Genomic DNA, 57,671 nt, shown 5'->3' with positions numbered 1-57,671 from the left:
CTCTTCGTTAATCTCCACGTGCGTAGATACGCCGGTTTGGGACCGTCTGCGGCCTTGTGTGCGCTCCTCGTCTGTTGGACGATTGCTCCGATTCAGGCGGCGGAGGTTGGTGTGGTGGTTGCGGGGGTTGGGGTGGTGTTCGCGGAGGTTGGGGTGGTGTTCGCGGAGGTTGGTGTGCCGATGGGGACCGCGCACGGGCTGCAGACGGTCCCAACCCGGCTACGGTCTACTCCAGTCTCGTGAGCCCGCTTCCTTTGGTGCCTTCGTCTTGGCCCGACGGGGCTTCTCTTCGTTAATCTCCACGTGCGTAGATACGCCGGGTTGGGACCGTCTGCGGCCTTGTGTGCGCTCCACGTTGATCGAAGCTGTCTCTCCGAACCTGGCAGGTGGAGGTCTGGGCATCCAGCCTCGAACGAGCTGTGTATCTGGGCCGGAACGGACTTTGGGTCTGGTGTGGGAGTTGCGGGTATATGCTGTGGGCATGACGGTCGTGCGGTCGATTCAGTTGTTCTTTCAGGAGGGCAAGTCGGACAAGGTCTATAACGCGACGTTGCTCGATGATGGGGGTGGGGTGTACAGCGTCGAGGTCGAGTGGGGGCGGCGGGGGGCGAAGTTGAGTCGGGGGAAGAAGGCGGTGAAGGTGCCGTTGGCGGCGGCGGAGAAGGCGTTTGCGAGGCTGGTGCATCAGAAGACCTCGAAGGGGTACGAGGAGCTGACCGAGGTGGTGCGGCCGCAGGCTGTGGCGCCGCCCGAGGGGGAGGGGTCGGGGAGTCGGGTGACGGGGGGTCGGGAGAAGGTTGGGCAGGGGGCGCAGCTGCTCAACGCGATCGATCCGGGGGCGTTGGCGGGGTTGATCTTGGATGATCGGGTGATCGCGCAGCAGAAGCTCGATGGCAATCGGGTGCTGGTGCATGTCGACGAGACGATCCGGGCCACCAATCGGGCGGGGCAGCTGACGACGATTCATGCTTCGATCCTCGCGGCGCTCGACTCGGTGCCGCAGGGCACGGTGATCGATGGCGAGTTGATGTCTGGGGCGGACGGGCCCAGCTATTGGTTGTTTGATGTGTTGAAGATCGGGGGGGAGGATCTGCGTGGGCTTGGCTACCTCGAGCGGTGGGAGCGACTCGACGCGGAGATCGAGCCGGCTGTCGATGCGCCGATTCGGATCCTGGAGTATGCGCAGGGGCAGGCGGCCAAGCAGGCGCTGTATGATCGGCTGGTTGCGGGCAACGCGGAGGGCATCGTGTTCAAGCGGGTCAACGCGGTCTACACGTCTGGGCGGCCTAGCTCGGGGGGCGATCAGCTCAAGCACAAATTCATCAAGTCGGCCGACGTGGTGATCCTCGAGAACGCTGGCAACGCGTATCGGATGGGGGTGTACGCGGGCGGTGTGCTGCGCGAGGTCGGCAAGGTGTTCGCGGGGACGACCAACGAATCGCGGGCGGATCTCGACGCGCGGCTGTCGGCGGGCGAGCAGCCGGTCGCGGAGGTTCGCTACTTGTATGCGACCGACGATGAGCAGCTGTACCAGCCGGTGTTCATCCGGCTGCGCGACGACAAGCCGGGGCTCGAGTGTGGTTTGGACCAGCTCGAGAAGACCCGCCGTGACGTCCACGAGCACTGAACGGGAGTCGGGTCAGCCGCGGCGGCGAAACGGTAGGACCCGCGCGCCCTTGGGCGGCGGATCAATTGGCGGCAGCGACAGCACCAGCTTCTCGATCGCCGGCAACGCCCGCAGCATCACCCCGGCCGCGCCGAGCTCCGAGAACCGGCCGCCGTAGACCAAGATCACGTGATAGATGCCGCCAAAGTCCCGCGCGAACCAGCCCAGATCATCCTCGATCGCCTCGTGCCGCTCGGGCGCGCGGCGGACCGCTGCGATCGCGCGACAGGTCGCAAAGTGGGCGGCCCACCCCTGGGCGTCGCGGTGCTCACCGAACTCGCGGATCGCTGGCAGCTTGCGAAGCAGCCGCTCGCGGAGCTTGCGAGGCTCGAGCCCGGTGACCCGCTCGCGGAGCTTGGTCTCGTCGAGCTGCACGAGCTCGGTCATGTCGAGTCCAGCTGCTGCGGCGCTGTCGGCCAGCTCGCCGATCCACATGATGACTTCTACGTCCTCGGGTCCGGGCGGGGCCTCGGAGCTGCCCCACAGCACGGGCGAGTCTTCGTCGATCACGACTGCCTGCAGCGCGTTGGCCTTCTCGGCGAGCAGCGCGAGCGCGTCGTCGAGCTCACGCGCGACCGGGCCGGCGGACATTCGCGGACGCCGGGCTTCGATGCGACCGCCGATCCCCGAGAAGGTCTCGACGAGGGCGACGAGCTTGGCCTCGGGCCCGCCGCCGTCTTCGAGCGGGGCGCTGAACAGGGCGACGACGCGCCAGCCCCCGGGCAGCTCGGCGAACACGCAGTCGTCGGACTGCGGCGGTTGGCCTCCGAACTCAAAGCGAGCGTCATCACAGCGAAGCTCACGACGGACCAGATCGAGGAAACGCTCGAGGTCGACCACCCCCGGAGGTTAGCCGATGTGTCCACGCGCCGCGGACTCGGGCTCACATGCGGCCAGGCCGAGGAAACCAGCTATCCTCCGGCGCATGCGCGCATGCCGAACCCGAGCGTCCTTCTGCGCGGCCCTACTGTTGGCCGCGCCGCTCGCCTCCTGCACCAAGAACAGCAACACCAACGTCAAGATCGCCGGCGAGGGCGACGGCCAAGCAGAGTCTGCGCGGGTCAACCCCGGCAGCCAAGGCCGCGACGTGAAGCGTGGACCGATCGAGAAGATCGAGGTTTCGGCCAGCGTCACGGAGATCGGCGACATGCTCGACGCCGGCTCGAAGCTGCTCAACATGTGGTCGCCCCCGGAGCCTGGCGCGCCGCCGATCGAGCTGCGCAATCTAGTCGCGGTCTCGCTGATCCAAGAGGGCTTTGGTCCGGGCTTCCTCGAGTCGATCGATCTCGACGGCGTGCACGCGATGCAGCTTGGTTTTCCGCACGACGATCAGCCGGGTGTCACCGACGCCGACGTGGATCTCTCGCTGGCGCTGAGCGCAATCGATGCCGTGCGTGCGATCGAGAGCATGCCGGCTGGCATGCAGCCGCAGCCGATGGGCCAGAACTTGTGGCAGCTGGTCGAGGAGGACGCCAAGCTGTTCTTCCGCGCGCAGCCCAAGGCCCTCGAGATCGCCCTGAGCATGGAGGGGCTCGATCTGGCCAACAGCCTGCCGGGTAAGGTCCAGGTCGGCGCCAACCAGCCGCGCATCAAGGTCGCCGCCACGAACATTCCGCCGGTCAACATCGACGTCAGCGAGCTGATCCCGCTGCCGCCTGGGCTGTCGCGCACGCTCAGCTCGATCATCAACGAGACCAAGAACATCGAGCTCGCGCTCGACTTCGGCACCAACCGGGATCTGTCGGCCCGCACCGGCGTGGAAGCTCCGTTTGGGCGGCTGGGTCTCGATCCGATCGGCCCCGCCACGCAGTCCCCCAGCGCGCTCGCCAAGGCCCTGCCCGGCGAAGCCATGTTCGCGTGGGTGATGCCGTGGGGCGATCCCAAGCTGCTGCACAACGTGCTGGACAAGCAGATCCCAGTCAACGAGATCCCCGCGCCCTTCGATGGCTACGTCGACCAGGTCCTCGCTGGCGCCCACGGGATCCTAGACGCCGTGCGCACCGAGGTGCTGGCCGCGGCCTACATCGAGAAGGGCAAGTTCACGCTGGTGCTCGCGGCCGAGGTCAAAGACGAGAAGGCGGCCCGCGATTCGATGCGCAAGGTGATGGGCGCGGCCGAGAAGGCCCTGCAGGATCACATCGCGCTGGCCGGCAACAGCCCGGACCACGCCTACAAAGTCAGCTTCAAGAAGGACGGGGTCAAGGCCGGCAAGGCCAAGGGCGATCTGCTGACCGTGACGATCCCCAAGGACATGCAAGACGACATGAGGGACATCGGGTGGCTAGTTGGCGACAAGAAGCCGCAGCTCGAGATCTCTTCGGTCGTCGCCGACGGCAAGCTGATCGTGGCGATCGGCGTCGGGCAAAAGAGCCTCATGAACGATGTGGGTCGGCGGCTCGGCAAGTCGTCCGACGACGGGCTCGAGGGCGGCGGCGGCTTGGCGCTCGCGCGCAAGCTGTCCGACGGCTGCCAGTACTGCGTGATCTTCAACCCAGTCGAGCTTGGCGAGATGGGCTTCACGGTGGTCGCCGCCGACGCGGACGAGCCCGCCGAGGTCCGCAAGGCCGCGACCAAGGCCCGCGACAAGCTGCTGGGGCTGGCGATCACGGGTGAGATCGCGTTCGCGCTGCGGCTCGATGACACCAACGGTGTGTTCGGGTTTGGCGTGCCCAAGTCGCTGCTGTTCACGGACCCCGCCAAGGTCAAGAGCGTCGTCGAGCTGGTCAAGTCGGTCGACGAGGCCCGGGACGCGACGCAAGTCCAGTCGCCGCAGTGAGCTCGCCGCGGTGAGCTTGGGTCGTCGGCGTGTCGCGGGGCTGATCCTGGCCGGGGGCGCGTCGCAGCGCATGGGCCGGGCGAAGGCGCTGCTCGAGTTCGAGGGCCGCCCCTTCGTGGGGATCGGCGTGGAGCTGCTGCGCCAGGCGGGGTGCGCGTGGGTGTTGGTGGTCGATGGGGCGCACCCGCTGGACCCGCACGCCGGGGCGATCGCGGGCGCGGAGCTGGTCCACAATCACCGGTGGCAGCTCGGGCCGCTGTCGAGCCTGCAGTGCGGGTTGGCCCGCGCGCTCGAGCTCGAGCCCCTGCTCGACGCGGTGTTGGTCCACCACGTGGAGCGGCCGCGGGTTCGGCCGCAGACTGTCAGCGCGCTGCTGGCCAGCGCCGCGGCGGAGCCCGATTGTGTGTGGCAGCCAAGCCACGCGGGCCGCTCGGGTCATCCCTTGCTGTGGCCGCGGGCGCTGTTCCAGGCGCTGGCCAGCCTCGATCCACGCCACGAGACCGCCCGCACGCTGATCCGCGGGGCCGCGTCAGGACAGCGCCGCAAGCTCGAGGTCGACGACGAAGGCGTGCTCGACAACATCGACACGCCAGACCAGCTGGCAAGGCTGTCGTCGCCCGCGACGGATCTATGAGACGCGCCCGATCGCAGCGTCGACCATGTTCATGGACGAGCCGTCGCCGCCGTGGCGCAGGGCGATCAGCTCCGCGGCGATGCTCACGGCGATCTCCGGCGGGGTGCGGCCGCCAAGCGCGAGCCCGACCGGCGCGTGCACGCGCGACAGATCCGGCCGCGCCCGCCCGCGCTCGTCGTAGCGCCGCAGCACGCGGGCCAGCACCGTGTGGACCTTGCGGCGGCTGCCGATCATGCCCAGGTACGCGTGCGGCAGCTCGATCAGCTTGGCCAGCGCTCGCTCGTCGCGGGCGTGGTCGCGGGTCACGATGACGATGTAGTCGCGCTCGTTGAGATCCGGGATCGCCTCGTGGATCTCGTCGGCGTCAAACGCCAGGCGCTCGACCTGCTCGAACGCTGGATCTTCGAGGAGCTCTTCGCGGTCATCCGCGACGATCACCCGCAGTCCGATCCCCCGCGCGAGCGGAGCGAGAGCTTGGGCGACGTGCCCGCCACCGACGATGATCAGCCTCGACTCTGCCTGTAGGTACTCCACGAAAACCTCCATCGCGCCCCCGCAACACATGCCCAGATCCCGGACCAGGTGGGCCTCGACCGTGCGGGGCTTGCCGGTACGCAGCACTTGCCGGCAGGTCTCGAGCACTTGGTGCTCGATCGCCCCGCCGCCGACGGTGCCGAGCGTCGAGCCGTCGGCGTAGAGCAGCATGCGGGCGCCGACCACCTGCGGCGCCGAGCCAGACCGCCGGATCACCGTTGCGAGGGCGGCCTCTGGGTGGCTCTGGCCCGAGAGCAGCTCGAACACCGCCGCCGCCAGCTGGGCGGGCGTCGCAGACCCAACAGCCGAGGACTTGGTCATGTGAGCGTTCTACTTGGGGGCTGCGCGCGATGCCAGGGCTGCTGTTGGCGCGACGCAGGTTGGGCGCGAGCCGAGGGCAGACCCAGCGGGGCTAAATGCGATAGGCTGCGCCCAGGAGAACCGCCATGACTCGCTCGATCACCGCCTCGTTCGCCGCCCTGGTCATCGCGGGGCTGAGCCTCGCCGCCTGTGACGCCAAGGAAAACCCCTACGAGGTCAAGAAGAAGGAGACCGTCGACCTTCACAGCTACGAAAAAGAGATGACCCCGGAGGAGCTCGCGGAAGCGCGCAAGGCCGCGGGGCACGACTCGATGGACGAGATCGCGGCGGAGAACGCGATCATGTTCGAGAAGGGCGCGCGCGAGTACATCAAGACCCGCGTCCCCGAGTACCGCGAGCTCGTCACCGAGATGCGCGGCTACCTCGACGAGATCGAGAAGGGCGCGCCCAAGTGGAAAGAGAAAGAGGGCAGCTTCGAGAAGTTCAAAGAGGGCTACAAAGAGGACGTCAAGGCGTTCCTCGATGTCTACGACGTGCTGACCGCCAACGGCGTCGAAGGCGGGAACACCCAGGCCGATCTTGGCTGGGCGGTGCGCGCCTTCGAGGCGCTCAACAACGATCTCAGCCCCGACGTGTTCGACAACGCGCAGCTCGCTGTGGCGATCAAGGACATCCGCGATCGGCTCGACAAGGTGTCGGCTGCGATCGACGAGATCGAGAAAGACGAGACCCTGGAAGTCAACCCGCTGTACAAGGCGCCCAAGCGGGACGCGAAGAAAAAGAAGAAGTAGCGGGCGTGTCGCGGTAGCCCCGCAACACGTGCGCGACGGCGAATTCGGGAGTAGAACCGCGCCTCGCGGTGAGTGATCCCAACACAGAGCCCACGGGCGTGACCGCCGTGGTCGGCATGGTCCGCGCCGTGTCCAGCTTCTTGTACCGGTACGCGGGCCGCTATTGGGTCTCGTACCTGTTCGGGTTCGCGGCCCTGTTCGCCACCAACTGGGCGGTCGTTCGGATCCCCACGGTCATCGGCGAGATCCTCAACACGCTCGAGCGCAGCGGGGCAACCCAAGCTGGCGTCGAGCTTGGCGAGCTGGCATCCGCGGCGATCAAGCCGGTCTCCAACCTCGCGCTCGAGCTGATGCTGCTGGCGGTCGGGTTGATCGTCGTGCGGACCTTGTCGCGGGTGCTGTTCTTCAACCCCGGCCGCGACATCCAGTATCGGCTCGGGGTCGATCTCTTCGCCCACCTGCTGACGCTGCAGCGGCCCTTCTACGCCCGGCGCAAGGTGGGGGAGCTGCTCTCGATCGCCGCCAACGACACCCAGTCGGTCCGCCTGCTGGTTGGGTTCGCGGGCCTGCAGGTCTGCAACGTCGCCGTGGCGCTGCCGATGCACCTGTACCAAATGCTGCGCACCGACTGGGTGCTGACGCTGTGGTGCGTGACGCCGGTCCTGATCGGGGGGATCTACATGCGCTGGACGGTCCAGCGGTTCTACGCGCTGATCCGCAGCTCGCTCGAGAAGCTGGCGTCGCTGTCGGATCGGGTGCTCGAGAGCTTCTCGGGGGTCGGCACGGTCCGGGCCCACGTCGCCGAGGAGGCCGCGGTCGAGCGCTTCGAGCGTTACAACCGCGACTACTTGGAGCTGCAGCTCGAGGTCGCCTCGCTGCGCGCGTTTGCGATGCCGGTGCTGGGTCTGGCCGGCTACATTGGTACCGGGTTGGTGCTGTGGGTCGGCGGCAACCAGGTGATCGCGGGTGAGCTCGAGGTTGGCGACCTCGCAACCTTCACCGCGCTGCTGGTCAGCTTGGTCTCGATCCTGGCCTCGCTGGCCTGGGTGCTGACCGCGTTCTCGCGTGGGACCGTCTCGCTCAGCCGGGTCCAAGCGCTGCTCGACGCTGACCCAGAGCTGCCCGAGATCGCCCACCGCGAGTCGTTCGCCAGCGCCCCGCGGGTCGAGCTTCGGGATCTGACCTTCACCCATCCCGGCCGCGACGAGCCGGCCCTGCGCGGGGTCAACGTGGTCGTGGAAGCGGGCCAGACCTTGGGGATCTTTGGGCGCACGGGCGCGGGCAAGACCACGCTGATCGACCTGCTCGCGCGGGTGCACACGCCCGCGCCGGGCGCGGTGCTGATCAACGGTCACGACGCTCGCGGCTGGGAGCTCTCGGGTCTGCGCGCGGGCATGGCCGTGGTCCCGCAGAGCCCGTTCTTGTTCTCGACCACGCTGCGCGACAACATCCGGCTGCTCGGCGAGCAGACCGGGCACACGGCCTCGGCCGACGCGGAGCTGGCCGGTCCGGCGTGGTTCTCGTTGGGTCGCGCTCGTGGGCACCGCGCCGCGCCAGCCAGCAAGTCCGGTCCAAGTGGAGCTGCGGAGATCAATGATCCTCGGCTCACGCAGGTGATCGACTCGGCCTGCCTCGGCCCCGACCTCGCGGCGCTGCCCCAGGGCCTCGACACGATCGTCGGGGAGCGCGGGGTCATGCTCTCGGGTGGCCAGCGCCAGCGCACCGCGCTGGCCCGCGCGCTGTACCGCCAGCCCAAGTTGCTGCTGCTCGACGATGTGCTCTCGGCCGTGGATCAGGCCACGGAGACCAAGCTCGTCGACGCGATCCGCAGCTTGAAGGCGGGCAAGGGCGGCGCGATGCCGCCGACAACGGTGATCGTCTCGCACCGCACGAGCGTGCTCGAGCACGCCGACGAGATCCTCGTGCTCGAGCACGGACATGTGATCGAGCGAGGCACCCACGCGCAGCTGCTGGCGCTCGGTGGCAACTACGCCGCCGCCCACGAGCACCAGCGCGAGGAGGGGGAGGGGACAGCGGATGACTGAGCCGACACCCCGCAGCACCCCCTCGACCTTCGCGTTGATGCGGCGGTTTTGGCAGTACGCGCGGCCGCACAAGCGGTGGTTGTTCGCGGGTCTGATCGTGATCCCGCTGGTCGCGGTGATGACGACCGTGCGTCCGCTGCTCGTCAAGCAGGCCGTCGACGAGGCGATCCCCGCGCACGACGGCCAGGCGCTGCAGCAGCTCGCGCTGTTGTTCTTGGCCGCGGTCGTGGTCGAGTTCGTCTCGATGGCGCTGCAGGTCTACGCGCTGCAGCGGGCCGGGCACCTGAGCATCTACGAGCTGCGCACGGCGATCTTCCGCCACGTGCTGTGCCTGCCAGCCCGGTTCTTCGACAAGAACCCGCTTGGCTCGCTGCTCTCGCGCAGCACCAGCGACGTCGAGGCGCTCGGCGAGACCCTGTCGTTTGGGGTGTTCACGATCGCCACCGACGTCGTGATGATCGGCTCGATCTTGGCCTCGATGTTCGTGCTCAGCTGGAAGCTGGCGCTGATCTCCTTGTCGGTCGCGCCGCTGCTCTACGTGCTGGTTCGGTGGTTCTCGTCGCTGCTGCGCGGTCTCCAGCTCGAGATCCGCCGCGCGCAGGGGGTCCAGTCGGGCTACCTGGCCGAGCAGCTGTCGGGCATCGGCGTGGTCCAGCTCTATGGCCACGAAGACCACGCGCGCACCACCTTCGAGGCGCTTGGAGATCGCTACTTGCGGGCGACCAAGCTCGCCAACATCTTCGACTCGCTGCTGTACTCGTTGATGGACGGGATCTCGGCCTTCTGCGTGGCGCTGCTGCTGTACTACGGGGCCCCGGCGTTGCTGGGCGAGGTCGGGCTGTTTGGGGATCTGTCGGGCGCGCTGACCCTCGGGCTGCTGTTCGCGTTCGTCGAGTACCTGCAGCGGGTGTTCGTGCCGATCCGCGAGTTCTCGAGCAAGATCGCAACCATCCAGCGCGCGGCCGCGTCGCTCGAGCGCATCTTTGGCTTGCTCGACACCCCCCGCGAGCCCCGGGCCGCGCTCGATCACCCCGAGCGGTACCAGGGCCAAGCTGATCCGCTGGCCCGGTGGACCGGCGCGCTGCGGGTCCGTGGCCTGCGATTTTCGTACGGCTACGACGACGGCGCCCCCGAGATCCTGCGCGGGCTCGACTTCGACGTCGCACCCGGCGAGGTCGTCGCGGTGGTCGGGCGCACGGGCTCGGGCAAGACCAGCCTGGGGCGGATCCTGACCCAGATCTACGCTGGCTACCGCGGCAGCGTGGAGCTGATCCTCGACGACGGCGAGGCCCTCGAGCTGCGCGAGCTCGAGCCCGACCGGGTGCGTCGGTGGCTGCTCATGGTCCACCAGGACGTGTTCTTGTTCGACGAGAGCGCCGGGTTCAACGTCACGCTTGGCGACCGCGAGCTCGAGGATGATCCCAGCCGGGTCCACGCCGCGCTCGAGACCGTGCAGGCCGCCCAGTTCGTGCGCGAGCGGGGCGGGCTCGAGGCGCCGGTCGGAGAGCGGGGCGGGAACTTCTCCGTTGGTGAGGCGCAGCTGTTGGCGTTCGCCCGCGTGGCCGCGCGCTCGCCTTCAATGTTGATCCTGGACGAGGCGACCGCGAGCGTCGACAGCCTGACCGAGCAGCGGGTCCAACAGGCGATCGAGCGGCTGCTCGAAGGGCGCAGCGTGCTGGTGATCGCGCATCGGCTGAGCACGGTCCGCCACGCGGACAAGATCATCGTGCTCGCCGACGGGGAGATCTCCGAGATGGGGGATCACGACAGCTTGATGGCAAACGACGGGCTGTATGCGGATCTGTACCGCAGCGGGTTTGCAGAGGAGTAGCTCACGTCAGCGCCGTGCACGAGGCGGGGCCTGTCCGAGCACCAGGCTGCGCTTGCCGTGCATCGTCAGCGGTAGCACGTGGACCCGATCGAATGGCCGCGTGGGTGGATCGAGGTTGACGAGCTGGGGCGGGTCGTCGAGCTCGCCTACGAGCTCGAGTTCGCGGCGCTCGAGCTCGATGTCACCGGCGTAGAAGCTGATCGCGTAGCGCTGGCCCGGGGAGAGGGTGAACGCCAGCGCGTCCGGCCGCGCGCTGAACTCGAGCTCGACGCCGGCGTCGCGAAACCGCACCGGCTTGCGGCTGCGCGCGAGCACCCCTGCGTCAACAGGGACCAGCTCGGCGAGCCGATAGCGGCGGGCGTCGACCTTGGCGCTGGCGCGGCCGCTCATCAACTCGAAGATCGCGGCGGCGCGTCCGCGGGCGAAGATCGGACCGTGGTGGACGCGAAGCGCCGCCTCGTAGAGCCGCGCGACCTCGGGATCGATGATCTGGATCTGCGCGGGGTCGTCGGCGAGCGTGCGCAGGTAGCCGTCGGGCAGCACCCGCGGGAGATGCCCGGCCTTCCAGTCGATCCGCCGGACCGGCGGGAGCCGGGCGAGCACGGGATCGCCGAGCGCGAAGGCGTCGACGATGTGCAGGTGTGGATCCGCGAAGAACCCGTAAAAGCCCATGGTCGAGAACAGCACCACGCGCTCGCCAGACCTCTCGCCGACCGGGTGGCCAGCTTCGCCGGCGTCGCGCCACGGGTGATCGGGCATCGAGCGGCCGGGTCGCCACGCCCACGCGCTCGATGCTGCGGCGTAGTGGCTGCGCTCGTCGGTGATCCCGTGTTGTATGCCCGCCGCTGGCGAGCTGGCATCGGGCGACCATGGATGTCGCGCGCCGAGACCCGCGAGCAAGACGCACGCCGGGAACATGGCCAGCGCGGCCCGGCTCGACCAGCGCAGCTGGCCGAGCATCAATGCCCCACACATCGCGGGCGCCGTCAAAAACCGTCCCTCCATGAAGTCGCCGCCGATCGCAATCACGTAGATCAGGTAGGCCGCCGCCCCGCGCCCGAGCGGGCGCAAGCCCGACGCGCCGACCCGGGTTGGCAACCACGGGATCACGAGCCCCGCCAGCACCAGCGCGAAGGTCAGCGGATCACGCGTGGCTGCCCGCCACACGTACGCGAACCCGCGCGAGATGAGCTCGCTGCGATCCAGCCCCAAGCCGAGCTTGGCCACCGCCGTGTTGGGGATCAGCGCGCCATAGTAGATCAGCGAGAACAGCTCCCACCCGATCGCAGGGCTCGCGCCGAGCAACCACGCCGACCACCGTTGCCGCCGCGACAGCCCGGCCTCGCGGGCGCAGCGATCCACGTGAACGAACACCGGCGCGAGCAGCAAGACTGCGTCGGGTCGCGACAAGAACGCCGCGCTGACGAGCCACCCGGCCGCGAGCAGTCGTCGCCGCGGATCGCCTCGTGACAGCAGCAACGCCGCGGCCCCGGCGATCACCAGGTGCGTCAGCGGGTTCTCGAGCCCGGCGGTCGAGTACTCGACGAACGCCCGCGAGCAGCTCAGCGCGGCCACGACCACCAGCGCACCCGTCCACCCACGACAGCGCCCAAGCGCGACGCCAAGCGCGACGCCGCTGACCGCGAGCCCGACCGCGATCGTCGTCCAGAACGCCTCGCGGGTCAGCGCCCAGGCCAGCGCGAGCGTCAGCATCCACGCCGGGTGGGTGAAGCTCTGCACCCGCCAGCCCACGTTGAACACGGGGCCGCGGCCCTCGACCAGGTGCTTGGCCGTGCGCAGCGTGATGAAGGCGTCGTCGCACAGCCACGCGTTGATCCCGATCACGGTCAGACCCAGGGCGGTCAGCCCGATGATCACCGCCCGGCTTGGCCGGGCTCCATCGCTCGCGTGTGGGCGGTCGTGCGAATCGAGCACCGCCGCCATCCTACAATCGCCAGCAAATTCCCGAACCAACCCGGGATCACATCCACCCCGGATGACGACGAACCCTCAGTACACACCACAGCCTTCCAAGCCCGCGCCCGCCCTGGCGGCGCCCACCCGTACTGAGCCCGACGTGACCAACACACCACACGATGCGCTGTTCAAAGCTGCGTTCGAACACCCCGAGCATGCTCGCGGGATCTTTCGCAGCATCCTGCCAACAACCCTAGCTGACGCGATCTCCTGGGACACCGTCACCGCACAACCCGGATCCTTCATCGCCGACGATCTTGCCGCGACTCACAGCGACCTGCTGTTTTCGGTCCAGATCGCGGGCAAGCCGGCGTTTCTGTACCTCTTGCTCGAGCACCAGAGCACCAGCGATTTCGACATGCCGATACGCATGCTCGCCTCCCTCATTGGCATGTGGAAGCGCCACCGCAAGCAGCACGGCGGACCGCTGCCGCTCGTGGTTGCGATTGTGGTCACCCACGCCCCTGATGGGTGGAACGCGCCGGTGTCATTCCACTCGATGTTCGATCCACCGCCTGGGTCGATCCCTGGGCTCGCCGAGCTGGTGCCTGACTTTTCGCTGTTGGTCGTGGATCTCAACGAGCTCGACGACGACACGCTCAAAGCGCGGGCGCTAGCAAGCTTTCCAAAGCTTGCGTTGTGGCTGCTCCGCGACGGCCGCGACGCTCGTGACGCCGACAACGCCGCGGCCTTCAAGCGCCAGCTGCTCGGTTGGTTCGCTACGTTTCGAGACGCGTACAAAGCCCCCAACGGGGTCGAAGCGCTCGCGCAACTGTTTCGCTATATCGCGTTGGTCGTCGGGGATGTTCGCTTCGACGATTTTCGTGCCATGATCCACGAACAACTCCCCGAAGCTGAGGAAGTCGCCATGACGATCGCCGAAGAACTGCACGAGAAGGGCATGCAACAAGGCATGCAACAAGGCCGCGCCGAAACCCTCGAGAAGCTCATGACCGCAAAATTCGGGGAGCTGCCGCCGTCTTGTATCGCCCAGATCGCCGAAGCCTCCGAGAAGCAGCTCGTCGCCTACATCGACCGCTTCCTCACCGCCACGACGATCGAGGCCGTGTTCGCCAACACGCACTGAAGCCCCATCCCGGGGCCAACATCGCTTACCTGGCATGACCCGAGCTCAACCCGCGCCGGAGCCCGCGTCCACGCCTAATGGCATCGAGCTGCGATGGTTGTTGCTCGGGCTCGCCAACGCGTTCGCTCCGGGCCTGGCGCTCTGGGCGTGGACCCGTGGCGATCGCAAAGCGGTCCTGCTCGACAACCTGCTGGAACAGAACGCGTCCCCATGGGCGGCCTTGGTCTGGGCTGCCGGCTCCGCGATCCTCGTCGGCGGCCTGTATCTGTGGGTGGGCGCTCGCGCGGGGGACCGCAAGCCGGCGCTGCGGCGCCTGACTCTGCTGCTCGCCCCGCTCGCCGTCACAGTCGTGATCCCGCTGCTCTACGTGCCAGAGATCGAGCGCGCGCGTCGGCTGTTCGTGGTCACCCTGACGTTGCTGTGCGCGGGCGCGGTCGGCTTGTCGGTCGCAACCGCGTGGCCGTGGCTGCGCGACCGCGATCTTCTCGTCCGGCTTGGGGCATCCAAGCGCGCCCCGCCGATCACCCTCGCCACCCTCTTGCTCGGCTACTGCGCGATGATGATCCGCCTCGGCGTGATCCGTCACCGGGCCCTCGAGTCGCGGATCTGGGACATGGGGATCTTCGACAACCTCTTGTTTCACGCGACGCAGGGCCACTGGCAGACCACCACCGTCCTGCGCGGCGAGACCTTCACGTCGGCCCACTGCGCGCCGATCCTGCAGCTGCTCGCCCCGATCTACGCGGTCGCCCCCGGACCCGAGAATCTGATCGTCATCCAGGTCGTGTGGTTAGCCAGCGGGGCCATCCCGATCTACCTGCTCGCGGATCATGCGTTCGCCAAGTGGCCTGCGCGGCGCTGGCTTGGTGTTGTGTTTGCGCTGTCCTGGCTGTGCCACCCCTCGCTGCACGGCGTCTCGCTGTTCGACTTCCACGCCCTGACCCTGGCGGCGCCGATGATCGTGTGGGCCGTGTACGCGCTCGAGACCGGGCGCACCGGTCTGTGGATCGCCATGATCGCCGCGCTGCTGCTGACCCGCGAAGATCTGCCCTTCGTCGTCGTCGCGCTGGGCATCTATGCCTTGGCCGCGGGCCGGCGCAGGCAGGCCGCGCTCACGATCCTCGCCGCGCTGGCAACCTTGGCCTTCGTCAAGCTCGCCTTGATGCAAGACCCTGGCATCTTCATGCCGGACGCCTCGTCCAGCTATCGCTACGCAAACCGCTTCAGCAAGGTCATCCCCAACCCCGACACCGGCGGCGCCACCGACATCCTCGCGACCGTGCTCAGCAACCCCGGGTTCGTGATCCAGCACGCGCTCACGCCGGCCAAGCTGATCTACATGGCCACCCTCGCGCTGCCGACCCTGGCGCTGTTCGTGGTGGGTGGCCGCGCGCTGTGGGCCCTGAGCTTTGGTCTGGCGTTCACGGCGCTCAGCTCTGGCAGCAACCTTCACAACCTCTACCTGCACTACACGGTGTTCTCGTTCCCAGCGATGGCCGCCGCCGCGGTGTTCGGGCTGCGCAACGTGAGCGAGCGGCTCGAGCCGACACGCCGCGGGCCGGTGCTGGCTGGGTTTGCGGCCGCGCTCGTCTGCGCGGGGTTGCTCGCGGGTGATCGGCTTGGTGCGCTTGGCCACTCGCAGGCGTTCTTGACCGGCAACGCGCCGCTGATCCGCGAGCTCGACGATCACCAGCGCGAACGCTACGCCTGGTTGGCGGACGCCGTGCAGCAGATCCCTGCGGACGCCTCGGTCGCCGCGACCGACTCGCTTGGGCCCCATGTGTCGACCCGCGCGCGGCTCTACCACTTCCGAGACTACTTCCGGGATCATCTCGAGCAGGTTCCCGAGCCCCCCGACTACTTCGTTCTTCACGAGGCCGAGCTGTCACCCGCTGAGCGAAGGTCCCTCCACAGGCGCGTGCGCCTCGGCGATCTCGAGCAAGTCGGCCGCTACGCCGAAGAGATCGTCATCTACCGACAACGCTGAACTGTTTTCAGCTCGGGCGAGGGCTTCTCGCCCGCTTGCGGACACCTTCGTAGACAGGTTCATCGACAGCAGCGAACTGTTTTCAGCTCGGGCGAGGGCTTCTCGCCCGCTTGCGGACACCTTCGTAGACAGGTTCATCGACAGCAGCGAACTGTTTTCAGCTCGGGCGAGGGCTTCTCGCCCGCTTGCGGACACCTTCGTAGACAGGTTCACCGAGGGCAGCCAAGTCTCGGCCTATACTCCGCCCAACCCAATGGCGTCCTACGACCTGATCCTCGTCGGCACCAGCTTCGCGTCGTCGTTCTTCCTGCACGAGTACCTGCGCCACGCCAAGCCCGACGCCAAGATCCTCGTGCTCGAGCGCGGGCGTCGGTACACCTACTCCGAGCTGCTCGAGATCCGCCACGGTCTGCGAACCGTCGGCGACCGGACCTTCAGGCGGATCGGACGAAAGCCCTGGTTGTACGCGCCGTCGTTCGGGGGCACTTCGAACATGTGGTACGGCAACACGCCGCGCTTGCTGCCCGAAGACTTCGAGACCCACTCGCGCTACGGCGTTGGCATGGACTGGCCGCTTCGCTACGACGATCTCGAACCATTTTATTGCGACGCCGAAGACCTGATGACCGTCGCGGGTCCCAGCGATCACACGCCGTTTCCCCGCAGCCGCCCGTATCCGCACTCACCCCACCAGCTCAGTGACCCAGAAAAGTTGCTGCTCGCGGTTCACGGAGATGATTTCTACGTGTGCCCCACAGCGCGGGCCCACGATCCCCCGCGACCGCGAGTCACCACGGATCGCGCGGCGTGCTGCGCCAGCTTCGTCTGCAATTTCTGCCCGGTCGACGCGAAGTTCACCGTGCTCAACGGCCTCGCGCACCTCTACGAGGATCCCCGCGTCGAGCTTCGCTGCGGCGCGGTCGTGCAGTCGATCACCTCGGCCGATCAGATCGCAACCGGCGTCGAGTGGCTACAAGAAGACCCCAACCAGCTCGCGTCGGCCAAGGGCGTGGCCTCGCGGCGCGACGCGTCCGCGACCGGCGAGGTCATCGCGCTGGGCGCCAACGCGCTGTTCAATCCCCACATCCTGCTGCGCTCGGGCCTCGACGATGGCGTCGTCGGCCGCTACCTCCACGAGCAAGTCGGCGTGGAGGCGCTCGTGCATCTCGACGGCGTCGAGGGCTTCAACGGCAGCACCAGCTGCACCGGCCATCACTATCGCTTCGCTCGCGGTGAACACCGACGCGAGCGCGCCGCCATGTTGCTCGAGACCTTCACCCGCACGTGGCTGCGGATCGCCAAGGGAAGGTGGCGCCAGAGCTTGCGGGTCACCGGCGTCCACGAAGATCTGCCCCAGTCCCACAACCGCGTCAGCGTTGACAAGCGTGACCCGAGCAAGCCTGTCACCCGGCACACCGGGTACTCGGACTACACCCAGCGCGCGATCGATCGCTTCGCCGGAGACCTCGAGACCATGTTCGCCGGCTTGCCCGTGCAAGAGATCGCCGTTGAAGCGCCGCGGGCAAGCGAGGGGCACATCCTGGGCACCGCGCGGATGGGCTCGGACCCCGCGACCAGCGTCGTCGATGCGGACCAGCTGCACCACCGGATGCGCAACCTCTACGTGCTCGGCGGCAGCAGCTTCAGCATGGGCTCGACCGCCAACCCGTCGCTGACGATCGCCGCGCTGTCACTCCGCTCGGCCCAACGGGGCTTCCAATGAGCTGTTTTCAGCTCGGGCGAGGGCTTCTCGCCCGCTTGCGGACGTTTTCGTAGACAGGTTCACCGAGGGCAGCCAGCTGTTTTCAGCTCGGGCGAGGGCTTCTCGCCCGCTTGCGGACATTTTCGTAGACAGGTTCACCGAGGGCAGCCAGCTGTTTTCAGCTCGGGCGAGGGCTTCTCGCCCGCTTGCGGACATTTTCGTAGACACCTAGCGATACGGTGCCGGAGGGGTCTGCAGTCGCTCTTCGAACATGGTCAGCTCCCGGACCAATCGCTGCAGCTGTTCATGTAGCGGCAGCTGGCCGGGCTTGCGCTTGCGCTCCAGCGACCACTCTTCGGCCTCGAACAGCGAGCGGATCGGCGCGCTCTGGGCCCCAACATCGTGCAGGTACGCTTGGTCGCTGGCGCTCAGGCGCTGGACTGCGTGGATCCAATCGCCGATCTCCCGGGCCGCGTCGTTGAGCACCTGCTGGGTCTCGTCGAACTCACCAAGCGCGACCGCGACGTCGAGGCTCTGCCCCTCGCGCAGCGGACCCTCTAGGCTCAGTCGCAGCGCGCGGGTGTCCCGGGCCAGCGCCTGCAGCGGGGACGAAAGGTGCGAGAGCTGCAGCGGGTGCTCTTGCGGGCTGCTCGCGAGATAGCGACGGCTGCGGATCTGCCCGCGCATCGTCTGCATGAGGCCGAGCGCCGCGACGGCGGCGAGCACCAGGTAGACCCACGTCACGTGCGCGGATGATACCCAGACTCGCCGACCGTGGGGAAGGCTGATCACGCATGTGAGCCAGCGACGGTCGCGGGGCCGCGCGCGAGGCTAGCCGGTCAAAGTGTATGATGTACACTTCCTCGATATGGCCGCCGCACCCAAGATCCCCACGAACGACAGCGAGCGCGCAGCCGAGCTCGACGCGCTGCTGTCCCGAATCAGGCCCGAGCGGGTCGTCGTGGTCACCGGTGCAGGGATCTCGGCCGAGAGCGGGATCCCAACCTTCCGCGGCCCCGAGGGCTACTGGACCGTGGGCTCGCAGGAGTACCACCCCGAAGACATGGCCACGCAGGTCGCGTTCTCCAACATGCCCCGCGAGGTGTGGCGCTGGTACCTGTACCGCAAGGCCGTCTGCAACCAAGCCGCCCCCAACGTCGCGCACCTGGCCCTGGCCAAGCTCGAGCAGGCGCTTGGGGATCGCTTCATGCTCGTCACGCAAAACGTGGATGGTCTGCACCTGCGCGCGGGCAGCACCCACGCGCGCACGATCCAAGTCCACGGCAGCACCGACTTGATGCGCGCGATCGAAGGCGACGACACACCGATCCCGATCCCAGCGAGCATGCCGATCCTCGGCCGCAACGACCCGATCAGCGACGAAGCATGGGAGCTGCTCACAACCCCAGATGGTCGGCGCACGCGCCCGCACATTCTGTGGTTCGACGAGTGCTACAACGAGCGGCTGTATCGGGCCGAGTCAGCCCTGACAGCCGCCAAGAGCTGCGATCTGCTCGTCGTCGTGGGTACGTCGGGGGCCGCCGCGATCCCCTATCACGTGGCCGCGGTCGCGCTGCGGCGCGGGGTCGGGATCATCGACATCAACCCCGAGCCCAACCCCTTCTCCGAGCACGCGCTGGATCAAGCCAAGCGCGGCAGCGGCCTGTGGCTGCAGGGCACAGGCTCACAGTGGGTGCCCGAGCTTGTCGCGCGGCTGACCTGAAGAACTACTCCTGCAGCTCGCTGACCTCGGGCGCTGGTTCGGCGCCTCGCGGCAGCTTGATCTTCGCGGACTGTTCGTCCGTGAGCGGCTGGTTGTTGATCAACTCCAGCTTTGCCCGCCGCCAGTCATTGTTGACGACCGAGAGCCGCACGCGAAACTCGAGCTCATCGATCCGCAGGCGCGCCTTGCTGTTGCCCCACTCCCAGCGATCCACGACATCGCTGGGGTCCCCACCCATGCCCAGCGCGGGGTTGTCATGAAACGGCGTCCCCGGCAGCGTCACGCCAACCGAGGCCAGCGCGGCGGTCGGTTCAAACGCGCCGTCACCCGGCAACCCAGAGATCGCCACCATCGCCGCGTGGCCATCTTCAAACTCGATTCGGATCTGCTCGAACTGTTGGTGCTCGTACACGCGGATCTCCTGCTCACACGCAAAGAACACTCGCTCGGGCACGAAGCGCACGCACGAGATCCGATCCGTGCCGACATCCTTGGGCGACCCGAGCACCGCGTCGACCTGCTCGGGGGTCTTGTTGACCAGCGCGTTGAGGTTGATCAACGGCGTCGATTTGACTTGGCCCAGCTCGACGCCCTCGGAGTTGGATTGGGGCCCGCTGACCTCTGGTGCGTCGGCAGTGGTCTTTTGACCAGCGCCTGACTTGGCGCCACCAGCCGAGGCGTTCGAGGCGCCGTCTTGTGAGCAGGCGGTGAGCAACACCGCGATCAACATGCCGCTGCGAGGTCGGTTCACGGGCGCCAGCATACACACCCGTGAGCGTGTAGGTGTGCAGGACCTGCTCGAGTGGGGACGCCAAGCTCGCGCAAAGGCTGGCCAAGGCGCCGACTTCGTTCAATGTGTAGAGGTGCGCTCGCCCCTCCTCTGCTCGGCCCGGCTGGCTCACGGCAGGCGAATCCCAGGGGCAACGGGGGGGCGGCGGTGAGCTGGGCGGTCGCCGTCACCGGTGGCGCTGCGCCGATCTACGTCGGCTATCGCTGGTGGCGTCGACACCAGCGCGAGCAGCAGATCTTGCAGGAGCTCGAGCGGGTCAACGACGAGGCCCCACGGATCCCCGAGCACCTCGACCCGCAGCTGGCCGCGCTCGCTCGCCAGACCCACCGGCTGCGCCTCGAGCTCGAGACCCCCGTCCGCAGGATTCGCGCGCCGCTGCTGTCCGAGACCCCATGGGCTCGGCGTCAGCGCTGCGACGAGTACGACGCCGCCCTCTACGAAGTCCGCCAGGCCATCTGGGAGTGGCTGCGATCCCTGCGGCGACTTGGCGTCAAAGAGCGGCGGCTGCTCGGGGAGCTCGGTCTCTCGGTCGCGCCGTTTCGGCGCTTGTTGTTCGGCTGCGATCGCACCGATGACGTCTGGGAGCAGGTCGTCTACGCGCGCGCTCCCAACCTGGACCTGGTGTGGACCGAAGTCCGGCGCACGATCTCCGAGCTCGAGCGGTTCGAGCGAGCGCTGCTGAGCGCGCCAGTTGATCCATATCGGTGAGGCGACCTTGGGGTCACAGGTATTTAGAGCCCAGTTCTACAGGCGGGCGATGTGATAGCTTGCGCGCTCGCCAGGACATGACCTCTCGCGCGCGCATCCCCGCCCTCGTCCTCGCTCTTCTCCCGTGCGTGGCCTGCTTTGACGACCCCGACTACAGCGCTGACGGTGAGGTCTGCGAGTCGCCCTGCTTTGGTTGCACCGTGCCGGAGGCCAGCAACTTCAACCACATGGCCGAGGTCGACAACGCGAGCTGCATCTGCGACGCCGTTGGCAACCCGATCAGCGACCAGTCCCAGCTCGTGGCCGGGTTCGCAGGTGGCGATGAGGATCAGTGGCAGTCGTTCACCGTTGGGCTTGGGGGTGGACTGGCCAAGCTCGCGATCGAGCTGACCTCACCCGTGACGCCGATGCCTTCGCCCGCGACGATCGAGATCTATACCGGCGAAGGCATCGGCGGCACGCTGCTCGGCAGCCTCGAGGTCATGCTCGCGCCCGGTCCCCTCGAGCTGCAGGAGTTCACGTTTCCAGACCCGATCGCGCTGGCCGCTGGCGAGGTCTACAGCTTCCGCGTCGTGGTGCCAGTTCAGATGGTCATTCACATGGCCTTCGCGGACGCCAACCCCTATCCCGGTGGTTCTGCCAACGGCGATCCCGACCTCGATCTGGTGTTTCGCACCCAAATGGTCGAGTGCACGTCGAACTAGAAAGACTTGGGTGACTCGGTGCAATCGCCGGTAGTGACCGCTATGGCGTGAGTCCCAGAGCGGCTCGGCCTAGCGCGTGGGCGCCCGCGGTCGCCGCTAGAGCAGCTTCACTTGCGAGGCTTCGAAACGCCCGCTCGTGGAAGCGCTCTTCCGGAAGAATTCGCGCGAACACGGCGCGGACATCAGCAGGAGCCTCCGGGTCGTTGGCGATGACCTCGATCCGCTCGAGTCGCATCCGTTCGGCGTGGGCTCCGATCGCGCACCCGGTCTCGAGGTCGTGCAACGACTCGAGTGCCGCGCGCCAGTACCGTTCCTTCGCGGGCTTCACCTCAGGCGCGTGGCCGCGAGCCTGAAGCAGCCCGGCGATCCACTGAGCGTGGCGATCTTCTTGGGCGGCGATCTTGGTCAGCGTGCGCGCGGGCAGCCCAGTCGCGAGAGCGTAGCGATCCCGGAGCGCGCGGATGCGCTGGCCCGCGCCGATCTCACCTCGATACTGTTTGTACAGCCACGCGACCAGCTTGTGGTCGTCGGTCTTGGTTGCCTGCCACCAGCTTTCACTCGTCTGTTTCATACCCTCAGCTTAAGAAGCCAGATATCGGTGTAAACTAGTATCAATGGATACTCTATCTGTGCAGCCGATACTTAGCGACGATCTGCTCCGCGCGTTCGTCGCATTCGCGGAAGCCAAGAGCTTTACGCACGCATCGGGGCGCATCGGCCTTTCTCAGCCAGCTCTGTTCGAACGAGTTCGGAAACTGGGGGAGCTGCTCGACGTCAAGCTGTACGAGAAACAGGGAAAGGCGTTGAAGCTGACGGCGCAAGGTATCCAGCTGGCAGCGTTCGCGCGGGACATGCTCGCGCAGGCTGCGCGTTTCACCGAGGAGATCAGCGGCTGCGTTGCGGAGCGAGTCACCCTTGCTGCAGGAGAAGGGTCCTATCTTTATTTGCTCGGAAAGGCGCTTCAACGTTGTCGCGTGGAATTTGATGGTGAACTGTCGCTGCTGACCCTCGGGGGTCCTCGCGCTCTCGAAGCGGTTCTTTTGGGGTCTGCGCAGCTGGCGGTGGGCGTGTTCGATGTGGTGCCACGTCGGCTGGTCGTGCGCGACCTGCTCACCGTGCCAGTCTGTGCTGCTATCCGCACGAGGCACCCGCTTGGTCGTCGGAAGTCATTGAGGTTGCAAGATATCGCCGGCGAGCGGTTGATACTCGCACCAGCCGGACGCCAACAACGAGAATCAGTCACGCGGGCGATCGCCAGCGTCGGAGTCTCACCCCAAGCGCCTATTGATGCAGACGGCTGGCCTCAAATGCTCTGCTTTGCCAAGGCCGGGTTAGGGGTGGCGGTTGTGAACGGAGCGTGTGCCGCGCCGAAGGGCGTCGCACTCGTACCGGTCCCCGAGCTCGGGACGGTGACGTATCGCCTGGTTTGGCGTCGCGGGGCCGTCACCTCGCCTGCCATCGAGCAGGTGTCCAAGATCATCCAGAGCTCAATTGCGCCGTCCACCGACGCGCTTTAGTTCGGCTTCGATGTCGCTCGAGCAAGTTCGGCCTTCGCCTGCTCGTAGCGGCTCACGTGTAGCTCTCTCACCAGCGCTGCGCCGCCTCGCGCCTCGCCTGCTCGAGCAGCGCCCCACTCGGCGGGTTCTTCTCGTGGACCTCGACCCGGAGCGGACTTGGGGTGTGCGGCACTCGTGCCCGGGCGTTTGACGCTTGGCTCTGCAGGTGCTCCGATGCGGCATGCCGAGCCTCGCTCGCACCTGCTCACGACTCGTCCTCGCCATGCCGCTGCTGGCCTGCGTGCCCCCCACGCCGGCCACGCCCTACCCAACGACGGCCCCGCTCGAGGGTGAGGCCGCCGAGATCAGCGAGCCGACGAGCCCGACCACGGTCAGCTTCCTCGATCGGTCTGTCGATCTCTCGCCCTTTCTCGAGGGCTTCCCGTACGCGAACTTCAACCCCAAGCTCGAGCACGGTCGGATGTTCTTCATGCACACCGGCGAGCGCTACGTGCTGCGCTCGCTGCCGCTGCCCCAAGCTGGCGCCGCGGCCACGCCCCTCGAGATCGACGGCGCCGAAGCGGTGTGCGAGGTCGACTGGTCGACGCGCAGCCTCTGGGGCGTGCGCATCCACCCGGCCACCAACACGCTGTGGCTCCACGCCGACGCCAGCAACGACGAGCAGATGAACCTGTGGCGGATCGACCTGGCGGCCCCGCTCGCGCAGCGTGTACCCACCCAGATTACAAACGCCGACTACGTGTACGGCTGGGGCTTCTCGGAGGACGACGGGCACGCGCAGATCGCCTACCTCGCTCGCACCGGTCAGCAGGCGCCCTACCGCACCTGCCTGCGCCTGCTCGATGCGCAGGACCCCACCCGCGAGGGCGCCGATCAGGAGGTCGTCTGTGACAGCCCCGAGCTGACCTTTACCTGGTCGTCGCCACACTTCTCACCCGACGGCCAGCAGATCTACTTCTCGGCCCAGGTCCAAGGCGATCGCAAGCGGGTGCAGATCGTCGAGGTGGATCTGCGCAACGCCAAGAACAAGCCGCCAAGGCTCGCGCCGATCACCGATGTCAACGTGCCGCGCAGCAGCCCCGACGTGCTCGAGGGCTGGGCCGGCGAGCACCTCCTGTATGTCTCGAACGAGGCCGGCTACGGCGACATTTACAGCTGGTCGCGGCGGACCCGAAAGCACAAGCGCCTGACCCACCACACCGAAGAGCTGCTTGGCGCTGCGTCGCTGCAAGTTGGCTCGACCCACGCGGTGTTGGTGGCGCACGGGACCCCGGCCGGCAGCACCCTCGAGCTGCTCGACGCGAGCTCGGGCGCGGTGCTTGGCCACGCCGCGGCGCCCGGCAAGATCGGAATCCTCGACGCCCACGACGGCCGCGCCGTGTGGACCCAGCAAGCGCCCGACAAGGTCTACGAGGCCAACCTCGCTAGCTTTTCCAAGATCGACGGCGAGCTCTCTCTCCACAACGACACGCTGATCCGGCCAAGCGCCGCGCTGGAGTCCGAGCTGGTCCGCTGCGTGCCCGAAGCGGTGAAGATCCCCAGCTTCGACGGCACGCTGCTCCACGCGTTCGTGCTGCGCCCCAAGCAACCCCTACCCGACGGCCAGGCCATTGCGATGGTGCGGTCGTTCTACGGGGGCGACAACGAGTGGACCCGCCACGACCACCTGCTGTGCGCCGCGGGGATCACCGTGGTCTCGCCGGCCGTGCGCGGCTCGTCTGGGTTTGGCAAGGCGTTCGCGGCCCTCAACGATCGTGACCTGGGCGGCGACGAGATCGTGGATCTGTTCTGGGTCGCGCGCTGGATCGAGACCGAGCTCGGGATCCCCAGCGCTCGCGTGGGCGTGTACGGTCGCAGCCACGGCGGCTACGCGACCATGCGCGCGATGACCTTTCCGCCCGAGACCAACGACCGCAACGAAGCCTACGGGTTTGGGTTTGGGCTGGCCGAGGCCGGGTTCTCGGACATCGTCGCGTTCCACGACGCGACCAACATCCCCGACTGGGTCGTGCTCGAGGCTGGCGATCCAGCAGTCCCCGAAGATCTGGCCCGGCTTCGAGATCGCAGCCCGATCAACCACGTCGAGCGGCTGGCCGCGCCGATCTTCCTGCTGCATGGCGCCAACGACTGGCGGGTCCCCGTCGCTGGCTCGCGTGCATTCGTCGAAGCGGCCAAGGCTGCAGGCAAGTCCGTCAGCTATCTCGAGGTCGAGGGTCAGGGCCACCACGTAGAAGGCCAAGAGCGCATCGTCGAGGCTTGGCAGGCGCGCTTCGACTTCATCGAGTCTGTGGTCGCCTCTACCCCGTAGTGCCGGCCGCAGGGTGGCCACTGTCCCAACGACCAAAGCGCCACGCTTTTCAATCTGTTAGCGGCCGTCAGGGGAGGTGTGGTGGTAGCGTTGAACGACCGTGGACGATCAACCACCGCGCGTGTTCGTCAGCTATAGCGACGACACCCCCCTGCACGCCAAGCGCGTCCTCGAGCTCGCGCAGTGGCTGCGGACCCAGGGCATCGATGCCCACATTGATCAGTTCGAGGAGTCCCCCGAGGAAGGCTGGCCGCGCTGGGTCTACACGCAGATGCGCGAGTCCGAGTACGTGCTGATCGCGTGTACCCGCGGCTACCTCGAGCGCTGCGAGGGCGAGGTTCCCCGCGGGCATCGGGCCAACCGGGCCGTCAAGTTCGAGTCACACCTGAGCCTGCAAGAGATCCACGACGCCGAGGGCCGCAACCGCAAGTTCATCCCGCTGGTGTTCGACCAAGACGACATCGGTGAGTGCGTGCCGATGCCGCTGCGCAGCGCCACCCACTACCGGATGCCGGATCAGCGCAATGATCTCTACCGGCGGCTCAGCGACCAACCCAAGATCCGCCCCGCGCCGCTTGGCACCCTGCGCACCTTTGACGACGACAGCCGCGACGCGCTCTCTGTCGTCAATCCAATCATCGCAAGCGAGAGCCTCGAGGCGCTGATCGTCACGGATCAGCCGGCAACCAAGCGCCGCAAGCGGTCCTGGTCTCGCGGCCAGGTCCAGCGACTGCTGGTCGTTGGCGCGTTTGGCCTGGCGTTCTTGACCACCGCGCTGTTCATCAACGGCGCGCTCACGACTGACGATGCGATCGACGGCGGCGAAAGTTGCCGGATCGAGCTCACGGATCCAAGCGGCAACGCGATCAACAGCGAGTACATCACGCTCGAGCTGCCTGCGGGCCAGCAGATCGAGTTCAAGGTCGAGAACGGCAACACCTTGCGCTTCAAGTGCCCCACGGTGGCCGTGCAAGCGCGGGTTCGCGTCGACACCTCCGTGGCGTCCGAGCTCGCGGGCGAGACCGCGAAAGTGGTGGCCGGGCTCAACGACGTCAGCGACACGCCGACTCCACCAACACCGCGGATGCTGGAGTCCACCTTCATGATCCAGCCCAAGGTCGAGATGCAGACCGTGCGCTTGGGCGTGGCTCCCGACGAGCTGACCGCACCGATCCCTGCGTCCAAGCCCGCACCGGACTCGGTGGATCCGCAGCTGCCGGTCCCGGGGTCCGATCCCGACCTGGGCGCGCTCGACCAGCCAGACCCGTCCCCCGAGCCCGCCAAGAAGTCTCTCCAAGCCAACTCCAAGACCAAGACCAAGATCGAGCTCACGATCACGCCAGCCAACCCAAAGCTCGAGCGCGAGTTGAAGACCAAGCTCGAGCGGGTCGAGGCGTGTGTTCCCAGCGCCCCAAAGTCGGGCACGCAGGTCACTTGCATGATCGAACAAGACGCCGCGGGCGCGATCGCCAACGTCACGATCGACGACGCCCAGCTGCGCAAGCAGGACCGCGCGGCCGCGGACTGTACCCAGCGCGAGCTCAACTCGTGGGCCCAGGGTGCCGGCAAGTACGACCCTGGTGGCGAGCCATCCAAGCTCACCCTGAAGTTCGGCTCGCGCTAGAGCGGCGCTAGTCAGCTCGCTCAGGCATCCACCACGCGGGCGCTCGAACTCACCCAAGCAGGCGGGTGCGCAGCGACTGATCCAGCTTGGCGATCCCCTCGCGCAGCGCGTTGGCCCGCGGATCCTCGCGCGGCACGTCGAGGTCCATCAGCAACAACCCATTGCCGCCACCTGTGACCAGGTGCTGTCCCGTGATGTTGACCCCGACATCGGCGACGACATGGTTCACCCGCGACAGCACGCCCGGCACGTCTTTGTGGATGTTGACCAGCCGGCAGCCGCCGCGCAGCTCCGCGCCATCGAGGGCGGGCAGGGTCAGGCAGCTGGTCGTGCGTCCGGTCGTCATGTAGGCCGCGAGCGCCTCGCTGACCTCGACGCCGATGTTGGCCTGGGCCTCTTGCGTGCTACCGCCGATGTGCGGGGTGAGGATCACCGAGCGCTTGCCCTGCAGCGGCGACTCGAACCGATCACCTGCGGCCTTGGGCTCTTTCGGGTACACGTCGATCGCGGCGCCGGCGATCTGGCCCTCGTCGAGCGCGGCCGCGAGCGCGTCGAGGTCGACGACGCTGCCGCGCGAGGCGTTGATCAGGTAGGCGCCGCGCTTGAACTTGGCGAGCTCGGCCGCGCCGATCATCCCGCGGGTCTGCTCGGTGTCCGGTACGTGCAGGGTGACAAAGTCCGACTCGCGCAGCAGCGTGTCGAGGTTGTCGACCGCGCTCGCGTTGCCGAGCGGCAGCTTGTTGATGACGTCGTAGTAGCTCACGCGCAGGCCCAGGGCCTCGGCCAGCACGCTCAGCTGCGAGCCGATGTGGCCGTAGCCGATGATCCCCAGCCGCTTGCCGCGAACCTCGTGGGCACCCTTGGCGTCCTTGAGCCACTCGCCTTCGTGAGCCGCCCAGCTGCGCCCGAAGATCTGCCGCGACAAGATCACGATCTCGGCGATCACCAGCTCGGCGACCGAGCGGGTGTTGGAGAACGGCGCGTTGAAGACCGCGACCCCGCCGACCCGGGCGTGCTCGAGGTCGATCTGGTCCGTTCCAATGCAGAACGCCCCGACCCCGACCAGACGCGGGACGGCGTCGAACACCGAAGCGCGGACCTGCGTCTTGCTGCGGATCCCCAGCAGCACCGGCTCGTCGCCTGGGATCGCCAAGAGCGCTTGGATCAGCTCTTGATCCGCCAGCCCCGCGGCGCTGCGGTGGACCTGGATATTCGCCCGTTCGAACGCAGGATCGGCGGACTCGTGGATGCTCTCGCTCAACAGTACGTGGGCTCGCGGCACGCGGCGGAGTGTGCTGGTTTCGGGTGCAACCGGCAAGACGACGCCAGCAGCGGGCCATGTGCGAAGGTCCAGAACAAGCCGGATCCCCCTCCCGGGGGGCCGCACGTGCGCTCGCATGCGAGCGCCCCGAGCAGCGAAGTGCGAAGGTCTGTATGGGGGTCTAAAGTCCCCGGCATGCCCGAGCGATCCCTGCCGTCCACCGCCGCGCAAAAAGACCGACTGCTGACCGGCGACCGCCCGACCGGTCCGCTGCACCTTGGTCACCTGCTTGGCTCGCTGCAGAGCCGCGTGGCCATGCAAGACAGCCACGAGTGCTTCTTGATCGTCGCGGATCTGCACACGCTCACGACCAGGCCCGAGCGGGATCGGATCGCCGAGCTACCCCGCAACGTTCGCGCGGTCGTGCTCGACCTGCTCTCGGTTGGGATCGACCCCGAGAAGTCGACGATCTACCTGCAGTCGGGGGTCCCGGCGGTCTACGACCTGGCGATCTTGTTGCAGATGTTGATCCCGGCCTCGCATCTGCGCTCGCTCGCCAGCATCGCGCAGATGGCCAAGGTCGCGGGCGTCGACGACGAGCGCATGTCGCTGGGCTTGCTCGGGTACCCGGTGCTGCAGGCCGCCGACATCCTGATGGCGCGCGCGCAGTTGATCCCCGTTGGCGGTGACAACCTCGCGCACGTGGAGATCGCCCGCGAGGTCGCGCAGTCGTTCAACGAGATGTACGCCGAGGTGTTTCCGCTGCCCGAGGGGCGGGCCTCGCGGGTCCCCATGCTGCCGGGGATCGGCCCCGACGGGCCGGCGGCCAGCAAGATGTCGAAGTCGGCCGGCAACACGATCAACTTGGGTGACACCGCGGACGTGGTCGCCAGCAAGCTGCGGACGCTTGGCGGTGCGCGGCTGCGGGGGTTCATCGACGCGCTGATCGGCAACGGTGACGACGATGACGGGCAGGCGAAGGCGATGCACGCCGCGCACCAGGCCGGCAAGCTCAGCGACGCCGCCGTCCACGATCGGCTGATCACGGAGACCGAGGCGCTGCTCGCCCCGCTGCGCGAGCGTCGGGCGGCGTTCGAGGCCGATGAAGGCCTGGTCGAGGAGATCCTCGTCGACGGCACGATCCGCGCGCGCGAAGTCGCCTACGCGACGCTGCAGCAAGTCCGTGAGGCGATGGGCCTCGAGCCGCTGTGGAAGGGCCTGATCGACGTCGCCGAGCGCCGCGCCCTGGACCGCAAGAAGCCCTACTGATCTCAGCCCTCGAAGGTTCCGTCGATCGTCTCGCAGTCGCGCTTGGCCCGGGCCATGTCGGCGCCTTCGTAGTAGACCATCGCAACGCCGGTCGCGGGCAGCTTGCAGCTGGCGATCACCGCTTCGCGTGGACACGGCTCCTCGCTCAGCTCGACGCCCTCGAAGCAGCGCGGCTCGATCGCGCCTTTGTGGTCGGTGTAGTCGATGCACACCCGCCGCGGCTCGCCCCCAGGCTTGGTCGCGTGCTCGCGGTGATCACAGCGGGGTCCCCCTTCGGGCACGACCGGCGGTGTCGGTTCGGCGACCTCGACTGGCGGCTCTGGCGTCGGCTCGGGTTGTTCGGCCTGCGGGGGATCAGCCACAGCGGGCGCGCTCGGTTGGCGGGTCGCCGCTGGATCGCTCGTCGCCTCGTCGCAGGCGAAGCCCGCGAGCAGGACGAGAGCACACAGCAAGGGCAAGCAGGCGCGCCGTGTCGGCATCGGCCGACCATATCGACCAGACGGGGCGCCGGCCATCATCCCGGCGCCGACGGGCCTCGGCGGCGGCAAAAAGACGGGCGTGGTCCACGCGTCCCCGCGCCCCGAGGCGCTCTCGCTCGCAAATTCTGCCCGCGAGGGCCCCCATGTTGAACGAGGAATTCAACGCTTGCCCGGCCGGGTCGACACCGCTATAAAAATCTTGGCGTTGAAAACGACTTTCAATGCCGAAGTCACCGCCACACAGGGTCACCACCATGCTCGTCTGCATCTGCAAAGGCGTCTCCGACCGCCGCATCACCGAGGAAATCCGGCGGGGTGCGTGCACCGTCCGACAGATCCAGGAGTGCTGCCAGGCGGGCACGGACTGCAAATCTTGTGTCCGGCAGATCCGGCAGATGTTGACGACCCAGAGTCACGCGCACCAGGCCGCGACCGACTCGACCTGAGCTGCGCGACCGCGCTCGGGCACCTCTCGGGCACCTGGGCGACGCCCGATCTTGAAAGCCAGTTTCATTTGATCGCGTCGCCCAACCGACACTGAAAATGCCGTTCGAGTTCGTCCGCGTCAGCTCGAGCACCCCTCGCCACGCCCGTTGAAAGGGCTGCTGCGCTTGCTAGGGTGCCGCCGAGATGAAGGGAAAAACAGAGATCATCGAGTTGCTCAATGAGGTGCTGACCGCGGAGCTGACTGCGATCAATCAGTACTTCATCCACGCCAAGATGCTGCAGAACTGGGGGTTGACCAAGCTCGCCGCCCACGTTCGCGCCGAGTCGATCGACGAGATGAAGCACGCCGACGAGCTCATCGATCGCATCTTGTATCTCGAGGGCATTCCCAACCTGCAGCGCTACAACAAGGTCAACGTCGGCGAGACGCCGGCGGAGCAGCTCAAGCTCGACTTGGACGTCGAGTATCAAGCGATCGAGCGGTTCAACCGTGGCATCGCGCTGTGCCGTGACCACGCCGACAACGGCAGCCGTGAGCTACTCGAGAAGATGCTGGTCTCCGAAGAGGGCCACGTCGACTGGCTCGAGACCCAGCTAGATCTGATCGAGCGCCTCGGCGAGACGGCCTACCTCGCCGAGCAGCTCTGACACAGCCTACTGGCTCGTTTCGTGGACTAAGTAACCCTGGCGGCTGCAGGGATCGGTGACCAGCATCTCGATCCGCTGGTTGGCCGCGAACGACCAGTTGAACACCTGGACCAGCACGCTGCTGAGCTCGTACCAGCCGTCGCTGGTGGTGGTCAGCGTGTTCGAGTCGGCGACCAGCTCGCGGACGTTGTCGGTCCGCCAGTTGCTTGGGTCGTCGCAGTTCTCTTCGCAGTATTTCATGCTGACGCGGACCTCGAGCAGCGGGCGCTCGAGGTCCGCGTTGACGACACGCACGCCCAGCCACAAGTGTTGCCCGCCCTGAAAGCCGCTGTAGGTCTGCGGGGGCTGATCTGCAGCGAGCGGCGAAAAGTCATCCTGGCCCTCGCCGAGCTGCAGCTCGAGATCGCCGCTCAGCTCGCAGCTTGGATCTTCGACGAACTTGGAGGTGCCGTCCTCGCACATGGTCAGGTCGTCCTCGCAGGGCGGGCCGCCAGCGGGAGGATCGATCCCTGGGCATCCTGTGAGCAGGATCGTGGGCAGCGCCAGCGCGGGCACGAGCAAAGTCAAACGCATGGGGGGATGATACCTGCGATCACGTGGGCTGAGGCTTGTTGCCCTCGTCTTGGGCGCGGGCAACGATCGCGCGGGCTCGGGCCTCGATCGCATCCCAGTTGCCTGCGTCGACGTCGGGACCAAACAAGCTGGCCACGAACCCTCCCGCCCACGCACCCGCGGCGAACCACTGATCCATGTTCTCGAGGTCGATCCCGTTGGTGGGCACGACCTTCAAGAACGGGAGCGGTCCCAGCACCGAGCGCAGCCAGCTTGGACCGCCAGCAGGGGCCGGGAACAGCTTGCACAGCTGCGCGCCGGCCCGATGCGCGCGGAACATCTCCGTGGGTGTGTGGGTGCCGGGCATCGCCGCGACACCCAACGCCCCGGCCGCAGCGATCACCGCTTCGTCGACCACCGGTGAGACCAAGAAGCGGGCGCCAGCCTCGACCGCGAGTCGGGCCTGGTCCACGTCGAGCACGGTGCCGGCTCCAACGATCACACCCTCGCGCTGCGAGAACTCGGAGATCAGCTCGTAGACGCCGGGGATCGTCAGCGTGAACTCGATGATCTCGAACCCGCCACGCAGCGCCGCGGACATGGCCTCGCTGGCCTTGCGTTGATCGTTGGCGCGAAGGATCGCGGACACGCGCACGCGCCCGAGCTGCTCGACGAACTGTGCCGGAGTCACGCTGGGGATCTTACTGGCTATTTAGCCCCCAGACGCCCCGACTCGACCCGTGCTCGGCTTCGCCTCCGCGCGCGTCGACGCCCTCGCTGCGCTCGGGCCCCTTGGTCGGGCCGTCTGGGGGAACGCTTCGCTTTCTCTTTTACCCCCAGACGCCCCGACTCGACCCGTGCTCGGCTTCGCCTCCGCGCGCGTCGACACCCTCGCTGCGCTCGGGCCCCTTGGTCGGGCCGTCTGGGGGAACGCTTCGCTTTCTCTTTTACCCCCAGACGCCCCGACTCGACCCTGCGTCTCGCTGACTCAGGTGGCCCGGCTACGGGCCAGTGTCCCGCCAGCGGGCCACCCACGTGGACGTGGTCTCGCACAAGTCGTCGAGATCATGGGTATCAGGTCCTGGCACGCGCTTCGAATGTCAGTCGGTGATGCACCTCGAGCTGGTCACCGATCTCTCTGCACCCGACGCTGAATCCAAGCCGGATCTCTGCACGCTTGGCGAGCGGCCGCGCGAGCGCATGTTGCTGTACGGGCCCGCGGTGTTGGCCGACGTCGAGCTGATCGCGCTGTTGCTCGGTGGTGGACGGGCGTTGCACCGCGCTCGCGGGGTGCTCGATGCGGTCGGGGGCCTCGCGGGTCTGTCGCGCGCGTGCCCCCAAGAGCTGCGCGGGATCAGCGGGATCGGTGACGCCTCTGCGACCGCGCTCGCGGCCGCCGTCGAGCTCAAGCGCCGCATCGATCGGCTCGAGCTCCCGTGGGGTCGGCAGCTGCAGACACCCCGCGACGCCGAGCTGTTCTTGCGCTCGATCCTGCACGGCGCCTCGCAAGAGAACTTCATCGTGGTCGGCCTCGACGCGCGCCAGCGGGTTCGGCTGGTCCGCACGGTGGCGATCGGGACCCTCACCCGCGTCGAGGTTCACCCCCGCGAGCTGTTTCGGCCGCTGCTCCGCGGCGGCATGCACAGCTGCCTGCTCGCCCACAACCATCCCAGCGGCGACGCCACCCCGAGTGAGGCCGACGTGCTCCTGACCGAGCGCATGGCGAGGATCGGTCTGTTCCTTGGCGTCCCGGTCCTCGACCACATCGTCATCACCGACAACAGCTTCGTCTCACTCGCCGAGCTCGGCCTGCTGCCCACCAATCTCGACGGCCTCGATGAGTAAGCTGGGCAGCTTCGGAACGTGGCGAGTGACCACGTTGCGAATCACAACGCCCGACAGGTTGCGACACCCACCGACATGGGCTTGCCAGCATAAGTGTTTGATTTTACTTATAATTGCATGTCCGTCATACCTGGCGCGAGATTCGTACTTAGCATCTGTCATGGCCCGCAAGACTTCGTTGCTCCCCTCCCTGCTTGGTGTTGGTGTGTTGCTCGCGACCGTGGCTCCCACCACCGGCTGCCTGTTTGGTGGCTATGACGGTGTGTTCTTCGAGACCGAGGACGTCAGCATCGATATCCCGTCGAGCGGGTTTCGAGCGGATGAGATCCACGGCGACGCGTGGTGGCTGATCAACGAGACTACCGACCACGTCAACGGCTGGGTCACGACGGTGGTCGAGACCAGCGGCTACGTGGTCGAGTTCCTCAGCAACCACCGCGAGAGCGGCGTCGAAGGGACCTGGCGCATCTATGGCCCCTTCGATGATCAAGCCGGGCGCGACGTCGCGTGGCTGGTGCGGATCACCGGCACGGACATGGACACCAGCTTCGAGTTTCTGGTCGCGCCGCGCGGCACCAAGAACGCCGCGGACTTCGAGCTCATGGCCGAGGGCAGCCTCACGGTCGAGGACGACCTGCGGTTTGGCAACATGCGGATCGACTTCGACACGATCGAGAACCACCCGGACCTCGACATGACCTTGCTGTGGAGCTACGCCGGCGACATCAACATCGAGTTCGAGCGCCACGTCGACAGCGGCGAGAAGACCATCAACCTCGAGTTCGACGGCTTCGAGGCCAACCGGACCGGCTACCTCGAAGACGATCACTTCCGCAGCGACGAGACCTACGAGTATCACAAGGCCGGCGACGGCTCGGGCAGCTTCCACCTCGCGCTGATGGGCGAGTGGGACACCTACCCCTACGGCTGGAGCGGCCCCGAGCAAGAGCGCATGCAGCTCGACATGCTGTGGACCCCCACCAACGAGGGGCGGGCGCTCGGGACGATCACCGAGGTCGACGGGGTCGGCGACATGCTGCACGGGGACCTGAGCCTCGATGAGTGCTTCGACGCTTCGGGCTACCTCACCTACCGGTCGTTGTCGGAGCTGTATGCCAACGAGGTCCCCAGCTACAATTTTGGCGACGCAAGCGACTGCGTCCTGGCGCTGCCCTGATCCAACCCTTGTCGCCCGCTGCGGGCGTGTCAGCAGACCGGTTCACCGAGGGCAGCCAAGCGCGCGGGCCGGCGCCCGGCTGCGGTCGCGCTATACTCCCCGCCGCACATGGCGGACACCTCCCCCAAGCCCGCATCCCGCGGCGGATCATCCCGGCTTCGCGTCATTGGCCGGCTCACGGCCCTCGCTGGGGTTCCGCTGCTGGTGATCTTCTTGATCTTCGCCAGCGGCGTGTACTTTGGCGCCTCGCGGTCCTATCGGGTGCAGACGCTCGAGGCCAACTGGCTGGGGCTCGCAAGCCCAGACGCCGATGTTGATCCTCCGGTGGCTGCTGAAGTCCCGGCGGGTCAGGCGGGTCAGGCCACGAGCGCCGGAACTGGCGGGCCGGCCGAGCCCGATCAGCCGGATCAACCGGATCCGGATCAGCCGGATCAACCGCTCGCTACAGGGGAGGGAGGGGAAGCAGGCGAGACCGGTGAGCCGCAGCCGCTCCCCCAAGACCCACCCGACCCGCCCGATCCAACGGTCATCCAGGCGCCGGCCAGCGGACTGCTCACCGCGGTCGCCGAGCCCGTCGGCTCCGAGCTGCGCTCACGCTTCGACGAGACCCGCCTGGTGCGCGTGAAGATCCTCGTCGATCCCGCGCTGGTCATCGCCCGTGAAGACTGGCTGAGCTACGTCGCGAGCTTGACGTCGGCGACCCACGCCAGCTTCGAGCTGCTGTTTGGCGTCGACGTGCAGCTGCAGGGCGTCGTGGTCTGGGACCTCGCGACCAACGCCAACGTCGACACGCTGCTCGCCGCCCTTGCAACTCACGATCGTGAGGGGGCCGATGTGATCCTCGGGTTGCTCGCGCGTCCGCAGCCCGCGGGCTTTGAGCCGTCGCGCTGGATCGGCGCCGAGCATGGCGACCACGCGCTGGTGTTCGCCGACCTCGCCCAGACGGATCGCTTCTATCGCAACATGCTCCGGGCGCTCGCGGGCTTGCTCGGCGCCGAGCCGGTGACGCAGCTCGACAGCTTCATGAGCGACGCCACGTCGCAACCTGGCACCGCGCCCACGATTGATCCAGACAACCGTGGCAAGGTCGTCTTCAACAAGCGTCGGCCGTTCGCCAGCTCCGCCGCGGCGGACGACGGGCCGGGCGAAGCGCCCACGCCCAACGAGCCCACGCCCAAGAAGCCCAAGCCCAAGAAGCCCGCAACCCAACCCGAACCCAGCGAGCAGCCCTGACCATGGCCAAGACAACCGGGAAACCTTCGGGCAAGTCTTCGAGCGGTTCGGGCGACGCCTCGGACGCCTCGGGCAAGTCTTCGAGCAAGCTGGGCTGGCTGCTGGGCTGGGTGCTCGTGCCCGGCATGCTCGTCGGCGCGTTGTTCTTGGCCGGGCTGCACGTCGGCGCACGGCACCCACAGATGGGGCTGTCGCGGGCGGTCTTGTGGGTGATGGGCAGCGAGGCCCAGCTCGGCCCGGCGAACGAGGCCGAGCGCCAACCGCTCGCGCGACGGATGCGGCTGACTGCGCTGCCGAGCAAGAGCCAGACCTTGGAGTCGGACCTGAGCAAGGCCGACCTCGACGCCTTGGTCGCCGCCGGTGCTGGTAAGAGCATCGCCGCGCTCGACTGCGCAGCGGTCTGCAAGATCCAGTGGACCGCCAAGCACGCTGACAAGGAATTCATCAGCGTGCAGAGCTGCGAGCTGACCCAACCGACGCTGTTCACACCCGCCAAGCTCGAGTGCGACGCCAAGGTCCAGCGCTAGAGCGCCGACCGACAACGGCAGGGGCGGTCCCAGATGTGCCTGGCGTCGTGAATTCAAACTGATTGGCGCTCTAGAGCGGGGCGAAGCGCTCTAGCGGCGCAATTTCAACGGATTCGACACGTCGTGCGCATGGACCTTCGCGCCGCTCCCTCACACCTGCCGCTCGCGCGTCCAACAACCTGGAAGCGACGCCGCAGATCGCTTACGTTGCGGCCCCCCGCCAGGTGAACATGGCCGCGAAATACCCGCTCGATAGGCTCCAAGACCATCCTTCGCTCACCCCCGAGCTGCTGCGTCTCGCGTATCGCGAGATGTGCATGGCTCGCTGCCATGTCGAGCGCGTGGTCCAAGAGTGCTCCAAGGGCAACATCAAATTTGCGATCTGGGGTCCGGGCGAAGAGCTGCACGGCGCAGCCCAGGCGCTCGCCTACAACGAGGTCGTCAACCGCGACGCGTTCGGGATCTCGGGTCACTACCGCTCGGCTGGGTTGATCTCGCTGTGGTCGCGGCTGCGGGGCTACGAGGACTTTCACCTCGATCACATGCGCCAGCAGCTGTCGCGGGCCACGGATCCGTGGAGCGGCGGCCGGCAGATGACGGCGCACTTCAATGATCCGCGCTTCAACATCCTGCCGGCCCAGAGCGCGCTGGGGATGCAGCTGGGCAAGGCGGTCGGCTACGCCCACGGCATGCGCCAAAAGGGCTACGACGACGGGCTCGCGGTTGCGATCGTCGGCGACGGCACCATGGCCGAGAGCGACTTTCACGAGGGCGTGACCGGGGCCGCGATCCTCGACGTGCCGCTGTTGTTGTGTGTGACCGACAACGGCATTGCGATCAGCGTCAAGCCGGAAGACGGCCGCGGGCTGCGGGACCTGCAGGCCTACGCGAAGGCGTTTGACTTCGAGTTCTTCAGCGCCGACGGCAACGACTTCCTCGAGATGTACGAGGTCAGCAAGGCCGCGGCCACGTTCTGCCGCGACAACCAGCGCCCCGCGCTGTTCTGGGTTCACGGTCTGTCGCGCCTCAACGGGCACTCGAACGCGGGCATCTATAATTTTTCGTTCGACGCCCACGACTGCCTCAACGACTTCGGCGAGGCCCTGGTCGAGCGGGGCATCCTCGAGCCCCAGGACATCATTCGGCGCAACGACGAGACCCGCGGCGACTACTACAAGCGCCACGACTTCGGCCGGGTCGGCAAGCTGGCCGACGACTACATCCTCGAGACCATGCGGATCGCCGAGTCCGAGCCCGAGCCCAAGCCCGAGTCGATCTGGGAGCACATCTACGATCCCTACCCCGAGGCTGTCGAGCCCGCGCCGGTTGGCCGCGAGACCGTGATCTCGCTCAACGGGGCGATCCGGGCCGCGATGCGCGACATCCTGGAGCAGAACCCGATGACGTGGATCTACGGCCAAGACGTGGCCGAGCGCGGCGGCGTGATGCAGGCGACCAAGGGGCTGTGGGAGCGGTTCCCCGAGCAAGTCCGCGACGCGCCAATCAACGAGCCGCTGATCCTCGGCACCGCGGTTGGGTTTGCGATGCACGAGGGCGCCACGGCGATGCCCGAGATTCAGTTCTCGGACTACAGCCTCAACACCCTGCACTGGCTGGTCTACATGGGGAACCTGCTGTGGCAGACCAACGGGACCGTGCGCGCCAACGTGATCGCGCGGCTGCCCGTCGAGCCGCTGCACGGCGGCGCGATCTACCACTCGATGTGCATGGAGGGCTTCTACGGCTCGATCCCCGGCCTCACGATCATCGCGCCAACCACCTCGCGCGATTTTTACGGGATGCTGCGCTCGGCCGCCGAGTACACCGGCCCGGTCGTCGTGTTCGAGTCCAAGGGTCTGTACCGCATGCCCCTTGGCGACGCGTTCCCGGGCGAGCCAAGCGACGCAGAAGAGATCAAGCGGCTCAAGCGGGCGATCGGCATGCAGGGTCTGATCCCGGATCTGCCCACCGACTTCCGCGTGCCGCTGGGCAAGGCCGCCGTCCGCCGTGAGGGCAGCGACATCACGATCGTGACCTGGGGTCGCTGCACCCTGTTCGTGTACGAGGCGATCCAAACCCTCAGCGAGCGCGGCATCGACGTGGAGATGATCGATCTTCGCACGATCGTCCCGCCCGACATGGACACGGTGTTGGCCTCGGTCCGCAAGACCGGACGGCTGCTCGTGGTCCACGAGGATCGTGCGTTCGCCAGCATTGGCCGGGAGCTGCAGGGGCAGACGATCGAGGCGATGTCGGATCAGCCAGTCGTCACCCGGGTGCTCGGGCAGGATCCCGTCCCCGGGATCCCGCAGAACGTGAACCTCGAGCATCACATCGTGGTCTCGCCAGAGAAGATCATCGCCGCCGCCGAGCAGGTCATGGCGACGACCCCCGTGGGCGTTGGCCAGCCAGCCGCGCAGACCAGCCAGAACGCCCCCAAGGTCGCCGAGCCAGCCCGCACCCGCGTGCTGTGGACCCCCAACCGCGCCTGGGTGGGATAGGCCTCTAGGTCTAGGGGCAGACGAAGACGACTGGGATCGCGCCGGTCTCTTGGATCACGCACTTCTCGTCGGCGAGCCAGTTGGGGTTCTCGAGCCACGAGCAGCACGGGAAGTCGGGCACGCCCTCGGTGTCGAATTTGGGACACGGCGAGCCTTTGGCCAGGCAGCAGCCAAATGCATCTGGACCCGGCGCGATGTTGTCGGGCGGGGCGAAGCCCGAGCAGCCCGCGTTGCACTCGAAGTCGCACAGGACGACGACGTCGCCGTTGTTCGGGCTGTCACTTGGGCACAGCGGCGCGCAGTAATTGACGAGCTGCTGTTGGTCCGCGACGTGGTTGCCGTCGCATTTCTCTGACGGAAACTCGATCAGCTCGCCGGTTGGGAACACGAGATCTTTGTAGGAGGGGTCGAGCACCCCATCGCCACAAAAGCCGCAGTCGTTGCGACCAAACAAGCACTCGGACGTGCAGCGGTCGATCGTGCCCGAGGTGTAGGGTTTGTCGACCCCGATCGCCTCGTTGTTGTAGGCACCGCAGTTAAGGTTGGGTGCGAAGTTCTCGCCCACCGCGACGCACTGCCCAAACGCTTGGTAGCAGACGGTTCCGAGCGGACAGTCGTCGTCGGTGGCGCACGATGCCGTGGGCTCGCACTCCTCGGCGCCGCTGACGATGTCGTCGCCGCACACTGGCGGGCACATGCTGTGATCGAGGGTGCAGTCCGACCGGCAGGTCGGCAACCCGACGCCAGCGCTGCAAGTGGTGCCGCGTAGATCCTCGCCGTCGCACTCTTCGGTATGGGACGCCACGCCGTCACCACACATGGCGCAGTCTTCCTCGCTCGCGCGCAGCTCACAGGTGACGGGGTCACAGGTCGCGTCCCGCTTCCAGCCGCGCTTGCGGCATTCGTCGAGGTGCGAGTCGTCCCGCGGGTCGCACTCTTCGTGCTGGGGGTCCCACCAGCCATCGCCGCACGAGACCTCTCGCTCGAGCTCGAGGCAGCCGGCCACGATCCCAGCCGACAAGCCAACCATCATCGCCAGCAACCACCGGCCGGGGCGAAGGCCGGCCCCAGCGCTGAGGGTGGACGCTCCGAACATGGGCCAAGCATAGCCCCACTGGCGCCCATGTGTCCCGACCGGTGTCTCAGCCTGAGGACGAATCGTACTCGTGGAGCCGCCGATACAGCGTGGTCTTGCCGATCTGCAGCAAACGGGCGGCCTTCCGCTTGTTGCCTCGAACCAGTCGCATGACCCGCTGCACGGCGCGACGCTCGGCCAGCGCGAGCGCGAACTCCTGCTCGGGTGCGCTCGGCCCAGGGCTGCTCGGGTCTCGCTCGCGCAGCGCGGCCGGGAGATCCTGCAGCTCGATCTGCGTCGTGGTTCCGACCTCGAGGGCCGTGGTGATCACGTTTTCGAGCTCGCTGACGTTTCCGGGCCAGTCGTGGGCGCGCAGGCACCCAAGCGCGTCGTCCGAGATCGCGCCGACCGGTCGTGTGGTTGGAACCCGGTGCAGCAACCCGATCACCAGGGCCTCGAGATCATCAATGCGCTCGACCAGGCAGGGCAGGTCGATGCGGATCGAGCACCAACGCAGCAACTCTGGGGACAACCGGGCTTGGCCATCGCGGCTGTCAGGATCCAGCCGCGTACCCAGGATCAGCCGGCTCAGCCCCACGTCACGGCGGAGCTTGGCCTGCTGATCCAGACTCAGCTGCTCGATCGGAGAGACGAACGCGAAGCCCTCGGGGGGGGCGATCGGGCCGGGGACATCCGTACACACGCGCGCGAGCGAGGGCGTCTCGCCCCCAGCGAAGTGATGGATGATCTCTGCGACCGTGCGCTTGCCAGTGCCGGGTGCGCCAACGAGCAACACCGCGGCGTTCGATTCGATGGCCGCTTGGATCTGTCGACGCAGGTCCCTCGCGGCGGTGCTGTGGCCCAAGAGCAACGGTGCAGGCCGCGCCAATCGCTGCGCCAACCGCTCCGCGGCCGCGCGCGCGCGTGGCGAGGCCACCTGGCCATCTGAGACTCGATCGTTGGGCATGCCGTTCCGGCGCGAAGCTCGTTGGATGCAGGTGCGGTTCAACGGCTGTCAGATTGCTGGACCGAGCGATCTTTATTGTGTCTATTCTCACGCCTTGGTGCCCGGGACGGACCCGGACGGAGCGATCGCAATCCGCCGAGCGCTCGCTAATGTGCGGCCGCCGCATGAAGTACCTCCCAGCCAGCATGTTCGTGTTCCTGACCCTTGCTGGGTGCGCCGCCTCTGATGAGGATTGCGCCAAACTCGGCGATAAATTTGTCGAGCTCTACAGCGGCGAGCTGAGCGAGGACAGCAAGAAGCTCAGCCCTCGAGTGCTCGAGAACGCGGCCGAAGCTGGTCGTGAAGAGGTCGTGGATCAGTGCAAGAAGCAGAAGTTCTCGCGGGCGAGCGTCGAGCGCTGTCTCACCGCCACGAGCATGAACGACTTCAAAAAGTGCTAAGCCGCCGGCCATGACCGAGAACCTTCAGGGTCTGATCCGCGCCGCCTACGACGATCGCTCGCTGCTCGACAAGCCCGAGTACGCCGCCGCTGTCGAAGAGACCATCGGCTTGCTCGACGCGGGCAAGTTGCGGGTCGCGGAGCCCGGCCAGACCCCCGAGTCCGACTGGGTCGTCCACGCGTGGGTCAAGCAGGCGATCTTGCTGTACTTCGGCCTGAGCAAGCTCGAGACCATCGAGGTCGGGCCCTACGAGTACTATGACAAGATCCCGCTCAAGCGCGGCTGGGCACAGGCCGGCGTGCGGGTCGTGCCGCCAGCCACGGCGCGTCGCGGCGCCTTCATCGAGCGCGGCGCCGTGTTGATGCCAAGCTACGTGAACATCGGCGCGTGGGTGGGCAGCGGGACCATGGTCGACACCTGGGCGACCGTGGGCAGCTGCGCGCAGATCGGCCGCAACGTCCACCTGTCTGGGGGCGTGGGGATCGGCGGCGTGCTCGAGCCGCCTGGGGCCACGCCGGTGATCATCGAAGACGGCTGCTTCATCGGCTCGCGCGCGATCGTGGTCGAGGGCGTGCGAGTCGGCAAAGAAGCCGTGCTCGGGGCCAACGTCGTCATCACCGCCTCCACGCCGGTCATCGATGTCTCCGGACCCGAGCCGGTCGAGTATCGTGGCCGGGTGCCGGAGCGGGCGGTCGTCATCCCCGGCACGCGCGCGAAAAAATTTGCTGCCGGCGAGTTCCAGCTCAGCGCTGCGTTGATCATTGGACATCGCAAAGCCAGCACGGACATGCGCACCAGCTTGAACCAGGCGCTGCGTGACTTCGCCGTGCCAGTGTGAGCGACGCGACTCCACGCCCAGCGGCGTCAGTTGCGCAGCCCCGCTCGCGCGGGGACCTCGTCCAGGCTGAGCGGTCGCGACCCTACCCATGTGGTGCTCGCGGTACCGTTCACCGGGGATCGTTGGCATGCTGTGGACGAGCCCACGCATGACCGAAGGCAAGTCGAAACCGGTGAGGTCCCTCGCCCGCCGGCCTGAGTCGGGCGAGCCCGAGAGCCGCCCCAGGGGTCCGCTCAACGATCGCGGAGAAGTCGGCTGGGATCACGACGCGACGCCGATCCACGCCCAAGCGCCGCGGTCCAGCAGTGAGCGCAGCCCGCTGACCGCACGGATCCTGAGCCTGTTCGCGGAGCCAACCGTCACGACGATCACCGCCGTCTCGGCTGGTCGCGCGCTCGAGTGCCCCCGCGCCGACATCCAAACCGCGATCGAGGTGCTCGTCCAAGCCGGCGAGCTGCGCCCCGTTTCCGACAGCAGCCTGCGCTACATGGTCAGCCCCGAGCGCAAGGCCCAGCTCGAGGCCATGTTCCGCGAGGCCGCCCACGAGCTCGGCGAGACCACGGCGCTGGTGCTGCGCGAGGGTGAGGAGCTCGCCGTCTACGACGACGAAGAGCCGCGGCTGCCGGTCACCGCAGGGTTGCTCAGCCTGTTCTTGCCGGGCACGGGCCAGCTGCTCAACGGAGACGTCGGCCGCGCGTCGTTGGTGTTCGCGGTCTGGAGCCTCGCGCTGCTGACCCACCTCTCGCCGATCTGGACCTTCGTGGCCCTCTACGCCGGCGCCGAGGCGTTCTTCACGGCCAAGGTTCGGGGCATGGAGCGCAAGCTCGCGATCGAGGGGACCGGGGCGACCGGCAAAAAAGAGGGCGAATCTCCGGCTTGATATGACCCCCACAGCCAGTTTGGCACTTCGCGGGCCTTCTATGACCCCCACAGGCGGTTTGGCACTTCGCGGTCACTCGCTTCGCTCGCTCCCAACGGGCCGTTTGTTCGCAAGGGCATGATTGGCCCCCTAGAAGGGGGCTCTCGTCTGAGCACCTGGCGGTGGGTGGGTGCCTCTCCATTTACGTGTCCGGCTATGACCCCCACAGGCGGTTTGGCACTTCGCGGGCCTTCTATGACCCCCACAGGCGGTTTGGCACTTCGCGGTCACTCGCTTCGCTCGCTCCCAACGGGCCGTTTGTTCGCAAGGGCATGATTGGCCCCCTAGAAGGGGGCTCTCGTCTGAGCACCTGGAGGTGGGTGGGTGCCTCTCCATTTACGTGTCCGCCTGTGACCCGACCGGGCGGCTTCGCACTTCGCGAGGCCCTGAACTAGTACTCTGCCTAGCTCGGGATCTGCAGCGGGATGTAGGGCATGCGAGCGGCCTCGTCGCCGGTGCCGTAGAGCCAGCGGTAGGCGGCCCAGCGACCCAGCACCGACTGCGTGTAGCGGCGGGTCTCGTCGAAGGGGATCGCTTCGACGAATAGATCGAGATCCCAGTCGCCGCGCAGCTTCAGCCACTCGTCGGTCCGGCCGGGTCCGGCGTTGTAGCTGGGCACCGCCAGCGCGGGGGCGCCGTCGACGTTGTTCCAGCGCGCGGTCAGGCCCGCGAGGTAGCGCTGGCCAATGTCCAGGTTGGTGGCGGGATCGTACAGCTGGCTTGGCTGGATCTTCAGGCCGGCGCGGTCGGCCACGTTCTGCGCGGTCGCGGGCATCAGCTGGATCAGCCCGCGGGCGCCGGCCCACGACGTTGCGCCGGGGTTGAAGCGGCTCTCGCTCTGCATGATCGCGTAGGTCAACAGCGCGGGCACGCCGTGGTCCTGCTCGCCGGGATCGACCAGGCCACGAAACGGGACCGGATGCGCGAGCTCCCACAGTTGTCGGCGCGCGCCGGTTGGGCCGCCGCCCCGCCAGCTCGTGCCGACGCTGGCGAGCGCACGCTGGGCGTCGCTGTACAGCCCGGCCTGGGCCAGGGCCGCGACGGCGGGCCAGCCGGTGATCGCCGAAGCTTCGAGCTCGTCGCGGGCCTGCTCGCCAAGTCCAAGGCTGGCCCAGAGCTTGACCCGCGTGGCGGTGGGGGTGGCAGGGAGCGCGAGCTCGGGCACCGGGGCGTCGCTGCTCGCGGAGATCTTGGCGAGCCCAGCCGCGGCCGCTTCGTCGCTGCGCTCGCGCAGTCGCGACAGCGCCTGAAGCGATGGGTAGCTGAGCGGTCGGGTCTCGATCGCCTGCAACCACGCGGCCTCGGCCTCGTCGCCCTTGCCGAGCCGATTTAGGGCCTTGCCGCGAAAGTAGTGGAGCTTGGCGAGCTCGTCGCCCTCGACCTTGCCGCCGGCGATCGACTTGTCGATCAGCGCGACCACGTCGGGCAGCCGGCCCTCGGCGAAGCCTTGGACCAACAACCGCCGCAGCGCCTCGCCGTACATGTCGCCGCCGGGGTGCTTGGCCAGCGAGGACTCGTAGGCCGCGCGGGCCTTGCCGGGATCGCCGGCCGACTCCCACGACTCGCCCGCCTTGATCAAGCAGTCGTCGGCGTAGCTGTGATCCGCGTGGTCGCGGGCGAGCTGCTCGAAGCGACCGGCCGCCTGCTCGTACTTGCCGGCCGCGTACACACCCCGCGCGGCTTGGTAGCGGGACTTGACCTCGAGCGTGACGTCGCCGGCCTTGGCGCAGTGCTTGGCCGCGCTGTCAAACACCGGCTGCGAGTTGGCCCGCTTGCGCATCTTGAAGATCGCCGAGCCCTTCACGAACAGGACCTCGCAGCGATCCTTGTCGGTGGCCCCGTGCTGCTTGGCGTGCTTGATGAAGTCGTCGACGGCCGCGACCGCGGATCCGTAGCTGTGTTGATCTAGGTGGCGCTCGGCCGTGGCCTTGGCTTGGTCACGCGCGAGCCGCTGGCGCTCGGTCTTGCTGCGGGTGATCAGCTTGGCCTTCTCGAGCTTGTCGAGCTCGGCGTCCGCTTCGGCGCCGTAGTCCGACAGCGGCACCTCGGCGACGAGCTGCTCGAACAACTTGCCGGCCGCCCGCTTGTCGTCGTCGTTGCCCTCGAGCAGCAGCACCGCGAGCTTGCGCCGGGCTTCGTGGCGCTCGGCGCCGCTGGCTTGGCGCAAGAACGCGTTGTAGGTGGCGATCGCTCCGGCGCGATCCTGGGTCCGGGCTTGCGCGTCGGCCTTGACCAACAACACCCGGACCGGGATCCCGGCTTCGAGATCAGGGCTGAGATCCGCGACCAGCTTCAGCGCCACGTCGCTCTCGCTCGCGTCGAGCCGGGCCTGCGCTTCGAGCATGCGCAGGTAGGGCTCGATCGGCGTGAGCGCGGGCGCGACCCGAGCTTGGGCCAGGAGCTGGGCCGCCTCGGGGAACTGATCGACGCGAAGATGCTCGAGCGCCCGGAGCAGCTCGGCCGCCGCTCGATCCCCGCTGGCCAGCTTGGGATCTGCGAGCATCTTGTCGAGCAGCGAGACCGCGCTGGTGTGATCCCGGCGCTCGCGGGCCAGGATCGCCTCGCGGCCCAAGCCGTCCATGAACCACAGCTGCCGCATATCCGCCGGCGCGCTTGCAGGCTCGGCTTCATCGTCCACCGAGGGCAGCGCGTCGGTGCCGAGGCTCTCTGCCGTCGACAGCGGTGGCGGCCGCTCTTGGTGGCAGCCCACGCTGCCGGTGAGGATCGTGACCAACGCCAAGCTGGCGCACGCGTACGGACGTCGAGGGGCGGTCGCGCGACTGTTGACGGGCCTGGTCATACCTTCAGCTTCTAACTCTGCTCGCGTTCGGAGCCAAAAACGAGTGGAATTTGCGATGCCTCTCGAACTGCGTGGTGTCGACGGCTGAGCGTCGGCGGGTGTTCCGCCTGCATGGGGCTCACTCAGGCCATGCGGGCCCGCAAGCTGGCCGCGACCTCGGGCGGGCCGTGTTCGCTGTAGAACTCGAACAGGCTCGCGAGAACCGCCTGTTGCGGAGAGCCATAGCGGAGCCGGCGGCGGCAGTCCTCGGCGAGGGTGCGCGCCGCGTCGATCTGGCCGAGGCCCTCGCGGATACGCAGGCCGAGGGTGAGCGCGGCCAGGGTGCCAGGGTGGAGGGGGCCGAGGAGCTGATCGCAGCGGGCGAGGCTCACGTCGAGGTTTTGGGTCGTGGGCTCGAGGTCGCCCGTAGCGAGGGCGAACTCGTGCGCCAAGAGGTGGGCCCGGAGGAGCGGGTACGCGAGACCCCAGGTCTGGGCCGAGTCGATCACGCGCTCGAGGTGGCGCCTGGCCTCGGCCCAGCGGGCGCGGCGGAGCTCGAGGATGCACAGATGGGCGTGGACGAAGTGGGCGTAGAGCTCTGGGTGGGCGGTCTGCTTCGCCAGGGTGTCGAAGCGGAGGGTGACCTCGGCCACGTGGGCGTCGAGGTCTGGCCCCGGATCCTGGCTGAGCGCATCGCCAAAAACACGGATCTGCGGTGGCTCGTGATCGCTGCGATCTGACCACCCATGGCGGACGCGGGCGAGCATGGCGGCGTCCGGGTGGGCCCTGGCGAATTCGGTTTCCCGCTCGAACAACAGCTTCGCTACGCCCGCGTCGTCGAGCGGGGCCGGGGGCATGAGCGCGAGGATGAGCTCGGTGTCGAGCAGCCAGATGGGATCGAGGGTCTCGCTCGCCATGGTCTCAGCGGCGTTCGAGAGCAGTCGTTGGGCCCGCCCGAGCTGGCCCGAGCTGATCGCCGCGACGATCGCCCGGCGGATCCAGGTGAAGGCTTCGTCGGCGTCGCGAACCTCCGCGAGGGCAGCGGCAAAGCTCGCGCGTTCGTCCACTGGTAAGGCTTCGAGGGCCTGCTGCGCGAGCGCCTCGGGGGCTGCTCGCCAGTCCCCAGTCCAGTAAATCCTGGGGTCAAACTCAAAGTCGGGGTCGTCCTCGGAGTCCCACTCGCGACTGTACAGCCGCAAGCCCCTGCGCACGAACTCGAGCTCGGCCGGGGACAGCGGAGGTGTTGTCCGAGCGAGGGCCACCAGCAGTACCTCGCGCCCAAAATAGTCGAAAAGCCCGTCCGGCCGACCGACGAAGCGAGCGGCTTGGCTGTCGAGGCTCAGGATGCCTTGTGATTCTAGCTTGGCGAGATCCTCGATGAGGAAACGCCGCGGGATCGCAGGTGCGAAGTAGGACCAACTACCGATCGTCGAGCGACGTGGCATTCGTACTTGGTGGAGGATCTCCTCGCAGCTACCCCAGGATTCTTTGGAGCGCGCGAACTGGTCTCGAAACTTCGGGTGGGCTTCCGAGACTCGTGCGGCGAGTTCGATCATTCCTGGACGTCCGTCGGTGAGTTCGACGAGGAGCGGCGACACAGGCGAGTCCGTCCACCGGGCCCACAGCGCACGGGCATGCTCGGCTGACAGCGGTCCGATCTCCACAGCTACGTCCGCGCTCGCCGACGCGGTGGCGGCTTCTTCGATCAGCAACGACCCGGCCGCAGGAGCCGGAAGCTCGGCGAAGTCCGGGTCCGGCTCTCCCGTCAGCTCCACCACGATCAACACCCGCGCGGCCCGGCTGAGCTCGAGGTAGCGCGCCTCGATGTCAACGGGATCCGCAGGGCAACGCCCCCGCACATCGAGCGCCCGGACGATCGCGCCAAGGATCCCGCTGCGCGTGTGAGCGGCCCACCCGTGAAACCACAACACCCGCTCGTAGTGCCCCCCCAGGTCCGAGACAGCCGCAGCAACCACGGCGCTCTTGCCGATCCCGCGCGCCCCCCAGACGCGGATCCGCCCCGGGCTCCGAGCCATCGCAGCACACAGGCGCCCGACCTCCGCGGCGCGACCAAGCAGCGGACGCGGGACCTCGGGGATCGCCTCGAGGTAGTTGGGCATGCCCTCGATCGTCACACCCCCAAAGCTCTCGCCAACGCCGAGCAACCCAAACGCCTCGTGGGGCAGCAGCAGCCAGTCCGGGTGTCCGGCGTCGTAGGCCGAGCTCAAGTGAAACTGCGCGGCGTGGACACTAAAGAGGTCCGGCGCGATGTCGCTGAGCGTACGCAGGGCATCGACACGAGTGACGATGACGAGAGGCCCGGCGAGCTGGCCAACGATCTGATCACGGCGGCCGTTGAGCTGGACGCAGCAGCGCTCGAAGGCCTCGCGGTCCCGGCTCAGGCTGGCGTGGGTGCGAAGGACAGCCAGCGGGCGCGGCCCAAGCTCGCTCGACAGACGATGCACGGGCGCCTCGGCCCCGTCGGCTCGAGCGTCGAGCAAGATCGGATCGCGGTCGTGCTCGGCGGCGAGCTCCCCGAGCCCCTCGACCGCGAGCGTCTCGGCTTCGAGGCTGGCAACGACGACGAACAACAACGCAAAGCCCTCGCTGAGCTCGATCGCCTCGCGCAGCCGCGCCCACTGCTCGGCGTTGTCGGCCATGCCGAGCATGCCCGGCCAGTCGAGCACGCCGCGTGGGTTCATATCGCTCAGCCTGTGCCCTCGAACCGGCTCCAGTCCGGGAGGTCATCGGCGAAACCGAGCTCGGCCCACGACAACGGGTGTGCGTCGTACCAGGGCCCGCCGTTGTGATAGCGGAACATCTTGAACCCCTGCAGCAGGCTGTCCATGCGCACCTGAGAGGCTTCGTCGTCGGGAAATTTCCGGCTTGGGTGGAGCTGGCGAAGCAGCTGCTTGTCCTCGAGCACGAGCGCCTGCAGATAATTTTGCTGGACGTGGGCGACGGCTTGCTCGGCGTGCTCGCGGGTGAAGCGTGGGGCTTCGCCAACGCGGTAGGTCATCTCGGTCAAGAAGCGCAGAAGATCACGAAAATAGCCCCCACACCGCGAGACCAGCCAGCGTGGGATCGCCGGATCAGCGAAGTGTTTGGCGGCGACCCGGCGATGCAGCGCCTCGACCATGGCCTCTACGCCCGGCAGGTTGAGGACGCCGTCGCGCTCGTAGAGTCGAACCATCGGCAGGAACTGAAGCTCGACGCCGAAGTTGGCCGTGAGCTCCGAAGCCCGGCGAACCATGAAGGGCGGCACGGTATAGATGGTGTGAACCGGAGGCTTGAGGTCTCGCGCTTGGAGGATGAAGCTGGCGAACCAGTGGTTGTGAAATTCCTCGCGCCGCGCGGAGGCGTCGAGGTCACCAGTGGCGCGCTTCTCGGCACCGTCGAGAATGATCACCAGCTCCTGACCTTGGTCGCGCGAGCCTTTGGCGGCGCTGGCGAGCAACTCATGGATGTCTTCGCGGAGGCCGTCGAGGTCGCGCAGCTGCTTGGCGACACGCTGAAACAGGGTCTCGTCCGTGGTCAAGCTGGCCTTGACCGCCGCGATCCCACCTTGCAGCTCGACCTTCGAGTTGAGGAACCGCCACGCCTGCTTCGCATACTCGTCAACCCAACCGCCGACGTCCTCGGGCTTGCCGTCGGGGAACAGCGCCAAGACCAGGGCGAGCATCAAGTCCTCGGTGGTCAGCGGCCGCTCGTTGCTGAGCCACTGGCCCGCGTCGGCCATCACGACGCGGTATCCACGCTCGGTCAGATCGCGCTCGAGCTGCCGGAGCTCCGTGGTCTTCCCGCTGCCCCGCAGGCCGGTGACCAGCTGCGCTGTCGGTTCGGCGGCGAAATCGATGACCGCCGAGAGGCGCTCGCGCCATGGCTCACCCCGGAGGCGCAAGCTGGGGGTGTCAAAATCGTAGTGGCGGGGGTCTTGGGGACCGACCGGCTCATCGGGCTTGCAGCTAGCGATGAAGCTGCGCTTGAGTTCACGATCCATCCGCGAGCCATGCTATCGCCGGGCCCCGTCGGTGTCGATGCGAGGCTCACGTGGCTTCGCCAAGCGCGACCGGCTCGAGCTGCTCGAGCGCGCCTTGATCCGCGTCGAGCCGCGCCAGCACCCCAAACCCCAGCGCAGCGTTGCGCCCCGGCGCGTGCCCAAACGGCAGGCCAAGCAGCACCGGCACGCCAAGCCGCCCGAGCCGATCATCGAGGACTTCCGCCGCCGTCCAGCCGCGGCTGCCGCCGTGCTCGGGCTCTTCGCAGCCGTGCAGATCCCCAACGACCACGCCCGCGACGCCGCGCAGCGAGCCGCTGTCCAACAGCTGGGTGAGCGCCCGATCGACCCGGTAGGGCCGCTCGCCGACCTCTTCGAGCGCGAGGATCGCCCCGTTCAAGCTGGGCATGTGCGGGGTGCCGATCAAGCTGCGCAAGACCTCGAGGTTGCTGGCGATCAAGCGGCCTTCGACCCGGCCGCCATGCAAGCTCGCGCTGTGCTCGTTGGCGCACAGGGGCTCGGGCAGCTCACCCTCGAGCAGCGCCCACAGCCTCTGTCGATCGTCTTCGTGGAGCTCGTTCAGCTGCCCGATCACCGGCCCGTGGATCGAGGGCACCCGCGCGCGTGTCCAGGCCCAGCACAGCAGCGCGCTGACATCCGAGAACCCGACGAGCAGCTTGGGTCGCTCGAGCAGCGCCGGGTCGAGGCGCCCGAGCAAGCGCGTGGCTCCGAAGCCGCCGCGCGCCGCCCAGATCACGTGGGCCTGCTCGTCGCGCAGCGCCAGCTCCAAGCTCGCGAGCCGCTCGGCGTCGTCACCGGCGAAGTAGCCCGCGCGGCGCTCGAGGTTGGCGGCCAAGCGCGGCTCACCGTAGCGACGGCGCACGTGCGCGAGCCCACGCCGGACCCGCTCGCTGTTGACTGGCCCCGACGGCGCCACCACATGCACCCCGCCCGACGCCGACCCGCGGCCCAGCGCGGCGGCCCAGCGCGGCTGGTCAGATCCCGGAATATGAGGGGTAGCCTTGCGCAGTTCCGCCATTGTCTGCCCGCTGAGCATACGCGAAGGTGCGCCCGCGACTCGAACGGTCGCTTGGCGGCGACGCGCGTAGACAGCGCGTGCACCCCCACATACCCTGGCGCCCCTACCATGCTCCAACGCGTCCTCAAGAAGGTCTTTGGCACCAAGCACCAGCGACAGGTCAAGAAGATCCAGCCTCTCGTCGACAAGATCGGCTCGCTGGAAAAGACCCTGCAACCGCTGCGCGACGACGAGCTCAAAGCCAAGACCGCCGAGTTCAAGCAGCGCATCGAAAACGGCGAGTCGCTCGACGACCTGCTCCCCGAAGCCTACGCGACCGTCCGTGAAGCGGCGACGCGCACGCTCGGCATGCGCCACTACGACGTGCAGATGATCGGCGCGATCGCGATGCACCGCGGCATGGTGCTCGAGATGCGGACCGGTGAGGGCAAGACCCTCACGGCGACCGCGGCGCTGTACCTCAACGCGCTGTCTGGCCGCGGCGCCCACCTGATCACCGTCAACGACTACCTCGCGTCGCGCGACGCAGAGTGGATGGGGCAGATCTACAACTACCTGGGCCTCTCGGTCGGCGCGATCGTCCACGGCCTGTTCCACCACGAGCGCCAAAAAGCCTACCGCTGCGACATCACCTACGGGACCAACAACGAGTTCGGGTTCGACTACCTGCGCGACAACATGAAGGAGACGATCGAGAAGTACGTTCAGCGCGAGCTGAACTACGCGATCGTCGACGAGGTCGACTCGATCCTGATCGACGAGGCCCGCACGCCGCTGATCATCTCGGGTGAGAGCGCCAAGCCAGCGGAGCTCTACAAGACCGTGGATCGGGCGGTCCCGCAGCTGCGCAAGGATCTAGACTACGTGGTCGACGAGAAGGCCAGCAGCGCGCAGCTGACCGACGCTGGCGTCGATCGCATCGAGAAGCTGCTGGGCTGCTCCAACCTCTACGCCAAAGAAAACACCGAGCTCAAGCACCACGTCGACCAGGGCCTGCGCGCGCACGTGCTCTACAAGCGCGACGTCAACTACCTCGTCGAGAAGGGCGAGGTCGTGATCGTCGACGAGTTCACCGGCCGCAAGATGGAGGGCCGGCGGTGGAGCGACGGCCTGCACCAGGCGATCGAAGCCAAGGAGAACGTCCCGATCCAGCCGGAGTCGCAGACCCTCGCGACGATCACCTATCAGAACTACTTTCGCATGTACGACAAGCTCGCCGGGATGACGGGCACGGCGGACACCGAGGCCGAAGAGTTCCACAAGATCTACAACCTCGAAGTGTTGGTGGTCCCAACCAACCGCAAGATCATCCGCGACGACATGGACGATGTCGTCTACAAGAGCGAGCGCGGCAAGTTCATGGCCGCGGTCAAGCAGATCCGCGAGTGTCACGAGCGCGGCCAGCCCGTGTTGGTTGGCACGACCAGCGTCGAGAAGTCGCAGGTCATCCACCAATTGCTCGAGCGCTCTGGCGTCCCGCACTCGGTGCTCAACGCCAAGAACCACGAGCGCGAGGCCTACATCGTGGCCCAGGCGGGTCGCAAACACGCGATCACGGTCGCAACCAACATGGCCGGGCGCGGCACCGACATCATCTTGGGTGGCAACTCCGAGCTGATGGCCAAGGCCCACTACGACCCGGACAAAGACCCCGAGGCGTTCGCCAAGCTGCACGCCGGGCTCAAAGAGCAGTGCGAGGCCGAGAAGCAAGAAGTGCTCTCGCTCGGCGGCCTGTTCATCTTGGGGACCGAGCGGCACGAGAGCCGCCGGATCGACAACCAGCTGCGTGGTCGCGCCGGTCGCCAGGGTGACCCCGGGGCCTCGCGCTTCTTCTTGTCGCTCGAGGACGACCTCATGCGCATCTTCGGGGCCGATCGCATCAGCGGCCTGATGGAGCGGCTGGGCATGGAAGAGGACGTGCCGATCGAGGCACCGATGGTCAACAAGGCGATCGAGAATGCCCAGACCAAGGTCGAAGCCATGCACTTCGACACCCGCAAGAACCTGTTCGAGTACGACAACGTGATGAACGAGCAGCGCAAGGCGATCTACGCCCTGCGCCGGCAGATCCTCGAGGGCCGCTACCAGCCCGAGATCTTGGACGACGAGGCCCGCAAGGAGCAAAAGCGCAAGCTCCCGCCGCCGCCCGAGACCTCGGGCCCGCACACGATCCCCTCGCTCGCAGAGTCCATGCGCGAGCGAACCGTGGCGATCATCGATCGTCACTGCCGCGAGCAGCTCGTCAAGGCCGGGCTCGACCCCGAGGTCGAGAACCCGTTCCCGCCCGACGGGATCGTGCCCCACGAGCTGACCCACGACATCTACCGGCACTACGGCTCGCTGGTGAACGTCGACGACGTGCGCATGGATCGCGACAAAGTGATCGCGCGCGCGCTCGATGTCGTCGCGGCCTCGCTGATCCAGCAGCGCGAGCGGATCCACGACCTTTGCTACGAGCACATCGAGAAGGCCGTGATGGAGCAGTGCCCGGAGGACGTGCACCCCGACGAGTGGGAGCTCGAGGCCCTCGAGGACCAGCTGCGCAGTCGGTTCTATGTCGAGGTTGACCTGTCGACCGTGCAGGACGACATCGACCAGCTCGTTGACACCTGTTGGGAGCGGATCGAGGCCTCGCTGCTCGCCCGCGAGCAAGAGTTTGGCCTGTACGTGTTCTTGTATCAGGTCCGCCGGGTGTACCTGCGCGAGATCGACGAGCAGTGGATCGGCCACCTCAAGGACATCGAGCAGCTGCGCGCCGGCATTGGCCTGCTTGGCTACGCCAACAAGAACCCCAAGAACGCCTACAAGATCGAGGGGTTCCAGCTGTTCCGCGACATGTGGGAGAGCATCGCGCAGACCGTGCTCGATCAGGTCCTGCAGATGCGCCTGTCCGAAGAGGACAAGCGTCGCGCCGAAGAGGGCGCCGAGTACGAGAGCACCTTGACCAAGGCGTCGCGTCGGCGCGAGCGCTCGACCGTCGCGGGTCGCTCGGACGGGCAGATGCAGCGGCTCGACGCTGCAGCCAAGGCGGCCGTCGCCAAGCTCAAGGCCCAGAGCCTGGGCACCCGCGCCAGCGATGGTCTGGGCAAGGGCGTGAGCGCCGGTGAACGGGCCGCGGCCGCGGCTGCGATCGCCCAGATGCAGGCCCAAGCCGCAGCAGCCCCCACGCCAACAGACGACGAAGTGATCGCAGCCAGCACCGCAGAGGTCGTCGCCTCGCTCAAGATCCAAAAAGACAGCAAGCAGTCGTCGGGTCGTCGCAAGCGACGCAAGAAAGACTGAGCAGGCCTTCGAACACACATCCATGCGCGCGCTCGCCCTCGACGTAGGATCCAAGACCATTGGCGTCGCCGTCAGCGACAGCGGCGGCGCGATGGCCCACGCCCGCGAGGTCCTGCGGCGGGCCGGTCACACGGCCGACGCCGCCACCGTGTGCGCGCGCGCCCGCGAGCTCGAGGCCGAGGTCATCGTCGTCGGCCTCCCGCTCGAGCTCGACGGCAGCGAGGGTCACCGCGCGCGTCTGGTCCGTCGCTTCATCACGGTCTTGGCCGCCACGATCGCCGAGCAGGGCCTGGGGCTGGGTCTCGAGACGTGGGACGAGCGCTACTCGACCTCCGCGGCCGAGCGCACGATGATCGAAGCCGACGTGTCCCGGGCCAAACGCAAGCGCAGTATCGACGCCGTCGCGGCGCAGTTCATCTTGCAAGGTTGGCTCGACGCCCGTCCCGAGAACCGGGAGCTCGCACGGTGAAGCCAGCCGCTCGCAAACCGCATCCTTGGTATTTGCCCCGCAAGTCTCGCCGGCCGCAGCGGTGGGCGTTGGGGATCATCGTCACCTTGTTGGCGCTGGCCGTGTTCAGCGCGCACGCTGGCTGGAAGCGGTTGACCAGCTACCCCGAGCGGCCGGGCCTGGGCTCGAGCGAGCCGATCACCCTCACGATCCCAGCCGGCGCCAGCTTTCCGCGGGTGCTCGAGCTGCTCGCCGAGCACGAGGTCATCGCCCCCGACGAGACCCAGGCCTTCAAGCTGTTCGTCCTGCACCGGGGCGCCGCCGCCAAGGTCACCGCGGGCAAGCATGAATTCCGCGGTGACATGACCCCGACCCAGATCCTCGACGAGCTCATGCGTCGGCAGGGCGTGCAGGAGCGGCGGGTGACGATCCCCGAGGGCAAGCAGAGCCTGCAGATCGCGCAGATCTTCGCCGAGGCGGGCCTTGGGGGCAGCGAGGCCGAATTGATCGCCGCCATGCGCGACCCCGAGCTGCTGGCCAGGCTCGAGGTCCCAGCCGCGAGCGCCGAGGGCTACCTGTTCCCGGACACTTACAAATTTTCGACCGAGGCCACGGCGACCCAGATCGTCGAGCGCATGATCAAGCGCCACCACGAGGTCTTCAACGAGGTTCGGCGAGCCCACGGAGAGGGCGCCCGCGAGCTGTCCGACGACCTGGGGTGGGGGGATCACCAGATCGTGACCATGGCCTCACTGATCGAAAAAGAGACAGGCCAGGCAGCCGAGCGCCCGCGGATCGCCAGCGTGTTCATCAACCGCCTGAAGTTCACCTCGTTCAAGCCCAAGCTGCTGCAGACCGACCCCACGATCATCTACGGCTGCACCGTCCCCGAGCGCAAGTCCGAGGCCTGCCAGCAATTCGAGGGTCGGATTCGCCGCATCCACCTGCGCGATCCCGACAACGCGTACAACACGTACACCCACGAGGGCCTTCCGCCCGGCCCGATCTCCAACCCCGGCCGAGACGCGCTCGAGGCCGTGCTCGCCCCCGAGAAGACCCGCTACCTCTACTTCGTGGCCCGCAACGACGGCACCCACCAATTCTCCAAGAGCGTCCAAGAGCATGAGGCCGCCGTAGACAAGTACATCCGCGGCGGAGCCAAGGGCGACGGAACCGTTCAGGACTAACAATTGAACGCTCCCGAGCTCCCTTCTAGTCCTAGTGGGGGGCCCACACGTGCCGAGGAGCAAAGCGGCTGCCGTCAGCGAAGCACCGTACAGGTCCGCCGAAGCCCCGTACAGGTCCGCCAAGCACCCGTAAAGTCCGCCAAAGCACCCGTAAAGTCCGCCAAAGCACCCGTAAAGTCCGCCAAAGCACCCGTAAGGTCCGCCAAAGCACCCGTAAAGTCCGCCAAAGCACCCGTACAGGTCCGCCAAAGCACCCGTAAAGTCCGCCAAAGCACCCGTACAGGTCCGCCAAGGCACCCGTACACGTCCGCCAAGGCACCCGTACAGGTCCGCCAAAGCACCCGTACACGTCCGCCAAGGCACCCGTACAGGTCCGCCAAAGCACCCGTACACGTCCGCCAAGGCACCCGTACAGGTCCGCCAAAGCACCCGTACACGTCCGCCAAGGCACCCGTACAGGTCCGCCAAAGCACCCGTACACGTCCGCCAAGGCACCCGTACAGGTCCGCCAAAGCACCCGTACACGTCCGCCAAGGCACCCGTACAGGTCCGCCAAAGCACCCGTACACGTCCGCCAAGGCACCCGTACAGGTCCGCCAAAGCACCCGTACACGTCCGCCAAGGCACCCGTACAGGTCCGCCAAAGCACCCGTACACGTCCGCCAAGGCACCCGTACAGGTCCGCCAAAGCACCCGTACACGTCCGCCAAGGCACCCGTACAGGTCCGCCAAAGCACCCGTACAGGTCCGCCAAAGCACCCGTACAGGTCCGCCAAAGCACCCGTACAGGTCCGCCAAGGCACCCGTACACGTCCGCCAAAGCACCCGTACACGTCCGCCAAAGCACCCGTACACGTCCGCCGAAGCCACCCGAGCCCCCTTCTAGGGGGCCACACATACGACCGCGCACAAACGGCCCCGAGGAGCGAAGCGACCAGACGCGAAGCGGCTGCAGTCGGCGCAGTCTAAAGTCTATGTGGGGGTCTATAAGGTGGGGGTCTAAGGTATGCTAGCCTGGCGCATGGCCTCTCCCGCGGGTCGTTCCCGATCCATGGTCGCCGTTTGTGCGACAGCCACGGCTCTCGCCCTCGGGCTCGCCCAAGCCCCGGTCGCCTTCGCCGCGCCACCTGACGGCTCGGCCGGGAGTTCGGCGACCTCGACGGACGTCGCTGCCAAGACGGCGATCCTGCCGCTCGTCGTCGATGGTGATCTGCCCGACGCCGACCGCGACAATCTCACGGCCCAGCTGGTCGAGGGCCTGCAGCGCGGAAGCTTCGAGATCGTCACCCCCGACCAAGTCACGGCGGCGGTCGGCGGTGGTGACTGCGACAAGCCCGGGTGCATGAAGAAGATCGCGGGGCAGACGGGCTCGACGCATATCGTGCGCGCCACCGTTCAGGTCGTCGATCGCGACTACAGCGTCCGCGTCGAGCTGTTCGACGGCAGCGACGGGACCAAGATCGTCTCGACCAGCGAGGGCTGCGAGATCTGTGGTGTCGTCGACGTAGGCGGTCTGATGCAGACCCAAGCCGCGACCTTGCGCACCAAGCTCGACGCGCTCGCCAGCGGTCCGGCGGCGGTCAACATCACCTCGGATCCCGACGGCGCCGAGGTCACCCTCGATGGCGAGGTGTTCGGCACCACGCCCGTCGACAAGCCCCTGATCCCCGGCGACCACGTGATCCGCGTCAGCAAGGACGGATACATCTCCGTCCAAGAAAAGCGCACCTTCGTCGAGGGGGCCCGCGAGAGCCTCAGCTACGAGCTCGAGAAGGTCCCGAACCGCCTGCCCAAGCGACCCTGGGGGTTCGCCTCGCTCGGGGTCGGCATCGCGGCCGTCGGCGGTGGCTTGGCGCTGACCTACCTCGACTACCGGCCGTTCAGGCTCGGGGGCGCGTGCGAAGGGCCGGACGTCGACCTCGAGGGTGACTGCCGGCACGTGTTCAACACCAAGTGGTACGGCGTCGGCCTGGGGCTTGCGGGTGGCGCCCTGGTGACCCTTGGCGTGGCGATCTTGCTCAGCACGGCCAAGAACC

46 protein-coding genes and 1 pseudogene (1 of these 47 only partly in view) are annotated in these 57,671 nt (G+C 67.4%); 31 read left to right on the top strand and 16 right to left on the bottom strand.

Features of this window, described 5'->3' with window-relative positions; translation table 11 throughout:
- Nucleotides 1–481 precede the first annotated feature (481 nt).
- On the top strand, nucleotides 482–1,627 hold the full coding sequence (locus tag DB30_RS29385) for an ATP-dependent DNA ligase (protein WP_052555166.1): 1,146 nt from the start codon (nucleotides 482–484) through the stop codon (nucleotides 1,625–1,627).
- A gap of 12 nt (nucleotides 1,628–1,639) precedes the next feature.
- On the opposite strand, the gene DB30_RS29380 is transcribed toward DB30_RS29385, so the two are convergent.
- Nucleotides 1,640–2,506, bottom strand: coding sequence for a hypothetical protein (locus tag DB30_RS29380; RefSeq protein ID WP_052555164.1), 867 nt, complete (start codon nucleotides 2,504–2,506; stop codon nucleotides 1,640–1,642).
- A gap of 85 nt (nucleotides 2,507–2,591) precedes the next feature.
- On the opposite strand from DB30_RS29380, the gene DB30_RS29375 reads away from it, so the two are divergent.
- A complete protein-coding gene (locus DB30_RS29375) occupies nucleotides 2,592–4,442 on the top strand; it encodes a hypothetical protein (protein WP_165704004.1) in 1,851 nt (616 codons plus the stop codon).
- Nucleotides 4,443–4,452: 10 nt separating this feature from the next.
- Entirely contained in the window at nucleotides 4,453–5,076 is a 624-nt protein-coding gene (locus DB30_RS29370) for a nucleotidyltransferase family protein (protein WP_052555160.1), read from the top strand.
- Here the strand turns inward: DB30_RS29370 and DB30_RS29365 are convergent.
- Nucleotides 5,071–5,931: an XdhC family protein gene (locus tag DB30_RS29365; RefSeq protein ID WP_052555158.1), complete on the bottom strand. Its 861-nt coding sequence runs from the start codon at nucleotides 5,929–5,931 to the stop codon at nucleotides 5,071–5,073. The genes DB30_RS29370 and DB30_RS29365 overlap by 6 nt on opposite strands.
- 125 nt (nucleotides 5,932–6,056) lie before the next feature.
- Here DB30_RS29365 and DB30_RS29360 point away from each other — a divergent pair, with 125 nt between their 5' ends.
- The 3 genes from DB30_RS29360 to DB30_RS29350 all read left to right on the top strand — a co-directional run bounded on the left by DB30_RS29360 (nucleotide 6,057) and on the right by DB30_RS29350 (nucleotide 10,598).
- Nucleotides 6,057–6,722, top strand: a complete 666-nt coding sequence (locus DB30_RS29360) for a type 2 periplasmic-binding domain-containing protein (protein ID WP_052555156.1) — start codon at nucleotides 6,057–6,059, stop codon at nucleotides 6,720–6,722.
- Nucleotides 6,723–6,790: 68 nt separating this feature from the next.
- Entirely contained in the window at nucleotides 6,791–8,767 is a 1,977-nt protein-coding gene (locus DB30_RS29355) for an ABC transporter ATP-binding protein (protein ID WP_146661136.1), read from the top strand.
- On the top strand, nucleotides 8,760–10,598 hold the full coding sequence (locus DB30_RS29350) for an ABC transporter ATP-binding protein (protein ID WP_052555151.1): 1,839 nt from the start codon (nucleotides 8,760–8,762) through the stop codon (nucleotides 10,596–10,598). Before DB30_RS29355 ends, DB30_RS29350 begins: the two co-directional genes overlap by 8 nt.
- Before the next feature lie 6 nt (nucleotides 10,599–10,604).
- On the opposite strand, the gene DB30_RS29345 is transcribed toward DB30_RS29350, so the two are convergent.
- Nucleotides 10,605–12,533: a glycosyltransferase family protein gene (locus DB30_RS29345; protein WP_165704003.1), complete on the bottom strand. Its 1,929-nt coding sequence runs from the start codon at nucleotides 12,531–12,533 to the stop codon at nucleotides 10,605–10,607.
- A gap of 142 nt (nucleotides 12,534–12,675) precedes the next feature.
- Here DB30_RS29345 and DB30_RS29340 point away from each other — a divergent pair, with 142 nt between their 5' ends.
- The 3 genes from DB30_RS29340 (at nucleotide 12,676) to DB30_RS29330 (ending at nucleotide 17,372) form a co-directional block, all read left to right on the top strand.
- Nucleotides 12,676–13,662 (top strand): Rpn family recombination-promoting nuclease/putative transposase, encoded by a 987-nt coding sequence (locus DB30_RS29340; protein WP_052555147.1) that lies wholly within the window; start codon nucleotides 12,676–12,678, stop codon nucleotides 13,660–13,662.
- A gap of 34 nt (nucleotides 13,663–13,696) precedes the next feature.
- Entirely contained in the window at nucleotides 13,697–15,649 is a 1,953-nt protein-coding gene (locus tag DB30_RS29335) for a DUF2079 domain-containing protein (protein WP_146661130.1), read from the top strand.
- Nucleotides 15,650–15,902: 253 nt separating this feature from the next.
- Nucleotides 15,903–17,372: a GMC oxidoreductase gene (locus DB30_RS29330; RefSeq protein ID WP_052555143.1), complete on the top strand. Its 1,470-nt coding sequence runs from the start codon at nucleotides 15,903–15,905 to the stop codon at nucleotides 17,370–17,372.
- A gap of 207 nt (nucleotides 17,373–17,579) precedes the next feature.
- On the opposite strand, the gene DB30_RS29325 is transcribed toward DB30_RS29330, so the two are convergent.
- The gene (locus tag DB30_RS29325) at nucleotides 17,580–18,095 is read right to left on the bottom strand and encodes a hypothetical protein (protein WP_052555142.1); all 516 of its coding nucleotides are present in this window, start codon (nucleotides 18,093–18,095) and stop codon (nucleotides 17,580–17,582) included.
- A 124-nt stretch (nucleotides 18,096–18,219) separates the two neighbouring features.
- Here DB30_RS29325 and DB30_RS29320 point away from each other — a divergent pair, with 124 nt between their 5' ends.
- Complete coding sequence (locus DB30_RS29320) at nucleotides 18,220–19,074, top strand: SIR2 family NAD-dependent protein deacylase (protein WP_146661128.1); 855 nt, start codon at nucleotides 18,220–18,222, stop codon at nucleotides 19,072–19,074.
- Between the two features lie 4 nt (nucleotides 19,075–19,078).
- Here the strand turns inward: DB30_RS29320 and DB30_RS29315 are convergent, their stop codons facing one another.
- A complete protein-coding gene (locus DB30_RS29315; RefSeq protein WP_146661126.1) occupies nucleotides 19,079–19,825 on the bottom strand; it encodes a hypothetical protein in 747 nt (248 codons plus the stop codon).
- Between the two features lie 186 nt (nucleotides 19,826–20,011).
- Between DB30_RS29315 and DB30_RS29310 the strand changes: the two genes are divergently transcribed.
- Together DB30_RS29310 and DB30_RS29305 are read left to right on the top strand one after the other, a co-directional pair.
- On the top strand, nucleotides 20,012–20,572 hold the full coding sequence (locus DB30_RS29310) for a hypothetical protein (protein WP_052555138.1): 561 nt from the start codon (nucleotides 20,012–20,014) through the stop codon (nucleotides 20,570–20,572).
- Between the two features lie 77 nt (nucleotides 20,573–20,649).
- Complete coding sequence (locus tag DB30_RS29305) at nucleotides 20,650–21,276, top strand: hypothetical protein (protein WP_146661124.1); 627 nt, start codon at nucleotides 20,650–20,652, stop codon at nucleotides 21,274–21,276.
- A gap of 40 nt (nucleotides 21,277–21,316) precedes the next feature.
- Here DB30_RS29305 and DB30_RS29300 read toward each other — a convergent pair whose 3' ends face one another.
- Nucleotides 21,317–21,847, bottom strand: a complete 531-nt coding sequence (locus DB30_RS29300) for a ferritin-like domain-containing protein (RefSeq protein ID WP_052555134.1) — start codon at nucleotides 21,845–21,847, stop codon at nucleotides 21,317–21,319.
- 43 nt (nucleotides 21,848–21,890) lie between these two features.
- Between DB30_RS29300 and DB30_RS29295 the strand changes: the two genes are divergently transcribed.
- The 3 genes from DB30_RS29295 (at nucleotide 21,891) to DB30_RS29285 (ending at nucleotide 26,725) form a co-directional block, all read left to right on the top strand.
- The gene (locus DB30_RS29295) at nucleotides 21,891–22,793 is read left to right on the top strand and encodes a LysR family transcriptional regulator (RefSeq protein ID WP_146661122.1); all 903 of its coding nucleotides are present in this window, start codon (nucleotides 21,891–21,893) and stop codon (nucleotides 22,791–22,793) included.
- A gap of 220 nt (nucleotides 22,794–23,013) precedes the next feature.
- Nucleotides 23,014–25,101 carry a S9 family peptidase gene (locus tag DB30_RS29290; RefSeq protein ID WP_146661119.1) on the top strand — a complete coding sequence of 696 codons (2,088 nt, stop codon included), beginning with the start codon at nucleotides 23,014–23,016 and terminating at the stop codon, nucleotides 25,099–25,101.
- 100 nt (nucleotides 25,102–25,201) lie between these two features.
- Nucleotides 25,202–26,725 (top strand): SEFIR domain-containing protein, encoded by a 1,524-nt coding sequence (locus DB30_RS29285; protein ID WP_052555128.1) that lies wholly within the window; start codon nucleotides 25,202–25,204, stop codon nucleotides 26,723–26,725.
- A 49-nt stretch (nucleotides 26,726–26,774) separates the two neighbouring features.
- Here the strand turns inward: DB30_RS29285 and serA are convergent, their stop codons facing one another.
- Complete coding sequence (serA, locus tag DB30_RS29280; protein WP_240480357.1) at nucleotides 26,775–28,007, bottom strand: phosphoglycerate dehydrogenase; 1,233 nt, start codon at nucleotides 28,005–28,007, stop codon at nucleotides 26,775–26,777.
- Between the two features lie 174 nt (nucleotides 28,008–28,181).
- Here serA and trpS point away from each other — a divergent pair, with 174 nt between their 5' ends.
- Nucleotides 28,182–29,255, top strand: coding sequence for a tryptophan--tRNA ligase (gene trpS / locus DB30_RS29275; protein ID WP_052555124.1), 1,074 nt, complete (start codon nucleotides 28,182–28,184; stop codon nucleotides 29,253–29,255).
- Nucleotides 29,256–29,257: 2 nt separating this feature from the next.
- On the opposite strand, the gene DB30_RS29270 is transcribed toward trpS, so the two are convergent.
- Nucleotides 29,258–29,734, bottom strand: a complete 477-nt coding sequence (locus DB30_RS29270) for a hypothetical protein (protein ID WP_052555122.1) — start codon at nucleotides 29,732–29,734, stop codon at nucleotides 29,258–29,260.
- Nucleotides 29,735–29,955: 221 nt separating this feature from the next.
- Between DB30_RS29270 and DB30_RS43235 the strand changes: the two genes are divergently transcribed.
- Both DB30_RS43235 and bfr read left to right on the top strand, forming a co-directional pair.
- Nucleotides 29,956–30,180, top strand: coding sequence for a (2Fe-2S)-binding protein (locus tag DB30_RS43235; RefSeq protein ID WP_146661117.1), 225 nt, complete (start codon nucleotides 29,956–29,958; stop codon nucleotides 30,178–30,180).
- Between the two features lie 184 nt (nucleotides 30,181–30,364).
- Nucleotides 30,365–30,829, top strand: a complete 465-nt coding sequence (gene bfr / locus DB30_RS29260; protein ID WP_052555120.1) for a bacterioferritin — start codon at nucleotides 30,365–30,367, stop codon at nucleotides 30,827–30,829.
- Between the two features lie 6 nt (nucleotides 30,830–30,835).
- Here bfr and DB30_RS29255 read toward each other — a convergent pair whose 3' ends face one another.
- A complete protein-coding gene (locus DB30_RS29255; RefSeq protein WP_146661115.1) occupies nucleotides 30,836–31,402 on the bottom strand; it encodes a hypothetical protein in 567 nt (188 codons plus the stop codon).
- 19 nt (nucleotides 31,403–31,421) lie between these two features.
- Nucleotides 31,422–32,072 (bottom strand): bifunctional 4-hydroxy-2-oxoglutarate aldolase/2-dehydro-3-deoxy-phosphogluconate aldolase, encoded by a 651-nt coding sequence (locus DB30_RS29250; RefSeq protein WP_165704002.1) that lies wholly within the window; start codon nucleotides 32,070–32,072, stop codon nucleotides 31,422–31,424.
- 419 nt (nucleotides 32,073–32,491) lie between these two features.
- Between DB30_RS29250 and radC the strand changes: the two genes are divergently transcribed.
- The 5 genes from radC to DB30_RS29225 all read left to right on the top strand — a co-directional run bounded on the left by radC (nucleotide 32,492) and on the right by DB30_RS29225 (nucleotide 38,664).
- Nucleotides 32,492–33,226: a RadC family protein gene (gene radC, locus DB30_RS29245; protein WP_052555114.1), complete on the top strand. Its 735-nt coding sequence runs from the start codon at nucleotides 32,492–32,494 to the stop codon at nucleotides 33,224–33,226.
- Between the two features lie 160 nt (nucleotides 33,227–33,386).
- Nucleotides 33,387–34,403: a hypothetical protein gene (locus DB30_RS29240; protein WP_052555112.1), complete on the top strand. Its 1,017-nt coding sequence runs from the start codon at nucleotides 33,387–33,389 to the stop codon at nucleotides 34,401–34,403.
- A gap of 108 nt (nucleotides 34,404–34,511) precedes the next feature.
- Complete coding sequence (locus DB30_RS29235) at nucleotides 34,512–35,636, top strand: hypothetical protein (protein ID WP_052555110.1); 1,125 nt, start codon at nucleotides 34,512–34,514, stop codon at nucleotides 35,634–35,636.
- Nucleotides 35,637–35,638: 2 nt separating this feature from the next.
- A complete protein-coding gene (locus DB30_RS29230; RefSeq protein ID WP_052555107.1) occupies nucleotides 35,639–36,163 on the top strand; it encodes a hypothetical protein in 525 nt (174 codons plus the stop codon).
- Between the two features lie 230 nt (nucleotides 36,164–36,393).
- Nucleotides 36,394–38,664, top strand: coding sequence for a thiamine pyrophosphate-dependent enzyme (locus tag DB30_RS29225; protein WP_052555105.1), 2,271 nt, complete (start codon nucleotides 36,394–36,396; stop codon nucleotides 38,662–38,664).
- Between the two features lie 10 nt (nucleotides 38,665–38,674).
- On the opposite strand, the gene DB30_RS29220 is transcribed toward DB30_RS29225, so the two are convergent.
- Nucleotides 38,675–39,760 carry a hypothetical protein gene (locus DB30_RS29220; RefSeq protein WP_146661109.1) on the bottom strand — a complete coding sequence of 362 codons (1,086 nt, stop codon included), beginning with the start codon at nucleotides 39,758–39,760 and terminating at the stop codon, nucleotides 38,675–38,677.
- Nucleotides 39,761–39,806: 46 nt separating this feature from the next.
- Nucleotides 39,807–40,676, bottom strand: coding sequence for an AAA-type ATPase lid domain-containing protein (locus DB30_RS29215; protein ID WP_165704000.1), 870 nt, complete (start codon nucleotides 40,674–40,676; stop codon nucleotides 39,807–39,809).
- Nucleotides 40,677–40,870: 194 nt separating this feature from the next.
- Here DB30_RS29215 and DB30_RS29210 point away from each other — a divergent pair, with 194 nt between their 5' ends.
- The 3 genes from DB30_RS29210 to DB30_RS29200 all read left to right on the top strand — a co-directional run bounded on the left by DB30_RS29210 (nucleotide 40,871) and on the right by DB30_RS29200 (nucleotide 42,864).
- On the top strand, nucleotides 40,871–41,146 hold the full coding sequence (locus DB30_RS29210) for a hypothetical protein (RefSeq protein ID WP_052555098.1): 276 nt from the start codon (nucleotides 40,871–40,873) through the stop codon (nucleotides 41,144–41,146).
- 10 nt (nucleotides 41,147–41,156) lie between these two features.
- Nucleotides 41,157–41,984: a 2,3,4,5-tetrahydropyridine-2,6-dicarboxylate N-succinyltransferase gene (locus tag DB30_RS29205; RefSeq protein ID WP_052555096.1), complete on the top strand. Its 828-nt coding sequence runs from the start codon at nucleotides 41,157–41,159 to the stop codon at nucleotides 41,982–41,984.
- A gap of 172 nt (nucleotides 41,985–42,156) precedes the next feature.
- The gene (locus DB30_RS29200) at nucleotides 42,157–42,864 is read left to right on the top strand and encodes a hypothetical protein (protein WP_146661107.1); all 708 of its coding nucleotides are present in this window, start codon (nucleotides 42,157–42,159) and stop codon (nucleotides 42,862–42,864) included.
- Between the two features lie 442 nt (nucleotides 42,865–43,306).
- On the opposite strand, the gene DB30_RS29195 is transcribed toward DB30_RS29200, so the two are convergent.
- The 4 genes from DB30_RS29195 to DB30_RS29180 form a co-directional block, all read right to left on the bottom strand.
- The gene (locus DB30_RS29195; protein WP_146661105.1) at nucleotides 43,307–45,703 is read right to left on the bottom strand and encodes a lytic transglycosylase domain-containing protein; all 2,397 of its coding nucleotides are present in this window, start codon (nucleotides 45,701–45,703) and stop codon (nucleotides 43,307–43,309) included.
- A 122-nt stretch (nucleotides 45,704–45,825) separates the two neighbouring features.
- Nucleotides 45,826–48,384 (bottom strand): ATP-binding protein, encoded by a 2,559-nt coding sequence (locus tag DB30_RS29190; protein WP_052555090.1) that lies wholly within the window; start codon nucleotides 48,382–48,384, stop codon nucleotides 45,826–45,828.
- Nucleotides 48,385–48,389: 5 nt separating this feature from the next.
- A complete protein-coding gene (locus DB30_RS29185; protein ID WP_052555088.1) occupies nucleotides 48,390–49,682 on the bottom strand; it encodes an ATP-binding protein in 1,293 nt (430 codons plus the stop codon).
- A 46-nt stretch (nucleotides 49,683–49,728) separates the two neighbouring features.
- Nucleotides 49,729–50,616, bottom strand: a complete 888-nt coding sequence (locus DB30_RS29180; protein WP_420870684.1) for a S66 peptidase family protein — start codon at nucleotides 50,614–50,616, stop codon at nucleotides 49,729–49,731.
- Nucleotides 50,617–50,826: 210 nt separating this feature from the next.
- Here DB30_RS29180 and secA point away from each other — a divergent pair.
- From secA to DB30_RS29160, 5 genes and pseudogenes are all read left to right on the top strand, one after another.
- Nucleotides 50,827–52,824 (top strand): annotated as a pseudogene (gene secA / locus DB30_RS43230) (preprotein translocase subunit SecA); the annotation flags it as partial.
- Between the two features lie 84 nt (nucleotides 52,825–52,908).
- The gene (locus DB30_RS43225; protein WP_420870683.1) at nucleotides 52,909–54,000 is read left to right on the top strand and encodes a hypothetical protein; all 1,092 of its coding nucleotides are present in this window, start codon (nucleotides 52,909–52,911) and stop codon (nucleotides 53,998–54,000) included.
- A 22-nt stretch (nucleotides 54,001–54,022) separates the two neighbouring features.
- Entirely contained in the window at nucleotides 54,023–54,469 is a 447-nt protein-coding gene (gene ruvX / locus DB30_RS29170) for a Holliday junction resolvase RuvX (protein WP_052555082.1), read from the top strand.
- 32 nt (nucleotides 54,470–54,501) lie between these two features.
- Nucleotides 54,502–55,635: an endolytic transglycosylase MltG gene (gene mltG / locus DB30_RS29165; RefSeq protein WP_165703998.1), complete on the top strand. Its 1,134-nt coding sequence runs from the start codon at nucleotides 54,502–54,504 to the stop codon at nucleotides 55,633–55,635.
- A 1,051-nt stretch (nucleotides 55,636–56,686) separates the two neighbouring features.
- Nucleotides 56,687–57,671 carry the 5' portion of a PEGA domain-containing protein gene (locus DB30_RS29160; protein WP_052555078.1) on the top strand. 77 nt of this gene lie beyond the right edge of the window, so only the first 985 of its 1,062 coding nucleotides appear in the window; it begins with the start codon at nucleotides 56,687–56,689; its stop codon lies off the right edge, out of view.

Origin of the sequence: Enhygromyxa salina (assembly GCF_000737335.2) — a bacterium.
GTDB classification, from domain to species: domain Bacteria; phylum Myxococcota_A; class Polyangia; order Nannocystales; family Nannocystaceae; genus Plesiocystis; species Plesiocystis salina_C.
Note: the sequence above shows the minus strand (reverse complement) of the source record. Positions and strands in the feature narration are given on the sequence as shown.

Excerpts from the sequence above, each read along its gene's own strand:
- DB30_RS29385 (WP_052555166.1), top strand. The coding sequence starts at position 482 with ATGACGGTCGTGCGGTCGATTCAGTTGTTCTTTCAGGAGGGCAAGTCG.
- DB30_RS29375 (WP_165704004.1), top strand. The coding sequence starts at position 2,592 with ATGCGCGCATGCCGAACCCGAGCGTCCTTCTGCGCGGCCCTACTGTTG.
- DB30_RS29365 (WP_052555158.1), bottom strand. The coding sequence starts at position 5,931 with ATGACCAAGTCCTCGGCTGTTGGGTCTGCGACGCCCGCCCAGCTGGCG.
- DB30_RS29360 (WP_052555156.1), top strand. The coding sequence starts at position 6,057 with ATGACTCGCTCGATCACCGCCTCGTTCGCCGCCCTGGTCATCGCGGGG.
- DB30_RS29350 (WP_052555151.1), top strand. The coding sequence starts at position 8,760 with ATGACTGAGCCGACACCCCGCAGCACCCCCTCGACCTTCGCGTTGATG.
- DB30_RS29335 (WP_146661130.1), top strand. The coding sequence starts at position 13,697 with ATGACCCGAGCTCAACCCGCGCCGGAGCCCGCGTCCACGCCTAATGGC.
- DB30_RS29330 (WP_052555143.1), top strand. The coding sequence starts at position 15,903 with ATGGCGTCCTACGACCTGATCCTCGTCGGCACCAGCTTCGCGTCGTCG.
- DB30_RS29320 (WP_146661128.1), top strand. The coding sequence starts at position 18,220 with ATGGCCGCCGCACCCAAGATCCCCACGAACGACAGCGAGCGCGCAGCC.
- DB30_RS29305 (WP_146661124.1), top strand. The coding sequence starts at position 20,650 with ATGACCTCTCGCGCGCGCATCCCCGCCCTCGTCCTCGCTCTTCTCCCG.
- DB30_RS29300 (WP_052555134.1), bottom strand. The coding sequence starts at position 21,847 with ATGAAACAGACGAGTGAAAGCTGGTGGCAGGCAACCAAGACCGACGAC.
- DB30_RS29295 (WP_146661122.1), top strand. The coding sequence starts at position 21,891 with ATGGATACTCTATCTGTGCAGCCGATACTTAGCGACGATCTGCTCCGC.
- DB30_RS29290 (WP_146661119.1), top strand. The coding sequence starts at position 23,014 with ATGCCGAGCCTCGCTCGCACCTGCTCACGACTCGTCCTCGCCATGCCG.
- trpS (WP_052555124.1), top strand. The coding sequence starts at position 28,182 with ATGCCCGAGCGATCCCTGCCGTCCACCGCCGCGCAAAAAGACCGACTG.
- DB30_RS29270 (WP_052555122.1), bottom strand. The coding sequence starts at position 29,734 with ATGCCGACACGGCGCGCCTGCTTGCCCTTGCTGTGTGCTCTCGTCCTG.
- DB30_RS43235 (WP_146661117.1), top strand. The coding sequence starts at position 29,956 with ATGCCGAAGTCACCGCCACACAGGGTCACCACCATGCTCGTCTGCATC.
- bfr (WP_052555120.1), top strand. The coding sequence starts at position 30,365 with ATGAAGGGAAAAACAGAGATCATCGAGTTGCTCAATGAGGTGCTGACC.
- DB30_RS29255 (WP_146661115.1), bottom strand. The coding sequence starts at position 31,402 with ATGCGTTTGACTTTGCTCGTGCCCGCGCTGGCGCTGCCCACGATCCTG.
- radC (WP_052555114.1), top strand. The coding sequence starts at position 32,492 with ATGCACCTCGAGCTGGTCACCGATCTCTCTGCACCCGACGCTGAATCC.
- DB30_RS29240 (WP_052555112.1), top strand. The coding sequence starts at position 33,387 with ATGGCCCGCAAGACTTCGTTGCTCCCCTCCCTGCTTGGTGTTGGTGTG.
- DB30_RS29235 (WP_052555110.1), top strand. The coding sequence starts at position 34,512 with ATGGCGGACACCTCCCCCAAGCCCGCATCCCGCGGCGGATCATCCCGG.
- DB30_RS29230 (WP_052555107.1), top strand. The coding sequence starts at position 35,639 with ATGGCCAAGACAACCGGGAAACCTTCGGGCAAGTCTTCGAGCGGTTCG.
- DB30_RS29225 (WP_052555105.1), top strand. The coding sequence starts at position 36,394 with ATGGCCGCGAAATACCCGCTCGATAGGCTCCAAGACCATCCTTCGCTC.
- DB30_RS29220 (WP_146661109.1), bottom strand. The coding sequence starts at position 39,760 with ATGTTCGGAGCGTCCACCCTCAGCGCTGGGGCCGGCCTTCGCCCCGGC.
- DB30_RS29210 (WP_052555098.1), top strand. The coding sequence starts at position 40,871 with ATGAAGTACCTCCCAGCCAGCATGTTCGTGTTCCTGACCCTTGCTGGG.
- DB30_RS29205 (WP_052555096.1), top strand. The coding sequence starts at position 41,157 with ATGACCGAGAACCTTCAGGGTCTGATCCGCGCCGCCTACGACGATCGC.
- DB30_RS29195 (WP_146661105.1), bottom strand. The coding sequence starts at position 45,703 with ATGACCAGGCCCGTCAACAGTCGCGCGACCGCCCCTCGACGTCCGTAC.
- DB30_RS29190 (WP_052555090.1), bottom strand. The coding sequence starts at position 48,384 with ATGAACCCACGCGGCGTGCTCGACTGGCCGGGCATGCTCGGCATGGCC.
- DB30_RS29185 (WP_052555088.1), bottom strand. The coding sequence starts at position 49,682 with ATGGATCGTGAACTCAAGCGCAGCTTCATCGCTAGCTGCAAGCCCGAT.
- DB30_RS43225 (WP_420870683.1), top strand. The coding sequence starts at position 52,909 with ATGCGCGAGCGAACCGTGGCGATCATCGATCGTCACTGCCGCGAGCAG.
- ruvX (WP_052555082.1), top strand. The coding sequence starts at position 54,023 with ATGCGCGCGCTCGCCCTCGACGTAGGATCCAAGACCATTGGCGTCGCC.